Origin of the sequence: Marinobacter maroccanus, assembly GCF_002933275.1 — a bacterium.
GTDB classification, from domain to species: Bacteria; Pseudomonadota; Gammaproteobacteria; order Pseudomonadales; family Oleiphilaceae; genus Marinobacter; species Marinobacter maroccanus.
Genome location: NZ_PSSX01000025.1, coordinates 1 through 50,073 on the forward strand (window position 1 = coordinate 1; position 50,073 = coordinate 50,073).

The window sequence follows — 50,073 nt, forward strand, 5'->3', positions numbered from 1 at the left end:
CTGACATGCCCCCGGCCATCGATAAAAGCGGGGGACAGTAGCTGGTTCTGTGGCCTGACGGCCACTCGGAGGTGGGTCAAAACTAATGGCCAGTAGTGGGTCACTTTAATTGGCCACTAACACAAACTTAATCCAAGATCCCGTCCCTCGTTGAGGTAACAGCATGGAGTACGGTTTCGGCTTGCAAATTTTCAGATCTCGGGTATGAGATCTTTCGGAGAGCACCGAATAGCTTTGGAAAGAAGGTAAAGTTTCTCAATAGTCAGATTGACTTCGCCCCGCTCTACCTTGCCCAAATAACTCCGATCGATGCCAGCAGCGTGAGCAAGGTGCTCTTGGGAAAACCCCCTAGCTTTGCGAATCGCCCTGAGATTTTCACCAAATCTTCTTCTGATAACGCACATCGTTGCCTCCAAGGTGGAGGCAAAACTATTCCGTGCTTGAGTTTATTGTGCCACGGCATATACTACCCATTTTATGATAATAACTGTCATTAATTAGGGTCAAATTATGTCGCGCAAAGCTTTCACTATCGACAGGATCCTCTATGAAATCTTGATCGAATCGCCTAACGGCGTGTTTACGTTAAGTGGACTGCGGGAGGAGTTTTCATCCCGTTCGAATGAAAAGGTTATGCCCCCAAATCGAGAATTATTTTGGATGATTTTTATGCAGGTTTATGCCATGCGATCTGCAAAGCTGGTCAGCAGAGTTGAGAGACCAGAGGGAGGAAGTCTCTTCTTGATCGGAGAGCAATTCCGTAATCACCCGTTCAACGTGGTCGATCGGCTATTTGTCACAAGATGGTTTGGACGATAGTGTCCAGGTCTTATACCAAGACCATTTATCTGTGGAGGCTGAAATTCGAACGACTGGAACTTCGAATCCTATTTATCGTTTGATTTAATTTAATCAAATGGCTTGCTGGTTCATAAAAAAACCACGGTACTTCCTCAAAATCATCTCGTTATCGGCGAACACCTCTTTGTAAGCCATCCTCACGATTGCTCGATTCAACATCTCGATCTCGTCAGCATTCGAAACCACTCTCTGTCGATTGTCGCCTATGCCATCCCCACCCTGTAAAGCCAGCCTTGGAGAAAGAGGATAAAGAATAGTAAAACCTTTGCTCGGCGTCTGATGGATGTTCACTATGGGTTGGTCTGAGGTCAAAAAAGCCTCACTTGATTCATTTTGCAGCAAACAGAAATTTGCCTCATCCAAGAACAGACTGGCACCAATATTATTTCCTAACAGAATGTGCAGAGCCCACCAGAGTCGACGAAGGTTAAGCCTATAGCCGCCAGTTTTTAAACCATCTTCACTAGCTAGCGCCCGCTCTTTGAAAGCCTTCGTGCGAGTGATCTGCAAACCGAGATAACCACATAGTTCAGGACTTGCACGAGGTGATAGCACGGAAACATCTCCACGCGCCAACCGATCCAGCTCGTCACGAACTGCATCCTCATAACCCGAGTGCAGCTCCTCAATTGCGTTAGCACAAATTCGTTTTAACTCGTTTCTTCGACGTTGTGAGATAGTTGTTTTGTAAAAATCAGAGGCAAATGACAACACACTCATGTCCTGAACGAATGATTGATTGATCTCCCGGAGGGTTGAATTTTCAGGATGATTGGCGAGTTTCTTTAGAAATCTGAGATCATCTGAACCTAAGGCATTAACTTTGTAAAAATCCTTTTCACAAGCCACGCCCTTTGAACTAGTAGCGTTTATGCGCCCCTTCTTAGTAAGCTGGAATAGACTTCCTTTGGGGAGACTGTCGCCTTGCCAGTTTCTTAGGTAATGAGCCCAAACATGATGATGTTTACGCTTTAAATCGTTGCGTCGCGACAAGTTAGCATTCTCCATTGACTGGTCATCACAATCCTTGCTGGAGCTAAACCTCCGTCACTGGGAGCTAGTAGTGTAGTGTTGGTTTTCAAGAGTGAGGCTTTTTTCTTTGATGCTCAGAAAAAGCTCGTCTTAGCCTTACATTTCAGTGCAGTGAGGCCTTTTCTGGTACTTTATGGATATGGCAATCGCCAAAGGTATGCACAAACTCACCGACGTCCAGGTCACACTGTTGGGCGATCATGTGCGTCAGCAAGGCATAGGAGGCGATGTTGAACGGAACCCCCAAGAACAGATCGGCGCTGCGCTGGTATAGCTGGCAGGAAAGCTTGCCGTCCACCACGTAGAACTGGAACAGACAGTGGCAGGGCGCCAGCGCCATTCGACCCTCGCGGACGTTATCCTGGGGACCGATGGACTCATCCGGGAGCTCCGCCGGGTTCCAGGCGGAGACAATCAGGCGACGGGAATTTGGCTTGGAGCGGATCTGATCGATCACCTCGCTGATCTGGTCGACCACCTCGCCATTCGGGCACTGCCAGCTACGCCACTGTTTGCCGTAGATAGGCCCAAGGTCGCCGTTTTCCAGTGCCCACTCGTTCCAGATCGAGACCTTGCGCTCCTGCAGCCAGGTATTATCGGTGGAGCCACGCAGAAACCAGAGCAGTTCATAGATGATGCTGCGCAGGTGGACCTTCTTGGTGGTCACCAGCGGAAAGCCTTCCTGCAGGTTGAAACGGATCTGGCGGCCGAACACCGACCGGGTCCCGACACCGGTACGGTCCCCCTTGTCGAATCCGTTATCAACAACGTCTTGCATCAGGTCCAGATAGGCTTTCATCGGGCTTGTCTCCGGTAGGCAATAAACATCAGGGCGGCGCCGGCAATGATCATCGGGAAGGACAGTACCTGCCCCATGGTCAGCCAGTCAAAAGCAAGATAGCCCAGCTGTGGATCCGGCTGGCGCACGAATTCCACCAGGAACCGGAACACGCCGTAGCAGATCAGGAACAGACCTGACACTGCCATGGTCGGCCGCTGCCTGGATGAGAACCACCACAGGATCGCAAACAGGACGACACCCTCCAGGGCAAACTGGTACAGCTGGGAAGGATGCCGGGCGAGCGAATCCGGCGCCGTGCGAAACACCATGCCCCAGGCAACGTCCGTGGGCTTGCCCCACAGCTCGCCGTTGATGAAGTTTCCGATCCGCCCTGCCCCAAGGCCCAGGGGCACCAGTGGCGCAACAAAGTCGGCCAGGCGCCAGAAACCACTGCCCACTTTGCGGCCGTACCACCACATGGCAAACATCACGCCCAGCAGACCGCCGTGGAAAGACATGCCGCCTTCCCAGACCCTCAGCAACCAGAGCGGGTCAGCCAGGAAGGCGTCAAAGTTGTAGAACAGGACATAGCCGAATCGCCCGCCCAGGATCACCCCCAAGGCAAGATAGAAAAGCAGATCACCCATCTGCTCTTCGTTGATGGGCGACCAGGTTTTGCGGGTGCGGATGCGCCCGAGCCACCAGCCGGCCACAAAGCCGAACAGATAGGTCAGACCATACCAGTGGATCTTGAGGGGACCGATGGCGATGGCCACCGGATCAATCTGGGGATGCTGCAGCATCAACTACCTCTCAGCTCAGGAGAAAACGGAGCCCCACCAGCAGGAGCATGATGGAGAACGTACGCTTGAGAATCCGGGCGTTCAGCCGGTGGGCCAGGTTGGCGCCAATCCGGGCAAAGAAAACGCTGGTGAGAATAATACCGATCAGGGCCGGCAGATAAATGAAGCCGGCGCTCAGTTCCGGCAACGCGGGATTGTGCCACCCCGTCCAGATGTTACCCAGAGCACCGGCAATGGCGATAGGCAGGCCGCAGGCCGCCGATGTTCCCACTGCCTGCTGCATCCGCACGTTACACCAGCTCAGATAGGGAACCGTCAGGGTTCCACCGCCAATTCCGAAAATCGCCGAAGCCCAGCCGATACCGCCGCCGGCAACGCCCAGGCCGGCAGTGCCCGGAACATCACGACCCGGCTTGGGATCAACCTGGAAAAACATTTTCAGGCCCACCAGGATCACAAAAATGCCGATGACCAGTTCCAGGGCGCGCCCGCTCATCAGCGACGCGGTCCAAGCGCCAACCAGGGCACCAGCCACAATCCCGGCGGTCATGGGCCGGAAAAGATCCCAGCGCACGGCGCCATGCTTGTTATGGGATCGAATGGAGCTGACCGAGGTAAAGACAATGGTCGCCAGTGAGGTGCCAACCGCCAGGTGGGGAATAATGTCCGGACTGATTCCCTGCAGACCAAAACTGAACATCAGAACAGGCACGATGATCAGCCCGCCGCCAATGCCGAACAGGCCCGCCACGGTGCCTGCCAGGGCACCAAGGGCCAGATACGATGCTATTACATAAAACAGGGTCATAGTTTGAGACGCACCCGGGAAAACCAAGGCTGGTATGATACACAGCGTAAGAGTCAACTTCATTAACTCCGGGAGCGCCATCCTCCGCCATGTGCCTGATCGCCTTCGCCCTTGGACAGAACCCTCATTTCCCACTGGTTGTTGCCGCCAATCGCGATGAATTCTTCCGTCGCCCGACGGCCGCCATGGACTGGTGGACCACAGAATCCGGCACCCGGGTGCTTGCCGGCCGCGACCTGCTCTCCGGCGGCACCTGGCTTGCAGTAAATACCCGGGGCGAGGTCACTGCTGTGACCAATGTGCGCGAGGGAACACCGGAAACCGGTCAAATCAGCCGGGGTGAACTGCCTTTACGGGCCCTGACCGATTCGCGGGATCAGCTTGAGGGCTATCTGCTCGAGAAGGCCGATCGGTTCTCCGGCTTCAACCTCGTTCACCTGACCACCCGAGACGGCTGGTATTTCAGTAACCGGGATGCCCATCCCGGCCGGCAAATCCACCGCGGGGTGTATGGCCTGAGCAACCACCTTCTGCAGACGCCGTGGCCCAAACTTCTTCGCCTGCGCGAGGCCGCGGGGAATACCATCGCCGCCGCCGGCCATAACGCCGAAAAACTGCACAAGGAGCTGATTCCTCTGCTCCAGGACAGTACGCCGGCACCAGACCACCTGCTGCCCGACACCGGGGTTGGACTGGAAACCGAGCGCTTCCTCTCATCGCCGTTTATTGTCGGTTCGGATTATGGCACCCGGGCAACCACCGTGGTGACCGTGTCTGCCAGCGGCGACATCGAGGTAACCGAACAGAGCTGGGGCCCAGACGCCGAAACCGGCGAACGTCGTCACTTCCATTGGCAGCGATAGCGATCAGGCTCTGGTATAATCCGCGAAATTCTGCCACCCGATCGGAGGGCCCCTGATGGCCGGTGAACAAGGCGCCACATCGATAGCCGATTTTGAGAAATCTCTTGATGAACTGGAAAAGCTGGTTCGCGATCTGGAACAGGGCGAGCTGTCTCTCGAACAATCCCTGACGGCGTTTGAGCGTGGTGTAAAGCTGACCCGTGAATGTCAGCAGGCACTGAAGAGCGCCGAGCAACGAGTTGAACAACTGGTCCAGAACAGCGACGGCACCCTGGAAACACGCCCGTTTTCTCCGGATGATGCCGACTGATGTCCGGACCGAACGCCCTTACCTCCGATTTTCTGGAAACCTGCCGGGCCCGCGTCGATGCGGAACTGGACCGGTGCATTACCCGTGATTCCGCCTCCGGCCGACTGCAGGAAGCCATGCGCTACAGCGTGCTGGGCGGTGGCAAGCGAATCCGGCCGGCTTTATGCCTGGCGGCAGCAAAGGCACTGGGACAGACCGGTGACGAGGCCCTGATTCCGGCCTGCGCGGTGGAGCTGATCCATGCCTATTCACTGATTCACGATGACCTGCCGGCCATGGACGACGACGAATTGCGCCGCGGACGGCCCACCACGCACATTGCCTTCGACGAAGCTACTGCCATCCTGGCCGGAGATGCCCTGCAGGCGCTGGCATTCGGCTGGCTTGCCGAGGCCCCGGGGCTGTCGGAATCCGTGCGTCTGATCATGGTCAGGGAACTCGCCAGGGCCAGCGGCCACGGCGGAATGGTTGGTGGCCAGGCCATAGACCTTGAATCCGTGGGCAAAACCCTGGCGCTGACCCAGCTTGAAACCATGCACCGGCACAAGACTGGCGCCCTGATCGAAACCAGTGTGCGGATCGGCGCCCTGACCGCACCGTCGGTCAGCGAGCAGGCTCTGGCCTCTCTTACACAGTACGCCAAGGCACTGGGCCTGGCCTTCCAGGTTCAGGATGACCTGCTGGACATAGAAGGCGACACTACGGTCATTGGCAAACCCCAGGGTTCGGATGCCGCCCGCGCCAAACCCACCTATCCCGCCCTGCTGGGCGTGGCCGGCGCCCGCGAGCATCTGGCCGATCTGCTTGAACAGGCCCAGCAAAGCCTGCGGGATTTCGGCCCCGAAGCCGACCCCCTGCGGGCCATGGCGGATTACGTGGTGGCAAGAACCCATTGAATCCCAGCATCCCGAAGGCGCACACTGGCCGTAAATATTTTCGTAACAACTGGCCCGCTTTGTGTGAAACAGCTTCCCCTGTTCCCTTATAATGCCAGTCAGTTACTGAACGTACCGGAAAAGACCCGAGCAGATGCAGGACACTTATATTTTCAAGGAAATCCCGTCGCAGAGGCCCAACACGCCTCTGTTGGACCGGATTGACGAACCGGCCCAGCTGAGAGAGCTGGCCCCGGACCAGCTGACCCTGCTGGCCCGGGAGCTCAGGGCATTTCTGTTATGGTCAGTGGGCCAGACCGGCGGCCATTTCGGCGCCGGCCTGGGCGTGCTTGAGCTTACCGTTGCCCTCCACTATGTCTTTGATACTCCCAGCGACCGATTGGTCTGGGATGTTGGCCATCAGGCCTACCCCCACAAAATCCTGACGGGCCGGAAGGAGGCAATGGGCAGCATCCGGCGCAAGGGCGGGCTCGCTGGCTTCCCGAAACGGGCCGAAAGCGAATACGACACCTTTGGTGTTGGCCACTCCAGCACCTCCATCAGCGCAGCACTGGGCATGGCCATCGCCGCCCGCCTGCAACAGTCTGGTCGCAAAAGCATTGCCGTTATTGGTGACGGCGCCATGACCGCCGGTATGGCGTTCGAGGCCCTGAATCACGCAGGCCACCTGCACGCTGACATGCTGGTTATCCTCAACGACAACGACATGTCGATCTCGCGGAATGTTGGCGGACTCTCCAACTACTTTGCCAAACTGCTGTCCAGCCGCACCTACAACCAGGTCCGCGACAGCAGCAAAAAGGTTCTGCAGGGAGCGCCGCATCTGATGGCGCTGGCCAAGAAAACGGAGGAGCACTTCAAGGGCATGATTGCCCCGGGCACCCTGTTCGAGGAACTGGGGTTTAACTACATCGGCCCCATTGACGGCCATGATCTGCCCCTGCTGGTGGAAACTCTGGAGAACATCCGCGAGCTGGAAGGCCCGCAGTTCCTCCATGTCGTAACCACCAAGGGCAAAGGCTTTGCCCCGGCCGAAGCCGATCCGATTGGCTACCACGCCATCAACAAGATCGAACCGGTGCCACCGAGCAAGCCCGAGCCGGTCAAACCGAAGCCGAAAAAACCCAAATACGCCAACGTCTTTGGTCAGTGGCTCTGCGATTCTGCCGAGCAGGATGAGCGCGTGGTGGGCATCACCCCGGCCATGTGTGAAGGGTCGGATCTTCTGGCGTTCTCACAGCGTTTCCCGGAGCGCTATTTCGATGTCGCTATCGCCGAACAGCACGCGGTCACCCTGGCCGCCGGGCTGGCCTGTGATGGTGCCAAGCCGGTTGTCGCCATCTACTCGACGTTCCTGCAGCGGGCTTACGATCAACTGATTCACGATGTCGCCATCCAGAATCTGGATGTGCTGTTCGCGATTGATCGCGCGGGCCTGGTCGGTGAAGACGGCCCGACCCATGCTGGCGCTTTCGACATCAGCTACCTCCGCTGTGTGCCGAACATGGTGGTGATGACACCGTCGGACGAAAACGAAACCCGCCAGATGCTCCAGACCGGCATGCTTTACGAAGGACCGGCCTCCGTGCGGTACCCTCGTGGAACTGGGCCTGGCACCGAGATACAGCAGGCATTGACCCCACTGGAAATTGGCAAGGGCCGGCGGATATGCAGCGGCAAAGGTGTTGCCATCCTCAACTTTGGCACCCTGCTGGCGCCTGCTCTGGAGGCTGCAGAAGCCATCGGCGCAACGGTCGCCGACATGCGTTTCGTGAAGCCGCTGGATCAAGAACTGGTGCTGGAACTGGCGGAGCAGCATGAGCTGCTGGTGACTCTGGAAGAGAACGCCATTGCCGGCGGTGCCGGCAGCGCCGTGACCGAATTCCTGAACAGCCGTCTGGTCGCCATGCCGGTGCTTCAACTGGGTCTGCCGGATACCTTCATGGACCATGGCAAGCATGGGGAACTGTTGGCCGAGTGCGGCCTGGATGCCAAAGGTATTGAATCGGCCATCCGCACCCGGATGGAGACCCTTCGCCACCAGAGCCTGAAAGTCGTCAAATAAACAAAGGACTTCTTCCAGAAAGCAAAAAGCCCGCGACAGTCGCGGGTTTTTTCGTATCCGGAACCGGCTCAGACCTCTGGATCATCGTCCTGGTGCGTTTCGAGCCAGTGGCCAAGCTTGCTCTGTTTGGTATCGAGGTAGTGTTCGTTGTGGGGGTTCCGGCCCACGTGCAGCGGCACCCTCTCGGTAATGTCGATGCCGTAAGAGGACAGCGCTTTTACCTTGCGGGGGTTGTTGGTCATCAGCCGCAGGCTCTTGATACCCAGGTGCTCCAACATGTCCTTGCACATGCTGTAATCGCGCAGATCTGCCGCAAACCCCAGGCGTTCATTGGCTTCAACCGTGTCGGCGCCCTGGTCCTGCAGGTGGTAGGCGCGGATCTTGTTCAGCAACCCGATACCCCGCCCTTCCTGACGAAGATACATCAGAATACCCCGGCCTTCCCGGGCGATGCTTCGCAGCGCCTCTTCCAGCTGGTAACCGCAATCACAACGCATGCTGTAAAGAGCGTCACCGGTCAGACACTCGGAATGGGTTCGGGCCAGCATGGGTTCGTCGCTATCCAGGTCGCCAAGAGTCAGGGCAACATGCTCCTTTCCGGTATCCGGTTCTTCAAAGCCGTGCATATCAAATACCCCGAACGGGGTCGGCAACCGGCAGGTCTGGATGTAACGAACAGCCACAGTGTTTCCTCGTGGTTCAGTCAATCGGGCCGCGCATTCTATCACGGGCCCGCCCGCTTGGCGTAGTCTCGGCACTGTCGCTCCTCCGGCGTGGTCTTGGTAACCAACACTTACGAGCGCGGAGGTCCGCCAGATCAGGCTTTATCGGCAACCCAGTGGCCACTACGACCGCCTTTCTTCTCCAGCAGACGCACCGAACCGATCTCCATGCCACGGTCCACGGCCTTGCACATGTCGTAAAGTGTGAGTGCCGCAACGCTTGCCGCGGTTAGCGCCTCCATCTCGACACCGGTCTGGCCGGACAGTTTGCACCGGGTAAGAATATGCACAGAAGCGCCATCGCTGCCCGGGGTCAGTTCGACTTTCACAGAAGTCAGGTTCAATGCGTGGCACAGGGGAATCAGGTCGTGAGTTTTCTTCGCGGCCATGATGCCCGCGATCCGGGCAACGGCCAGGACATCCCCCTTCGGATGCTCACCCTCAATAATCATGTTCAGGGTTTCCGGCGCCATTCGGATGGTGGCTTCAGCGCGTGCCTCACGTTCGGTGGCCGCCTTGTCGGTCACGTCCACCATGCGGGCTTCGCCCTTGTCATCGAGATGGGTCAGTTTGCTCACGGTATCTCCCGGAATCGGTTTTGCAGGATGATGAAAAATGCAGGAACGACAGCATATCAGACACGGCCCCGGCGTCGCTGACAAGTATCAGCTTTGCGGCCACCAGAAGCCGATACCGGCGATGCCCTGGCCTCCTCGTAGACGGGCCTCCCGCAGATCGCCGGGCGACAGCCCACCGAGGGCAAATACCGGCAGCGCCGCTTCGGACACCAGGTCGGTAAAGACCGGCCAGCCCAGGGTGGGCGCACCCGGGTGACTTTCCGTGGGCTTCACAGGCCCCAGAGTCACATAGTCCGCTCCGATCGCCCTTGCATGATCAATTTCGCGCCGGTCATGGCAGGAAACACCCAGCCAGACATCCTCCGGAACCGGTCGGGCCGAGAGCCCGGCCGCCTCCCGCCAGGGCAGATGCAGCCCCGCGGCGCCGGGTGTAGCACGGAATACCTCGGGGCCGCCATGGACAATCAGGGCAGCTCCAGCCTTTTCACACACCGGCAACGCTTTCTCCGCCAACTCCCGATAGGCCTGCGCGCTCATGGTCGGAGCCCGGAGCACCACCAGGGGTGGCCTGGCAATTTCAACGCCGGCCAGAAGGCGCGCAAATGCCTGATCAGGATCATCGGCTTCTCCGGTAATCGCAAGCTGACGGGGCAACCGCAGGGCGCGAATGATCGGCCGGTTGGCGGCAGGGAAATCCTCATCACGAAGCTGCTCCGGGGCAAGCCATTCAACCGGCTGTCCCTCACATCCCTTTGCTTCGCCTTCGGCGGCTCTGGTTTCCCAGACGTCCAGGAAAACCCGTTTGTCGCCGTAGTCGTGGCGAATACCGATAACAGGCTCCAGGGAGGCCTCAGGCACCCGGAGACCGGTTTCTTCGGCAATCTCACGTACCAGCGCCGCCTGAACGCTCTCCCCCGGTTCCACCTTGCCCCCCGGAAACTCAAGCAAGCCCCCCTGATGGACATGGTCCGGCCGCCGGGCAATCAGCACCCGTCCATCCCGGACAATAACCGCGACGGCAACGTGAACTACTTTCATCCCGGCTTCCGACGCAGACGCAGACTTAGACATAGTCAGGTGCGGTACTCGGCGTTGATGGTGACGTAATCGTGGGAGAAGTCACAGGTCCATACCGTCTCCCGAACATCACCCCGCTTGAGATCAATGGCAATGGTGATCTCTTCCCGGTCCATCACCGCCTGTCCACGGGCTTCCGAGTAGTCCTCGGCCCTGCCACCGTTACGGACCAGGCAGACATCACCCAGGTAGATTTCCAGGGCGTTGAGATTCAGCCCGTCGACACCGGCGCGCCCCACCGCCGCCAGGATCCGGCCCCAGTTAGGGTCTGAGGCAAACAGTGCAGTTTTCACCAACGGGGAATGGGCCACGGTATAGGCAACGTCCAGCGCTTCCTGCTGGCTGGCCGCGCCGCTGACATCAATAGTGACAAACTTGGTTGCGCCCTCGCCGTCGCGGACAATGGCATGGGCCAGTTCCAGATAGACCTTTTGTAACGCCGCCCGAAGCTTCGGCAGCGACGGACTGGACGCCGTAATCTCGGGGCCGGAATACTGGCCACTGGCCATCAGCATGCAGGCATCGTTCGTGGAAGTATCGCCATCAATGGTAATGCGATTGAAGGATTTCTCTCCCAGCTCCGATGCGAGCGTCTGCAGCAGCTCGGGCGCAATCCGGGCATCGGTGGCAATGAAGCCAAGCATGGTCGCCATGTTGGGGCGAATCATACCCGCGCCCTTGCTGATGCCGCAGATGGTTACCGTGTGGCCATCCAGTTCCACCTGACAGGAGGCACCTTTGGGGCGGGTATCCGTGGTCATGATGCCACTGGCAGCTTCAGCCCAGCGATTCTCGGCCGTATTTGCCAACGCCTCGGGAAGCGCGCCAACGATTTTCTGGACCGGCAGCGGCTCACCGATCACCCCCGTTGAAAACGGCAGAATTTCGGCCTCCGAGACGCTCGCCTGTGTTGCCAGGGCCTGGCAGCAGGCAACCGCATCGCGCATTCCCTGTTCGCCGGTTCCGGCGTTGGCATTGCCGGTATTGATCAGGAGGTATCTGGGCGAGGCCGCGGCCAGATGCCGGCGGCTAAGGGTAACCGGTGCCGCACAGAACTGGTTCTTCGTAAAGATACCGGCAACCCGGCTTTCCGGGGCCAGTTCGAACACAACCACGTCCTTGCGCCCCGGCTTCTTGATACCGGCGCTGGCAATACCAATCTTTACCCCGGCCACCGGGTGAAACTCAGGTAAGGTTCCCGGACCTACCGCCATTCTGCCACTCCTCTTCTCTAGGGATCGGTTCTAAGGATCACAACACCCACTGGAAACGAAAAAACCCGCAGCCCGCCAGTCGCGGCTGGCAGAGTGCGGGTTCCGATGGTGCAGTCAGTGCTCTGAATCAGCTGACCTTGCCATGACACTGCTTGTACTTCTTGCCGGACCCGCAGGGGCAAGGCTCGTTTCGACCCACCTTGCGCTCCTGACGAACAAAGGTTTCCGGAGTCGACTGCCGGCTATCGTCGGCGTTGCCCTCACCCTGGCTCTGGGCTGTAGCACTGGTTTCGTCGTGGCGCAGGCGAGCCTTCGCGAGCTCTTCTTCCAGCTCTTGTTTGCGGCGGCGCTCGACTTCTTCCATCTCCTCACGGCTCTGGACACGAACGTGACAGAGCACCCGGGTGACGTCCCGCTTCATGGTATCGAGCATGGTTTCAAACAGGTTGAACGCCTCGCGCTTGTATTCCTGCTTGGGGTTCTTCTGGGCGTAACCCCGCAGATGGATACCCCGACGCAGATGATCCATGTTGGAAAGATGCTCTTTCCACAGGGTATCCAGCACTTGCAGGAACACCTGCTTCTCAAACTTGCGCATGGCCTCGGAGCCGGCAATTTCTTCCTTGGCTTCGTAGGCGGCCACAATTTCGTCCAGAATCTTCTGGCGCAGGCTTTCTTCAAACAGTTTGGAGTCTTCTTCCAGCCACTTCTGAACCGGCAGATCGATCGCCATCTCGGACTGAAGCTGGGCTTCCAGACCGGCGATATCCCACTGTTCCGGCATACTCTGGGGCGGGATGTATTCACTGATCAGCGAATCGACAACGTCTTCCCGGATGGTTTTGACCATGTCCGAGATGTCGTTGGAGGACATGACTTCATTACGCTGGTCGTAAATGACCGTCCGCTGATCGTTGGCAACGTCGTCGTATTCCAGCAGCGTCTTCCGCATGTCGAAGTTGCGGCCTTCCACCTTGCGCTGGGATTTCTCGATAGCGTTGGTCACCATCCGGTGCTCAATGGCCTCGCCCTTCTTCATGCCCATCGCCTGCATCAGGCTCTTGACCCGGTCAGGCGCGAAGATGCGCATGAGATTGTCTTCCAGAGAAAGGAAGAATCGCGAGGAACCGGGATCGCCCTGACGACCGGCACGGCCGCGAAGCTGGTTATCAATCCGGCGGGACTCGTGGCGCTCGGTACCGATGATGTGCAGGCCGCCGGCCTCAAGCACCTGATTGTGGCGCTCGGTCCATTCCGCCTTGACCCGGGCAACCTCCTCTTCCGAGGGGTTCTCCATGGCCGCGACTTCATGCTCCCAGTTACCACCAAGCACGATATCGGTACCACGGCCGGCCATGTTGGTGGCGATGGTGACTGCGCCCGGACGACCCGCCTGGGCAATGATATGGGCCTCGGATTCGTGCTGCTTGGCGTTCAGGATCTTGTGTTCGATCCGTGCCTTCTTGAGCAGCATGGAGAGCAGCTCGGAAGCCTCGATAGACGCGGTACCGACCAGGATCGGGCGCCCCTCGGCAGTGACATCCTTGATCTCGTCAATGATCGCGTGGAATTTCTCTTCCTGGGTCAGATACACCAGGTCGTTGTAGTCGGTCCGCTGGATCGGCTTGTTGGGCGGAATAACCACCACGTCGAGACCGTAGATCTGGCGGAATTCGAAGGCCTCGGTATCTGCCGTACCGGTCATGCCGGCAAGCTTGTCGTACAGCCGGAAATAGTTCTGGAAGGTGGTGGAAGCGAGCGTCTGGCTTTCGGCCTGGATCTTGACGCCTTCTTTGGCCTCAACTGCCTGGTGCAGGCCCTCGCTCCAGCGGCGACCCGGCATGGTACGACCGGTATGTTCGTCAACAATAACCACCTGGCCGCCCTGCACAATGTAGTCCACGTCTTTCTGGAACAGATGGTGGGCGCGCAGGGCTGAATGAACATGGTGTAGCAGGCTGAGGTTGGCCGCGGAATACAGACTCTCGCCTTCTTTCAGAAGTCCACGCTCAAGCAGCAGTTCCTCGACTTTCTCGTGGCCGCCTTCGGTCAGCTCGACCTGGCGGGACTTTTCGTCAATGGTGAAGTCGCCGGTAGGCTCGCCTTCTTCTGGCACTTCACCTTTCTCCAGGCTGGGAATCAGTTCATTGATGGCCTGGTACAGTTTCGAGCTATCCTCGGCTGCACCGGAGATGATCAGCGGCGTTCTGGCCTCATCAATCAGGATCGAGTCCACTTCGTCTACGATCGCGTAGTTCAGCCCCCGCTGGACCTTGTCTTCGGTACTGAACGCCATATTGTCGCGCAGGTAGTCGAAGCCGAATTCGTTGTTGGTGCCGTAGGTAATGTCGGCCTGGTATGCAGCACGTTTTTCCTCCGCAGGCTGGCCTGAGGCCACCACACCCACCTGCATGCCCAGGAACCGGTACAGCTTGCCCATCCAGTCCGCATCACGGCGGGCCAGATAATCGTTCACGGTAACAACGTGAACACCCTTTCCGGACAGCGCGTTGAGATACACGGAAGCGGTGGCAACCAGGGTCTTACCCTCACCGGTTTTCATTTCCGCGATCCGGCCTTCGTGCAGGGTGATACCCCCGATCAGCTGGACGTCGTAATGGCGCATGCCCATAACCCGGCGGCCCGCTTCACGGACGGTCGCAAAGGCTTCGGGAAGCAGGGCATCAAGGGATTCGCCTTCATCGATCCGGCGACGGAACTCCGCGGTCTTGCCTTGCAACTCGGAGTCGGACAGATTGCCATATTGCTCTTCAAGTTCATTAATGCGTATGACAGATTTACGCATTCTCTTGATTTCTCTGGCGTTTTTACTGCCGAACATCTTGGTTGCAAGCTTTGTGAACATAGACCACTGCTTCTTTGATTAAACGGAGGAAGCCGGCATTCTAACCTTATTTTGTAACAGTACAAAAGGCAGGCCTCACACAGGCGCCATAAGTCGCCGATGAGGCACCGGATTCACGGATAAAAACTGGCCGGGCGCGGAATGGCGGAGAGGTTCTGAAGGCGGCGGGAGAGCCGGAACCGGATCAGCGGCTCGCCCGTTTGATATAGGTTTCCGGGTTTTCAGACTTGCCATTCCGGATGACTTCAAAATGCACATGGGGGCCGGTCGAGCGCCCGGTGCTGCCCATAAGCGCCACTACCTGGCCCTTCTGGACAACGTCACCCACCTTGACCTTGATGGTCTTGCAGTGGGCATAGCGGGTGATCAAACCATCACCATGGTCGACTTCCACGAGGTTGCCATAGCCATAACGCTCCCCGGCATAGGTAACCACACCACCTGCGACCGAGATAATATCGCTGCCATCCTTGCCGGCCAGATCGACCCCGGCATGCCAGGTGCGCTTGCCGGTAAACGGATCAGAACGGTAACCATACTTGGAAGACAGCCAGCCCCAGGTGATCGGGCGACCTTCAAGGTAGAGTTCGTCTTCGAGCCGCTTGCTGGATGCCAGTTGATCCAGTAACCGCAGTTGCTGTTCACGGTCCTCGATCCGCCACTCCATTTCCTCGATCATGCGAGTCAGCTCAGGCGCGGAAAAAGAATCGCCGGACAAGACGTCTTCCGGGCCACCGACAGCGGCCGGCTGATCGAAATTGAATTCATCGCTGGCTACCAGGCCGGATTCCACAAACCTCTGGCCCAGGGCGTCCAGGCGCAAGAGACGGCCCTGAATCTCGCCCAGGCGAAGTGTCAGGGCATCAACCTGTTGCTGGACGCTCTCTTCTATGCCGGCCAGTTCCGCCTTCTGCTCTGCCAGTTTTAGCTGCCACTCAGCCACCAGCTCGGAGTTGGTGGGCTCTCTGGCCTCAACCTGCTCAATAGCCATCTGATAACCAGCCCAGCCAGCGGCGACGAGCAGGGACAGCACAAAAAAGAGCAGGCCAACGGCAAGCGTACTGTTGATCGACAACACACGGGACTTTCCGTGGTGTTTGCCAACGAGAATAATGTTCATATCGTCATCTGGTTTCATCGTTGAGCCGCAACCGCATCCTGTAGTGTTGCGCCCCGGAAAAATCCGAAGGGGGTCTGCCATCCTTTGGCAACAGCTACATACTGAAAAAATTGCAGCGCCCGGTAGACATACTCATTTGTCACAATGTAAAACGAGTGTAATACAGGCACTACGCATAAACCGTGCCGAAGTGTAACCAATCGTAAACGGAGCCGTCGAGTAAAAACGCCGCCATGAAACGGAAAAGCGAGCAAAAAATGACCTTTGACAAGCTTGGCAAGACCCCGGTGCTCAAAGATCTCGTTGCAAAGGCCGAGCTCCACCGACAGGCGGAGCAGGAAGTTCTGGCGGCCCTTCCCCAGGATCTGGTCAAGGGGACACGCTTTGTCAGCTGCAAGGACGGCGAACTGGTTCTGACCGCCGAATCCGCCGGCAAAGCCAGTCAGATCCGGTTCCGCCAACACGAGATCATGGAGAAACTTCGAGAGAACGAACTCTTCCGGTTTGTCTGGAAACTGAAGGTCAAGGTTGCCCCACCCAGATTCCGGGAAAAGCCGGTATTCAAAAAAGAGCCTTTGAGCAAAGAAAATGCCCGGCTCCTCAAAGAGGAAGCCGGGCACACGAAGGATAAAGCATTACGCGAGGTTCTCGAAAAACTCGCTAGCCACGTCCGGGATTAAAGCGTCCGCCTTTAACCCGCCGCCAGCACAGGCTTCATATAGGAAATCGGGGCAGTGGCCTCATCATCAAACGTAACCACTTCCCAGGCGTCCTCTTCTGCCCTGAGCTTGCGCAACAGCTTGTTGTTCAGATCGTGGCCGGATTTGATACCACGGAATTCACCAATCAGGCTGTTGCCCAACTGATAAAGGTCACCGATGGCATCAAGCAGCTTGTGCTTCACGAATTCATCGTCATAGCGCAGCCCGTCTTCGTTGAGGATCTTGTAGTCATCAACGACGATGGCGTTATCCACACTGCCACCAAGGGCGAGGTTCATGGCGCGCAATTTTTCGATGTCACGCATAAACCCGAAGGTCCGTGCGCGACTCACTTCCTTCACAAAGGAGGTGCTGGAAAAATCGACGGTTGCAGTCTGGGCGCGGCCTTTGAACACCGGGTGATCAAAGTCGATTCCGAAGCTGACCTTGAAGCCTTCGAACGGCAGCAGAGTCGCTTTCTTGTCACCTTCCTCAACCGTTACCTCACGCTTGATGCGGATAAAACGCTTGGCCGCATCCTGCTCGGCAATACCGGCGGATTGCAGAAGAAACACAAAAGGACCGGCAGAGCCGTCCATGATGGGCACTTCCGCGGCGCTAAGCTCGACGAAACAGTTATCAATCCCGAGACCAGCCATGGCCGAGAGCAGATGCTCTACCGTCGCCACACGGACACCGTCTTTTACCAGCGTCGTGGACAGCATGGTCTCACCCACATTTTCCGCACAGGCACGAATCTCAACCATGGGATCAAGATCGGTACGGCGGAAGATGATACCGGAGTCCACCGGGGCAGGCTTGAGGGTCAGGTAGACCTTCTCACCCGAGTGCAAGCCAACACCGGTGGCACGGATGGTGTTTTTAAGTGTCCGTTGTCTGATCATCGGTACATAATTCCGTCACAAAAAGGCGATATTCTGGGCAAAAATCTGCCCGGAGAATATCAGAAAATAAGACTGAATACCATTTAACCAATCCGTTGTTGCTGAATGTTCATCCAGCACGCAACCCATGGCAATCAGTGCACGTATTTACCGGTTTTCGGGTTCCATATTTCGTACACGAACCGGAACCGGATCACAATTGCACCAGATTATCAGTCAGCCTGCCGACGGAGGAATGCGGGAATATCGAGATAGTCGACACCCTGCTCCTCACTGTCCTTGCTCTGGTCGATAGCCACGTTTCCGTGAGAAACGGCCCGACGACGCAGAACAGCGGGGCGGTCCAGCTGGTTGTAATCGGTTTTTCCATCCAGGGTGCGGGTATTGTCCACAACCTTGGTTGGCTTCTCGCGATCACCACCCAGGCCGGTCGCAACAACCGTTACCTTCAGTTCGTCGGTCATTTCCGGATCAATGACGGTACCGACAACAACGGTGGCAGAGTCAGAGGCAAACTCACGCACAATGTCGCCAACCTCTGAGAATTCGCCCAGGTTGAGGTCCATACCAGCGGTGATGTTGACCAGAATACCTTTGGCACCCTGCAGGTTGATATCTTCCAGCAGCGGGCTGCGAACGGCCGCTTCGGCTGCTTCCCGCGCGCGGTTTTCGCCAGTGGCGCGAGCGGTGCCCATCATCGCCATACCCATCTCGGACATGACCGTCTTCACGTCGGCAAAATCGACGTTAATCATACCGTTACGGGTAATCAGGTCGGCGATACCCTGCACAGCGCCCAGAAGCACATCGTTGGCAGCGGCAAACGCGTCCAGCAGGCTGGTTTTCTTGCCCATAACCGCCAACAGCTTTTCATTGGGGATGGTAATCAGGGAGTCGACGCTTTCTTCCAGCTCTTTCAGGCCGGATTCGGCAACGCTCATGCGCTTGCCACCCTCGAACATGAAAGGCTTGGTGACAACGGCAACGGTCAGGATGCCCAGCTCACGGGCCACTTCCGCCACGATTGGCGCAGCACCGGTGCCGGTACCACCGCCCATGCCCGCGGTAATGAAGACCATGTCCGCGCCCTTGATGGCTTCGGCGATGCGATCACGATCCTCCAGGGCGGACTGACGACCAACCTCGGGATTGGCGCCGGCACCCAGCCCCTTGGTGATATTGCCACCGAGCTGGATGATCTGACGCGCATCCATATCGGTCAGCGCCTGAGCATCTGTGTTGGCGCAGATGAATTCCACACCTTCGATGTCGCTGTTAAGCATATGGCGAACGGCGTTGCCGCCACCACCGCCTACACCGACGACTTTAATGACAGCGTTTTGCTGGACATTATCGACGAGTTCAAACATTTCCCCTACTCCTTCGTGCTGTTTTCAGCCCTTGTTCCGGGCTGTTTGTTCGAGATTGTGTTTTCGAGATACCTTCGTTTCTTTTTAGACTGCCACCCGATTCCGTCAGAAATGACCGGTAAACCAGGCTTTCATGCGCTCAAACAGCGAGGGTGCATCTTCACCCTTGAGCACCGGTGCCCGCCCCAGATCCATCTGGCGGAAACCATGAATCAACAACCCGACGCCAGTGGCGTAGATCGGATTGTTAACCACCTCCGTCATGCCTGAGACCGCCTGCGGACAGGCCAGTCTTACCGGCATGTGGAAGATCTCTTCGGCCAGTTCCACCACTCCTTCCATGGTGGAAGAACCGCCGGTTATCACGATGCCTGCAGGAATCAGATCCTCGAACCCGGACCGGCGCAACTCTGACTGCACCAGGGTGAACAACTCTTCATAGCGCGGCTCCACCACCTCGGCCAGGGCCTGCCTGGACAAGTCCCGCGGCGCGCGATCGCCAACACTGGGCACCTTGATGGTTTCATCCGCACCGGCTAGCTGGGTCAGTGCACAGGCATACTTGATCTTGATCTCTTCAGCATTCTGGGTCGGTGTGCGCAACGCCATCGCGATGTCGTTGGTCACCTGGTCGCCGGCAATCGGAATCACCGCCGTGTGTCGAATAGCGCCGCCGGTAAACACGGCAATATCAGTGGTGCCGCCACCGATATCCACCACACAGACCCCGAGTTCCTTTTCGTCTTCGGTGAGGATGGCGTGGCTGGATGCCAGCTGCTCCAGGATGATGTCGTCCACCTCAAGACCACAGCGCTTCACGCACTTCTCAATGTTCTGGGCGGCATTCACCGCACAGGTCACCAGGTGCACCTTTGCTTCCAGACGCACACCGGACATACCCATTGGTTCCTTGATCCCTTCCTGACTGTCGATCACGAATTCCTGGGGCAGAATGTGAAGAATCTTCTGGTCTGCAGGAATCGCGACGGCCTGGGCGGCATCGATCACCCGGTCAATGTCGGCCTGGGTGACCTCACGATCACGGATGGCAACAATCCCGTGGGAGTTCAGGCTCTTGATGTGGCTGCCGGCAATGCCCGCGTACACCGAGTGAATGCGGCACCCGGCCATCAACTCCGCCTCTTCCACCGCGCGCTGAATGGCCTGGACCGTGGTTTCAATGTTCACCACCACTCCACGCTTGAGGCCCCGGGAAGGATGGGAACCAATGCCCACCACTTCGATGGTGCCGTCCATCTTGCGCTTGCCGACAATCGCAACCACCTTCGAGGTTCCGATATCGAGGCCGACAATCATGTTTTCCGTTTCAACCGATGACATGTATTCCACCAAACCGTAGGTCTGAATTAACCGTTGCTATGATTTTGGGCTGGAGGCTGTCTCAACAGCTTTCCACTTGACCGCAACACCATTGGTGTAACGGGCATCCACCCGACTGACTTCGTCCGACCGTGCTGCCAGCCGGTTTTCATAAACCGTGATAAACCGCTCGAACCTCTGTTCCACCTGATCCCGGCCAAGCACCACCTCGATGCCATTGGCCAGTTGCAGGGTCCAGGCACCCCGGTGTTCCAGGGCCAGGCCCGAAAATCCGAGCCCCCGGGCGACCAGCCTGTCGCTCATGGTCCGCGCCATATTGATCACATCCCGTACTCTTTCGTCGGGTCCGGCCAGACGCGGAAGTCGACCTGCCACTTCCGGATTGGACGGCGCGAACAGTTCACCGGTCCGACTGACCAGACGCCCGTCGGTCCAATAGGCCAGCGGCTTTTTCTCCCGGATATCGATGACCAGCCGGTCCGGCCACACGCGACGCACTGCGGCGGACTCAACCCAGGGCCGGCGCTCAAGGCTCTCTTTGATGTCCGAGAGATCCGTGGCGAAATAGCTCTTGCCGATCCAGTCGCCAGCAGCGCGCTCAATGGCTACCCGGCTGTCGCCCACAAAATCGCCTTTCACATCCACCGCCAGGATCTGCTGATCCATGGCACCCAGCACCTTGCCGGTACCCCAGGGCACCAGGGCGGCCAACAGTACAATCACGGCGCCCATGCCCACCTGAAGCCAGGGCACGGCCGCCAGGACACCCTTCAACACGCCAAACCGGTCCCGCTCAGGACCGAGGGACGTTGCCCCCCGGCGCCGCGGGGGCTCGGACGGTGTCGCCCGGCTCCGGATCAGCAGTGTTTCAAGCATCGGCGCCCTCCAGGGTGTCCTTCAGTATCCGGACCACGAGTTCCTCAAAACTGATGCCTGCCGCTTTCGCTGCCATGGGCACGAGACTGTGGTCGGTCATCCCGGGCACGGTATTGACTTCCAGCAGCCAGAACTGGCCGTCGCTGTCCTGCATAATGTCGACCCGGCCCCAGGTCCGACAGCCGACAACACGGAACGCATCCAGTGCCAAGTGCTGGAGGCGAACTTCGTCCTCCGGTGCCAGACCACAGGGAATCTGATAGCGGGTGTCGTCTGCCAGGTACTTGGCGTCGTAGTCATAAAAAACGTGGTCGGTGCTGGCGCTCAGACCAATGGCCGGAAGGGCCTGATCCTGCAACAGACTGACGGTGAACTCAGGCCCTTCGATCCACTCTTCGACCAGTACCAGGCTATCCAGGGCCGCCGCGGCTTCGTAGGCTTCAGCCAGTTCAGCTGCGGTATGCACCTTTCGGATGCCGATACTTGAGCCTTCTCGGGAGGGCTTCACGCTCAATGGCGCTCGCAGTTCGCCAATAATCTGGTTCGCCTGGTCTGCACCGGACATGGTCCGGAACTTCGGCGTTGGCAGGCCGCACCCTTCGAATACGTACTTGGTTCTGAGCTTGTCCATCGCCAGAGCGGAGGCCAGCATTTCGCTGCCGGTGTACGGAATCCCTGCCTGGGCGAGAATCGCCTGCAGGGTACCGTCCTCGCCACCCCGGCCATGCAGGGCAATGAAAACACGATCAAACTGCGGGTTATCAACCGTTCTCAGCAGGCAGCCCTTGACGTCTTCGGCATAGGCATCCACACCCGCGGATACCAGCGCGGCCAGCACCGCCTTGCCACTCTTCAGGGACACTTCCCGCTCGGCGGAATCGCCGCCCATGAAGACCGCAACCCGACCGAGCGCCCTCACGAGGTCGGGATCTGCCTGATAGGTCTGTGCTTCGGTATGATGCATATCACTCACCCGCAATCACTCCTGCGGCCGCCAGCCGCGAAGCCACACCACCGATATCGCCGGCTCCCTGGGTTATCAGAAGGTCGCCGTCCTGCAGGACATTGGCCAGCAGGGCTTCAATTTCCCGGTTATCCTCGACAAAGACCGGTTCTACCTGCCCGCGCTGGCGAATACTGCGGCACAGGGCCCGGCCGTCCGCACCCGGAATCGCCGGTTCGCCGGCGGAATAGACATCCATCAGTAGCAAGCCGTCCACTTCCGACAGCACCCGGACAAAGTCTTCATAAAGGTCACGGGTCCGGGTAAAGCGGTGCGGCTGGTAAAGCATGACCAGGCGACGATCGGGCCAGGCATCGTGTGCCGCGCGGATAACCGCCTGCACTTCCGTGGGGTGATGCCCGTAATCGTCTACCAGCGTCACCGTGCCCTTGGGTGTCTGGTAATCACCGTAGACCTGGAACCGGCGCCCGACACCGGCAAAGCCCGCCAGCCCGCGGCAGATGGCGTCATCGTCAACGCCCTCGTCTGTGGCCACGGCAATGGCCGCCAACGCGTTCAGCACGTTGTGCCGGCCCGGCATCTTCAGCTCGACTGTCAGATCACTGCGACCGGCCGGACGCTTCACCACAAAGTGTGTGCGTAGGCCATCGGAATTAATGCTTTCGGCACGGTAATCCGCATCCGGATTGTCAATCCCGTAGGTAATGATCGCCCGGGAAATTCGGGGAATGATCTCCTGCACGTAACCATCATCCACACACATCACCGCAACACCGTAGAACGGTAGGTTGTGCAGGAAATCCACGAAGGTTTGCTTCAGTTTCTCGACATCGCCGCCGTAGGTATCCATGTGATCCGCTTCGATGTTGGTCACCACCGAAATCACCGGCGTCAGATGCAGGAAGGACGCATCGCTCTCATCCGCCTCGGCCACCAGGTAGCGGGATCCTCCCAACTGGGCGTTGGTGCCGGCGCTGTTGAGCTTGCCGCCGATAACAAACGTGGGGTCCAGACCCGCCTCACCCAGAATGGATGCAATCAGGCTGGTGGTCGTGGTCTTGCCATGGGTTCCGGCCACGGCGATGCCGTGACGGTAGCGCATGATTTCCGCCAGCATTTCTGCTCTGGGGACGATCGGCACCCGACGACTGCGAGCGGCCACAACTTCCGGGTTCTCCGCCGATACCGCCGAAGAAACCACAACAACATCAGCACTGGCGCTGTTCTCTTCCCGATGGCCAATCTGGACTTCAACGCCCATCGCTTCAAGGCGATCAGTCACAGCCCCCTCTTTCAGATCCGATCCGGAAACGTCGTAGCCCTGATTCTTGAGAACCTCGGCGATGCCGCTCATCCCCGCACCACCAATCCCAACAAAGTGGATGTGGCGGATCCGGCGCATTTCAGGCACCTGATAGACCAGGGGCGGATTGGTTGCATCAGCCATTGGCGGCCTCCAGACAGTAATTCACGACTCTCTCCGTTGCATCGGGGCGGGCCAGCGTTCGCGCGGCCTTCGCCATATCAGTTACCCGACTGCGGTCCCGGGCCAGATCGCCCAGGGTTTCCGCCAGCACCGCCGGGGTCATCTTTGATTGAGGGATGAGGATGGCCGCTTTTGCCGCCACCATCTGCTGGCCATTTTTCGTCTGGTGGTCGTCCACGGCGTGGGGAAATGGCACCAGCACTGCGCCGATACCAGCTGCGCACAATTCGGAAACCGTCAGAGCGCCGGCCCGACACAGCACCAGGTCGGCCCATTGATAGGCTTCGGCCATGTCCTTGATAAACGGCTCCACGCTGGCTTCAACCCCGTGTTGCTCATAGCCCTGCCGGGCCGCATCTGCATGCCGCTCACCGCATTGGTGGCGAACCACCGGACGATCCGCTTCCGGCAACATGGCCAGCGCCTCGGGCAACTGCTCGTTGAAAACCTGAGCGCCAAGACTGCCGCCAATCACCAGCAACCTCAGCGCACCTTCGCGCCCTGCCAGCCGCTGTTCGGGCACCGGCAGGGCTGCGAGATCCTCCCGAACCGGATTGCCGGTGCAGCGGGTGACAACTTTCGGCCCGAAGCTGCCGGGAAACGCTTCCAGTACGGTTTTTGCAAATCTCACCAGAATCCGGTTGGTCATGCCGGCAATGGCGTTTTGCTCATGAATCACCAGCGGTGTCCGGCTCAGCCAGGCGGCCACGCCACCGGGCCCGGTGACAAACCCGCCCATACCGACCACACAATCCGGCCGAATCCGGCGCAGGATGGTGAACGCCTCACCCAATGCCCGCATCAGACGAAACGGTGCCGTTACCAGCGCGAGCTTGCCCTTGCCTCGCAGACCGGAAATATGAATCAGTGACAGCGGAATATCGGTTTCCCCAATCAGTCGCTGTTCCATGCCACCACTGGCACCAAGCCAGTACACCTGGTGCCCTCGTGCCTCGAGTGCCCGTGCCGTGGCCAGGGCCGGGAAAACATGGCCTCCGGTACCACCGGCCATCATCAGGAAACGGCGCTGTTCAGTCATACACCACGCCTCCCCGCGTCTTCGGGCCGGACTTCTCCCGGGCGAGTTTTTCCTGATCAAGACGCTCCATTTCCACGCGGGCCAGAATGCCGATGCAGATACAGGTGATCATCAGGCTGGATCCGCCGTAGCTGACCAGCGGCAGGGTCAGCCCCTTGGTGGGCAGAAGGCCGGTACTGACCGCCATGTTTATCCCTGCCTGCAAGCCGATCAGCAGGGTCAATCCGTAGGCGAAACAGGCACCGAACGGCATGTCCGCTTTCTCTGCCCGGCGGGCAATAACGAACCCGGTCACAACCAGCAGGGTGAAGAGGCTGAGCACCAGCAGGGATCCCAACAGACCGAACTCTTCCGCGATAATGGCAAAGATGAAGTCGGTGTGGGCCTCTGGCAGATAGAACAGTTTCTGGATGGAATTGCCCAGGCCGACACCGCCCCAGTCCCCGCGACCAAACGCGATCAGCGACTGGGTCAACTGGTAACCACTGTCGAACTGGTCTTTCCAGGGGTCGAGATAGCTGACGACCCGTTTCAAACGGTAGGGTTGGGTAACGATCAGAATGGCACCCAGAACCACCAGCGTGCCGATCAGGGGTACAAACCGGCTAAGCCGCACACCGCTCAGGAAAATCATGCCCGCCGCCGCTGTCACCAGGACCACAGTGGCGCCAAAGTCCGGCTGGATGACCAGCAGAACCGAAGCCAGACCAAGAACAACCAGCGGCTTCAGGAAGCCGAGCCAGGTATTGAGCAGTTCGTCCCGGCGACGGACCACGTAACCTGCCAGGTAGGCAATCAGGCAGAGTTTCGCCACTTCCGAAACCTGGACGTTAAACAAGCCAAACGGGATCCAGCGGGTCGAGCCATTGACTGTGCGCCCCAGAGGCGTGAGCACCAGAACAAGAGACAGCAGACCAATGCCCAGGAGCAACCAGCCACTGCGTTCCCACCAGGCTACCGGAACGTTGACGGCGACCAGTGCCAGCAGGCAGCCAAGACCGGCAAACATCAACTGGCGAATCACGTAGTGGTAACTGTTGCCCATAGTTTCAGCGGCCATATCCATGGACGCCGAGGAAATCATGACAACGCCCATCACCAGCAGTGCGACCGAACTGATCACCAGCATCGGCAGAGGCTGGACCTCACCAAGCCATTGATTCCGGTTCTGCAGGGAAAGGTCTGCCTGCATCACAGGCCCTCCACCAGAGAACGGAACTGGTCACCGCGATCCAGATAATCACGGAACATGTCAAAACTCGCGCAGGCCGGCGAAAGCAATACCCGATCCCCGGGGGCGGCCAGTTCCGAGGCACGGGCGACCGCCTCAGCGAGGCTACCCATCCGATGAACCGGAATACCGCTGCCCAGCACATCGGCGATCGCTGGTGCATCACGACCGATCAGCAACACGGCCCGGCAATACAGGGCAATGGGCGCTTCCAGGGCAGTGAAATCGGCACCTTTGCCGTCACCACCGGCGATCAGCACGACTTTGCCATTGTCCGGTGCAAGGCTTTCAATGGCGGCCACTGTGGCTCCAACATTAGTGCCTTTGGAATCATTGATGAAATCCACATCGTTCAGCCGGCGCACAAACTCGCAGCGATGCGGCAGCCCTGGAAATTCACGGGCGACTGTCAGCATCACATCCATGGGCAGCCCGGCGGCATGGCCCAGTGCCAGAGCGGCCATCACGTTGCTGATATTGTGATGCCCCATCAGCTTCAGCTCGCTGGCCAACAGGAGGTTATCGAAGCCAAAGGTAATCCAGGTGCCCTGGTCATCGTCCCGGGTGCTGAAGGTTTCCGGGTTCACCCGGTGAAAACCGAAGCAAAGGAACCTGAGGTTGTCCCTTGCCATGGGAGTGCTCAGGGCGTCGTCCAGATTGACAATGGCGTTCTTGCAGCCCCGGAAGATGCGCTGTTTGGCCTGGAAATAGGCCATCTTGTTGGGGTAACGATCCATGTGATCGTCGCTGACGTTCAGTACCGTCGCAGCCAGGGCATTCAGTTCGTCCGTGGTCTCGAGCTGAAAACTCGACAGCTCGAGTACATACAGGTCTGCGCCCTGACCCAGAAGGTCCAGCGCCGGGGTGCCGATGTTACCGCCGACAGCAACTTTCCGGCCCGCGGCTTTCGCCATTTCACCCACCAGGGTGGTAACGGTGGTTTTACCGTTGGACCCTGTGATGGCCACGATGGGCGCATCGGCAGCCTCGGCGAACAGATCAATGTCACCGCGGATTCTTGCTCCCTGGCGTGCGGCTGCGGCAATGGCAGGCTCTGCAATGCTGATGCCCGGACTTACCACCAGTTCGTTGAAACCGGCAAACAGTTCTTTGTCAAAAGTGCCCAGGTGCACCGGGATATCCGGCCAGTCAGCCTTCAGTTGCTCAAGGCCCGGAGGAGCCTTGCGGCTATCGGCCACAGCTACGTCCCGCCCCTGTTCGGACAGATAGCGCACGCAGGAAAGCCCGGTTTTACCGAGCCCTACGACCAGTGTGCGACGATCCGAAACAATGACACTCATAGTTGCAGCGTTTTCCTATCTCAGTTTCAGACTGGCGATGCCAATCAGGACCAGAACGACGGTGATAACCCAGAACCGGACAATCACTCTCGGCTCCGGCCAGCCTTTCAATTCAAAGTGGTGGTGCAACGGCGCCATGCGGAAGATCCTCCGCCCCGTCAGACGGAACGACGCAACCTGCAGGATTACCGATATGGTCTCCATCACGAACACCCCGCCCATGATGAACAGGACAATTTCCTGGCGAACAATAACCGCAACCACACCCAGGGCTGCGCCAAGGGCCAGGGCACCCACATCACCCATGAATACCTGGGCCGGGTAGGTGTTGAACCAGAGGAAACCAAGTCCGGCTCCGACGAGGGCACCGCAGAAAACGATAAGCTCACCGGTGCCCGGAAGATGCGGGATCAGCAGGTAGTTAGCGAACTGGGCGTGCCCGGACAGGTAAGCGAAAATGCCGAGTGCGCCGGCCACCATGACCGTGGGCATGATGGCGAGCCCATCAAGGCCGTCAGTGAGGTTGACCGCGTTGCTGCTACCGACAATGACGAAGTAGCTGAGCAGGATGAACAGTACCGGGCCAAGGGTGAGGGACACCTGCTTTACGAACGGCACGTACAGAGATGTCTCCTGCGGCAACGCCGAGCTGAAGAACAGCACCACGGCCGCCGTGGCTCCAATGACCGACTGCCAGAAGTATTTCCAGCGGCCCGGCAGGCCTCTCGGGTTGCGCTCCACCACCTTGCGATAGTCGTCGACCCAGCCGATCGCGCCGAACAGAAGCGTCACCAACAGGGTAACCCAGACATAGCGGTTGCCAAGATCCGCCCAGAGCAGCGTACTGATGCCGATGGCCACCAGGATCAGCGCGCCACCCATGGTCGGCGTACCGGCTTTGCTGAGATGGGTCTGGGGACCGTCATCCCTCACCGCCTGACCAATCTGGTACTGGCTCAGCTTGCGGATCATCACCGGGCCAATGATCAGCGAAATCAGCAGCGCGGTGAGTGTGCCCAGGATTCCACGCAGGGTCAGGTACTGAAACACCGTCAGTGCGGAGAAATACTGTGATAGGACCTCTGTCAGCCAGAGCAGCATGAGTTGTTCACCTTTTCTTTAATTCCCTCCACCACACGCTCCATGGCGGAACTGCGAGAACCCTTGACCAACACTGTCAACGGTGTGTTTTTCTCTCCAACAGCCGATTCAACGGCCTGCTCATGGCTCAGCCCAAGCTCCGTGGACGCTCCAAACCCGTCGGCATAACCTTCACAACCCGGGCCCACAGTGATCAGTCGGTCGATGCCCTGTTCTCGGGCACACTCTCCAACTTCCCCGTGCAACACCCTGGCCTCAGCGCCCAGCTCTGCCATGGCACCAAGTACCGCAATCTTCTGCCCCTGGCGCCCGGCCAGAACTCCAAGCGCGGCTTTCATGGACGACGGGTTGGCGTTGTAACTGTCGTCAATCAACGTCAGTGCCGGCGAGAGCTTCAGAATCTGAAGCCGCCCTTTCACCGGCGCAACACTGGCCAGCCCGTCAGCAATCGCCTGATCACTGGCACCCAGCTCGCGGGTGGCAGCAATGGCAAGCAGCATGTTGGTGATGTTGTGATCGCCCTCCAGTCCCAGCGTCACCCGGCACTGCCAGCCATCCGGCCCGCTCACCTGAATGGTTCTGGTTCCGGCGCCTTGGTCTTCGATGACTGCGTGATAATCCGCTTCGGCACCAAGACGGCTGACCCCGACGACACGGCGGGCGCCGGCACGGATTCGCCACTGCTCAAAAGCCGGGTCGTCGCGGTTGAGAACCATCAGCCCATCTGCCGCGACGCCATCAATGATTTCGCCCTTGGCCAGAACAATATTCTCGTAGCTGCCAAACCCTTCCAGATGGGCCTCACCAGCATTCGTGAGAATGGCAACGCGGGGCTTCGCCAGGGCGACGGTATGGGCAATTTCACCCAGCCCACTGGCACCCAGCTCAATCACGCCATACTGGTGTTCCGGAGAAAGGCCGAACAGCGTAAGCGGAACACCGATGTGATTGTTCAGGTTGCCTTTTGTCGAAAGCGTCTTGCCCATCTGAGACAGAATGGCGGCGCACATCTCCTTGACCGTGGTCTTGCCGCTGCTACCGGTGATCGCAAGAATGCCGGCTTTGCTTTCTTCACGGTTGCCCGCCGCAAGCCGGGCCAGGGCATCCAGAGTGTCGCCTACCACCAGCTGAGGCAGGTCAACACTGCTATCAAACGTATCGACAACCAGGCCAACTGCGCCCTTGTCCAGCGCCTGTTGCAGGAAACGGTGGCCATCAAAATTTTCGCCTCGCAGGGCCACGAACAGCTGCCCTCGCTCCAGGGTACGGGTATCGGTGGAAACCCCGCTGAAGCTCACTGACGCAAGATCGCCCGAAGTGTACTCAGCACCCAGCCAGGTCTTCGCTTCCGCCAGCGAAAAGGCGCGCATCATGCCACACCCCCATTGAGTTTCAAGACGTGGCGAACCTGCTCGGCATCGCTGAACGGGTATTTCTGGCCGGCGATTTCCTGGTAGGCCTCGTGCCCTTTTCCTGCAATCAGAACGAGGTCGTTCGGAGTGGCCGAACGAATCGCCGACTGGATGGCCTCAGCCCGGTCGTGGATAACAGACACCTGTGCCGAATCCGAGAACCCGGCAAGAATATCCTGTGCAATCGCCCGGGGATCCTCGCTGCGGGGATTGTCATCGGTAACCACCACACGATCTGCAAGCTTCTCGGCTTCCCGGGCCATTTCCGGACGCTTGCCGGAATCGCGGTCACCGCCGCAGCCAAATACACAAATCAGCTCACCAGCCACATGCAGGCGCAAAGCTGCCAGCGCATTTGAAAGGGCATCCGGGGTATGAGCGTAATCGACCACCACTCTGACACCATTGGCGCCACCGAATCTCTCGAGCCTGCCAGGGGGCGGCGTGAGTCGGCCAGTGGCCTGCTGAACACGCTCGACCGGAACCCCGAGTGTGAGGACCGTCGCCATCGCCGCCAAAACATTGCTCGCGTTGAAGCTGCCCATCAGGGGAACGGCGATAGCAAACCTGCCCCACTCGCCATCCACTTCAGCTTCAAAGCCCTCGTCGCTTGGCCGGAACTCACGCAACCAGAGTTCAGTCTGGGCCTCGTGAAGGCTGTAACGCACGCGATCACATTTGCCGTCCAGCTGCTCGAACAGTTGCCGGCCGAAAGGATCGTCAAAATTGATCACTGAAAAGTGCAGCTCCTCCCGCTCGAACAACCGGGCCTTGGCTGCGCCGTATGCTTCCATGGAGCCGTGGTAGTCGAGATGATCCCGGGTCAGATTGGTAAACACGGCCCCGGTCATGGAGATGTTGTCCACCCGACCCTGATCCAGTGCGTGGGAGGACACCTCCATCACGGCAGCACGACCTTCCTGCTTCACGATCCGGGACAGGACCCGGTTAACCTGAACCGCATCCGGCGTGGTATGCGTTGCTGGCTGAAGCGCACCGGGCATGCCATACCCCAAGGTGCCCAGGATGCCGCAGGGAGTACCTGTCTCCTTCAGCAACTGGGCCACATACTGGCAGACCGACGTTTTACCATTGGTCCCGGTTACACCGATAAGGCGAAGCCGTTGGGACGGGTGTTCAAAGAACCGGTCTGCGATCCGGCCTACCAGGCTTCGCAGGCCGGCAACAGGCACAATCAGGGCGCCATGGTGCTCAGTGCACTCGCCGGCCTGTTCAGCTTCAAGGAGGATAACCGTCGCGCCAGCCTCAATGGCCTTGTCGACATAAAAATCGGCAGGCGTTCGGGCACCTGACAGGGCTATAAACGCATCGCCGGAGGCGACCTCGCGACTGTCGGTTTTCAGACCGTGAATGGTCACATCGAACACCGACGGAACCGCCACAATGCCTTGCAATAACGTGCTGAGAGATGTGATGCACATAGGCCTACCCTCGCTCTCCAGATGAGGAAGAAGTCATTTCGGCTTCTCCCACCTCCAGTTCAGGCTTCACATTCAGCAGTCGCAGTGCGTCACTCATCACCCGGGAGAATACCGGCGCAGCAACCTCGCCACCGTAATATTCTCCGGACTGCGGCGCATCAACGGCCACAACCGTAACCAGTCTGGGATTATCAATGGGCGCCATACCGGCAAAAATCGCCTTGTACTGGCTGTCTTCGTAACCCTGGGCACCAACAAGATGCACTGTCCCGGTTTTGCCGCCGGCCGAGTAGAATCCCGGCTGCGCACGTTTGCCAGTCCCCCTCGAAACCGCCTCGCGCAACATATTGCGAACCTGATGGGTTACCTGCTCCGAAAGCACGCGCTGACCCTCCGGCTTCTCGTCTTGCCGGACCAGGCTCAATGGATAGCGCACACCACCGTTAGCGATCACCATATAGGCTTGGGCCAGTTGCAGGGCGTTCACGCTCATACCGTACCCATAAGACAGCGTTGCCTCTTCCACCGGACGCCACTTGGCTGGCGATGGCAACACCCCCACCGCTTCGCCCGGGAAGCCGATACCGGTTGGCTGCCCTAGCCCGAGACGGGCGTATAGATCGCGGATCACATCGCCACCGAGATCGGTGGCAATCCGGCTGATTCCGACGTTGCTGGACTTGACGATGATCTCAGCCATATCCATCACGCCATAGTTGCGATGATCCCGGATGGTAAAACGACCAAAACGGCGGAAACCCGGACTGGTATCGATAGTGCTGTTTACCGAGTAGCTGCCGGACTCCAGAGCCGCCGCCATGGTGATCGGCTTCATGGTTGAGCCGGGCTCGAACAGATCGGTAATGGCCTTGTTCCGGAGATTCTCGGCGGCTAGCTGACTGCGGTCATTGGGGTTGTAGGACCCCTGATTGACCATTGCCAGGACCTCACCGGTATCCACGTCGAGCATGACCAGTGTGCCCCCTCTGGCATTATGAGCCGCCACAACAGCTTTGAGTTCCCGGTAAGCCAGGTACTGGAGGCGCAAATCAATGCTGAGCGCGAGATTCTGACCAGGGCTGGCATCACGAATCAGGGTCAGATCCTTGATGATGCGACCCCGATTGTCTTTCAGAACGCGTTTGCGGCCGGTTTCACCAGACAACCACTGGTTATAGGCCAGTTCGATTCCTTCCTGGCCACGCTCATCAATGTCTGTAAAACCCACAACGTGAGCGGTCACCTCTCCCGCAGGGTAGTAACGACGGTACTCCTGACGGGTGTATATCCCATCAATCTCCAGATCCAGGATCTTTCTGGCCAGATCCGGCTGAACCTTGCGACGCAGGTAAATGAATTCCCGGCCGGAGTATTCTTTCAGGCGCTGCCGGAGGGAGGCCTCGTTGATGTCCAGAAGCCGCGCGAGGTTGGTCAGTCGTGCCTCGGAAGGGTCGGCCTCCGACGGATTGGCCCAGATGGTCTGCACTGGCGTGCTGACGGCCAGCGGCTCGTCATAACGATCGGTGACAACACCACGGTGAGCATCAATACTTTCAACCCGGATGGTCCGGACATCACCCTGCTTGCGCAGGAAATCGTTATCTACGACGTGGAGGTCGACCAGGCGCCAGCCAAGCACACCCACGACCAGGAGAAAGACGCCCACGACGGAGCCAAAACGCCAGGCTGCCAGCCCGGACGCCAAACGCTGCCCCCATGTTGTCTTCTTTCCCTGATCGGACACGTCGATCACCCTGAATCGTTGTTGTTTTCGTTTATTATCGGTTTGCAACCGGCGACATCAGTGGTACCAGGACAATATCCTGGCGCCCCGGCACCACCATGCTGAAGCGTTCAGCCGCCAGCTTTTCGACTCGACCGTGGGCGCTAAGCGCACTCTGCTCAAGCAACAGCTGACTCCATTCACTCTGATAGCGGTCCCGCTCGGACTGAAGCTGCGACAGGGTATTAAAGAGCTCCCGATTCTCGTGGGCACTCACTACCACGCCGATGGAGGAAGCCAGCAACACGGCAACCAGGCCAAGCGAGACCAGCACTTTGCCTTGCTTCGTAGCGGCGAACACCTGCCTGGAAATCCGGACTGCAGTTGCAACGCCGTCGCGGACCTTCCGCTTGTTGAGCTTCGCCGTTTTTACCGGTTCTTCAATAGCTACCGCGCCCATGGTTACGCGCTCCCCTGCGAGTTTTTCCTGATATCTGTGCGTTCCAGCACCCGCATGACTGCGCTGCGGGCGCGTACGTTGTCACTTACTTCGTCAGCGCCGGCCTTACTGGCCTTGCCCACCAGACGGAAGTCCGAGGCCTCCTGCTCTGCCGTTACCGGAACACCTTTAGGCAACTGCGGCCCGCGGGCCAGATCCCTCATGAATCGCTTCACCAACCGGTCCTCCAGCGAATGAAAACTGATGACCACCAGACGCCCTCCCGGGGCAAGGTGATCAACAGCAGACTGGAGACCCACTTCCAGATCCTCCAGCTCCCGGTTGATAAAAATCCGGATTGCCTGAAAGGTCCGTGTGGCCGGATGCTTGTGTTTTTCTTTCTTGGGCACCGCCTCGCTGACCAGTTCGGCCAACTGGCGAGTGGTCTCGACGGGCGTTTCCTTCCGACGCTCGACCAGGAGCCGGGCAATGCGGCGGGAGAAACGCTCCTCGCCATAACGGAAGATCACATTCGCGATATCCGACTCCTCCGCTGTTGCGAGCCACTCCGCCGCACTGGGCGATTGCTCGGTATTCATGCGCATGTCCAATGGCCCGTCACGCATGAAGCTGAACCCACGAGAGGCATCATCCAGCTGTGGCGATGACACGCCCAGATCCAGCAAAACACCGTTAACTTTCTGCCAGCCCTGAGCAGCTACCGCAGCGCCAAGCTCGGCAAACGAACCGTGAAAACTGTTGAAGCGGCGATCCTTGGCTTCCAGCTCGTTCGCTGCACGGATAGCTTCGGGGTCCTTGTCAATTCCAAGTAACTGCCCTGACTCCCCGAGCCGACCCAGAATCAACCGACTGTGGCCACCCCGCCCAAAGGTGCCATCCACGTAATAGCCATCGGGGTCATTGACCAGATAGTCGACCGCCGAATCCAGGAGCACCGAGCGATGCGAGTACGCCGCCCCGGCCTCCTGACTGCGATCGGAGGTCATAGGGACAGCGCCTCCATCTCGGGCGGCATATCTTCATCATCAGAGGACTCATCCAGCCAGGCGAACCAGCGCTCTTCGCTCCAGAGCTCAAGCTTCTTGCCCTGCCCGATCAGCATCAGTTTTTTCTCCAGATGGGCATAACTTCTCAGAGTTGGTGGAATCAGGATGCGACCGGCAGAGTCCAGCTCCATCGGCGCGGCATTACCCAGAATCAGGCGCTGCAGGCGTCTAGCCGCCTTGTTCATGTTCGGAAGCGCCTCGATTTTGGGCCGCAGAACCTCCCATTCGGGCTCGGGATACAGCAGCAGGCACCGCTCCTCGTCAGCGTTTGCCGTCAACACAATGCGCCCACCACAGGCCTGCGCGAGCTCTTCGCGCACCTTGGCGGGGATCGCCAGGCGACCCTTCGCATCCATATTGATGGCATGACTGCCGAGAAAATTACTCATTTACGCTGTCTCTGGGCGCCTGATATCCACAAAAAACCACTAGATTCCACTTTTTCCCACTTCTGCACACTATAGAAACACGCAATACACAATGCAAGCGCCGCAAACAGCGCCACACTTGGAAAACTTCCTTTTATGACAATAGGTTACAGAGCTGGATTCGATGGAATGGTGAGATTACGGAAAAGAAAAGAAGTAAAATCAAATACCTGCAAAAAAGTCTGCAGACTGCAAGTGAGGTTTAAGATTTTTTGGCTATAAAGAACGCCTGCTGAGAATGACAGACGTTACAGGAAGGAAAAAGAGCGAGCTCGCCGATAAGCCGGGTTCTGTCTTGGACAGTCATTCATCTAGGGTCTGCGTCACCACAGACCTCAAGCAACCTACCCGAATCCAGCGCGGGCCACGCCATTGGATTCCTATTTGGTCTTGCTCCAGGTGGGGTTTACCATCGCCGTGGACTGTTGCCAGCCACGCGGTGCGCTCTTACCGCACCGTTTCACCCTTACCGGCGCCCGAAGGCGCTTAGGCGGTATACTTTCTGTTGCACTTTCCGTCGGCTCGCGCCGCCCAGGCGTTACCTGGCACCTTGCCCTGTGGAGCCCGGACTTTCCTCCCCCGGAAAACCGGCGGCGACTGTCTGGCGAGCTCGGGCGAGACAATACTCCTGCACCCATAGCCTTGCAAGAGAAACTGCCACGGTGTTCAGCCATCCTTCAGCGCCAGGGCCCGTTGGTAAAGCTCATTTTTCGAAAGCCCGGTCAGCTCCGCAGCCATTTTAGCGACCTTCTTGACCGGCAGCTCCGCCAGTAGAACACGAAGCACCCGGTCCACATCCAGGGTAGCTTCTCGACTGTTACCCGCCTGGGCCATCGCACCACGAACCATAACTACGAACTCGCCGCGGCTTCCGTGAGGGTCACGCTCCAGCTCTGCCAGAACTTCGGCCACTGAACCGGAATAGAAGGTTTCAAAAGTCTTTGTAATCTCGCGACCAAGGACAATCTCTCGGTCGGATCCCAGCACCTCCGCAATATCGCGTACCGATTCCAGAATCCGATGGGGCGACTCATAGAAAACCAGGGTCGCCACTTCACTGCTCAGCAAGTCCAGACTGGCTCTGCGGCCAGAGCGTTTTGCCGGCAAAAACCCCACGTACAGAAAGCGATCCGTCGGCAGGCCGGCGGCGCTCAATGCTGCCACCAGCGCGCAGGGGCCGGGGATCGGACTGACACGATGCCCCGCAGCCCTGGCCTCGCGCACCAGCAAATAACCGGGATCCGAAATCAGCGGCGTACCGGCATCGGAAATCAGAGCCACATCACGCCCGGCCTGAAGCTCAGCCAGAATCCCGGCGGCACGATCCTTCTCGTTATGGTCATGGAGCGCGATCATTCGCTTCTGTATACCTAAATGGTTCAACAGCCGACCACTGTGCCGTGTATCCTCGGCAGCCACCACATCCACACTGGCCAGCGTCCGGGTGGCCCGTGGAGACAGATCATCAAGATTGCCGATGGGCGTGGCAACGACATAGAGCATGCCACCCGATTCACCCTTGCGGCTATCTGACGACAGGAAATCGCTGACCTCGTTTTTCAAAGCTTCTGCCTCTCTTGTGGGGAGTCCGGGACCGTGACAGTTACGTCATGTGAATTAACCCCGGAGCTGTTAAACTTGCCACCGTTAGTCTGGCGCTACAAGCCCAATCATCCGGAGTATGTCGAGCCTGCCATGATAAAGATCCGCATTCATCAACGAGCCCTGGCCAGCGTGTTTACTGCCGCCCTTTTGTCGGCTGGTTGCGCCACCGTGAATCTCGAAACCCATGTTGCACAAACCGCTGATCAGGCACTGGAACTGGCCAGCAACGAAGACAACATCGAAACCGCCCAGGGCTACCTGCTCCGGATTGCCAGCCGGTTCCAGGACGAGGGCAATCACACGGCGGCCCGAACGCTACTCCAAAGTCAGCAGTTGACGCAACCGGCTCCCGGGCTAGGCAATCAGAAACTCCTGCTGGCCATGGCAAGCGCAACCGCCCTCGAAGATGAATCCTGGGCAAAAGAGATCGCCGGCGAACTCACCCCGTCGACCTTTATAGACTACCCGGCGGACCTGATTGCCCGGGCCGCCAACCTGCAGGCGGACACCTTCGCCCTGGCCGGTGAGCCCATGTCTGCAGCCATGACCCTGATTCTGCTGGCCCAGACGGACAACACCGCAGATGCTCAACAGATTCACAACCGGGTCTGGTCCCTGCTGAAACAGGTTCCCGACAGCGAGCTCAGCTCGGCCTCTGCCGAGGCCATCGGCTACGAAGCCCAGGGATGGCTGGAACTGGCCAGCCTCGTGCGGACGCCGGACGCCGGCATTGACGAGCAGGGCCGAATCATCCGTGGCTGGCAGAACAACTGGCCCGGTCATCCGGCCGCCCAGGTACTGCCCTCGGAGCTGCAACTGATCGCCACGCTGGCCGAAAGCCGCCCTGAAAAAATCGCCCTCGTCCTGCCCCTCGAGGGGCCGCTGGCAACCGCCGGCAAGGCGATTCGCGACGGCTTTCTGGCGGCCTACTACCTCGACGACTCTGCTGACCGTGGTAAAACCGACATTCGCATCTTCAACACCGCGGGCACATCGTTCAGCGATCTTTACAAACAGTTGTCCGAGCAGGATATCGACCTGATTGTAGGCCCCCTGGAAAAAGAAGCGCTTGCCGGCCTTGGCTCAATGAATACGCTGCCGGTGCCCGCGCTAGGGCTGAATTACCTGCCCGCGGACACCAAGCCTGCTGACGGGCTTTATCAATTCGGGCTTTCCGCCGAAGACGAGGCGCGGCAGATTGCCGACCGGCTTGCCGCCGAACAACTGCGTCAGGTTCTGGTTCTTATCCCCGGCGGCGAATGGGGCGATCGCGTTGAGGCGGCATTGCTGAAACGCATGGCCTCCCATGAAGGCGTTGCCCTGGATATTGAACGCTTCTACCGGGAGGACAACCTTCGAGCGGTGACGGCCGATCTGCTGGGCATCACCGTTTCCAGGGACCGGGCCATTCAGGTTGAACGGACCATCGGTATGGACGTCGAGTTCGAGCCGAGGCGCCGGCAGGACGCAGACGCCATCGTCATGGTGGCAGAGCCCACGGTGGCGCGGCAGTTCAAGCCCTTGTTTGCGTTTTATTTCGGGGGTGACCTGCCGGTTTACTCACCCTCCATTATCTATGAGGGGACACCCGCACCGTCCCGTGACCGAGACCTGAACGGGGTTATTTTCACCGACATCCCCTGGGTTCTGGGCGACGACAACGAACTGCGCATCCGGGCCACGGAAAACCTGTCCGGCACCCGTGGCCAACCCGGTCGCCTGTTCGCCATGGGCGCCGATGCGTGGCAACTGAGTAAACGCCTGCCACTGCTGAAACAGGTCGAAAGCGCCTCGATATCGGGGCAGACCGGTGTACTGACCATGACGTCTCAGGGCAGCATCCACCGAAAACAGCTATGGGCCCAGTTCCGCAGTGGGGTTCCAGAGCTCATCCCTGACCCCGTGACCGAAGAGAGCGTGGCAGAAGCCCCGGAACAGGAAACCGCGCCCCTCAGCGAATAACACCACAGGAGCAAATCAGCTGCCATGGATGGCACCAAAACTCTAGGCAATCATTTCGAAGGCGTCGCAGCCCGATACCTTGCCAGTCGAGGCGTCCGGATTCTTGAGCGCAATGTCTACAATCGCGGCGGCGAAATAGACCTCGTGGGCCAGGATGGCGAAACCCTTGTGTTCTTTGAGGTCCGCTATCGAGGCGCGGGCAGTCTCGTTAACCCGGCAAGCTCAATCAATTACCCCAAACAGAAACGCCTGATTCGTGCAGTTTCATTCTATTTGCACCGACACGGACTCTGGGACAGTCTCTCACGGATAGACGTGGTTGCCATCAGCCCGGGTACCGTCAAAAAATACCGGGTACAATGGATCAGGAACGCAATTCTGGCAGGATAGTGATACCGAAAATGACCGACACCGAACACCAGATCAATCAGTGGTTCGCAAGCCATATGGAGCATACCGCCCAGGCCGCCAGCACCGTGGGTCCTGATATTGAGGAGGTTGCCAATGCCTTCGTGGGCACTCTGCTCCAGGATGGAAAAATCATCACCTGCGCCAATGGCAATGCCAACATTCTGGCTCAGTACTTCTGCACTGCCCTTCTGAACCGGTTCGACCAGGACAGACCCGCACTACCCGCCATCAATCTCGGAGCCGATGCGACCACTTATTCCGCGATCTGCCGGGATAACCGTTTCAACGACACATTCTCCCGCCAGGTCAGAGCTATCGGCAAACCCGGAGACCTTCTTTTCGTGGTTGTCGACGATGGCCACAAGGCAAACCTTATTCAGGCGATCCAGGTCGCCCATGACCGGGAAATGAGCGTTGTGGTTCTCAGTGCCAGAGAGAAATCGGACATAACGTCGCTATTGCACCCGGAAGATCACGAAATTGCGCTGAACAACCTCAGCCCCAACGAGGCGACGCCACTGCTGCTACTGATCATCAACGCGCTGTGCGGGCTGATCGACGCCAAAATCTTTGGAGGATAAAAAAAGCCAGCGTAGGCTGGCTTTCTCAAGACGATGGGGCGAGGCTTATTTAACAACCTTTAGGGTTGGCCTGCCCGAAGGGCGATCTTCCTGCCCGGATGGAGACTGCTCACCTTCACGTTCACGGGAAGTGCCGTCCGGATCCGGGGAGCCTGGCTCGCTACCGAATACCATGCCCTCACCGTTTTCCTTGGCGTAGATTGCCATAACCGCCTGCAGCGGAATGAACACCTGCATGGGCACGCCACCGAAACGGGCACTGAATTCGAGTGCGCCATTACCGATAACCAGGCCACGCACCGCTCCCGGACTGATATTCAGAACAATTTGCCCGTTTGCCACGTGCTCGGTCGGCACCTGTACACCCTGAATGCCTGCGTCCACCACAATGTAGGGGGTACAGTCATTGTCCAGAATCCACTCATTGAATGCTCGTACCAGGTACGGGCGGCTGGACGTCATGGTGTTTTTACTCTCAGCCACTGCCACTCTCCTGCTCCGGCCAGCGGAACGTTACCAAATCAGCTGCGAATGTCTTCTTCCAGATCGGACAGGCTTGCCTTGAACCCTTCCCGACTGAAGATGCTCTCCATGTACTTCTGCAGTGGCTTGGCCTGCTTTTCGTTCAGCTCAATACCCAGCGACGGAAGGCGCCAGAGGATTGGGGCAATACAGCAGTCTACAATAGTGAACTCTTCGGACAGGAAGAACGGCATCTCCCCAAACAGCGGCGCCGTCGCCAACAGGCTCTCTTTGAGCTCTTTGCGCGCTGTGTCAGAGGCCTTGGCGTTCGGCTGCGCCAGGATCTGGTCAACCAGGCCACACCAGTCTTTCTGAATGCGATGGATCATCAGACGACTGTTGGCGCGGGCAACCGGGTACACCGGCAACAAGGGCGGATGGGGGAAACGCTCGTCGAGGTACTCCATCATGATGTTGGGCTCATAAAGCACCAGATCACGATCCACCAGTGTCGGCAGGGCGTTGTACGGGTTCAGGTCGGCCAGTTCAGCCGGCGGATTGTCGGGATCCACATCAACGATATCGACGGTAACACCCTTCTCTGCCAGAACAATGCGCACTCTGTGGCTGTAATGGCTGGCCGGATCCGAGAAAAACGTCATTGATGACCGCTTGGTCACAACGCCCATAGAACTACCTCACGAGTAAACAAACCGAAATGATCCTGAAAAAACGCAAAAATCCAGCGGGCCGGTTATGCCCGCTGGAACTCAGGGGACGGGATTATACCCTATTTCTCAGTGTACGTCCTTCCAGTACTCACGATTGAGCAGGTAGGCGAACACGAAGAAGATGGCCACGAAGATCAGGACAAAGATCCCCAGACGCTCACGCTCAAGCTTGATCGGATCACCCATGTACGACATGAAGTTGGTCAGATCATACATAGCCTGGTCAAACTCGGCTCCCGACATACTGCCTTCGATAGCGTACTCCGGGCAAACGTCCGCGTTGTTGATGTTGCCACTCAAAGGCTCAACGCTGGCCGGGGTACCGATACTGGGCTCAACGGCGCAAAGCCCCTGCATGCCAACCAGAACATGGGGCATGCCCACAGCCGGAAACACCACGTTGTTCACGCCCAGCGGACGGGACTCGTCCTTGTAGAAACCACGCAGGTAGGAATACACCCACGCCTCGCCACGCAAACGGGTTTCCAGCGTGAGATCCGGTGGCGGCGCACCGAACCAGTCAGCAGCCATGTCCTTGTTCATGGAGTTTTTCATCAGCTCGCCAATCTTGGCGCCGGTGAAGATCAGGTTTTCCTCATACAGCTCGACGGGAATCTCCAGATCGTCAGCCACACGCTTGTAGCGAGCATATTCCATGGAGTGACAGCCCATGCAGTAGTTGGTGAACAGGGCTGCACCGCGCTGCAGAGAAGCTTTGTCAGAGTGATCTGACTCAAAGCTGTCCAGCGGCACGGTTGAACCCGCTGCCAGCCCGAGAGCTGGCAGGACCGCGATGAAAAGACCAAAAATCAGCTTTCTCATTATCCTGTCACCCTCTCTGGAACTGGCTTGGTTTTCTCCATACGCGTATAGAACGGCATAAGGATGAAGTAGAGGAAGTACAGCACCGTCAGAACCTGGGCAACCATGGTGCGGCCTTCAGTCGCCGGCACCAGGCCAAGATAGCCAAGCACGACAAAACTGATTGCGAAAATGGCCAGGGCAATCCGACTCAACCAGCCCTTGTAGCGCATTGAGCGTACCGGGCTTCTGTCCAGCCAGGGCAGCACGAACAGAATGGCGATCGCCGCACCCATCACCACAACACCCCAGAACTTGGCATCCAGACCGAACAGGTCAATGGTTACCGCACGTAGCATTGCGTAGAAAGGTGTGAAGTACCAGACTGGAGCAATGTGATTTGGTGTTTTCAGCGGGTTTGCCGGTTCGAAATTCGGCTTCTCAATGAACAGCCCACCGCCTTCCGGGAAGAAGAACACGACGATGAAAAAGATAAAGAAGAACACACCGACGCCCAGCAGGTCGTGCACAGTGTAGTAAGGATGGAACGGGATACCGTCTTTCGGAATGCCGTTTTCGTCCTTGTTTTTCTTGATATCAATACCGTCAGGGTTGTTCGAGCCCACTTCGTGCAGCGCCAGGATGTGAAGCACAACCAGACCAAGCAGAACGATCGGCAGCGCCACCACGTGCAATGCGAAGAAGCGGTTCAGGGTAATGCCGGAAATCAGGTAATCGCCACGAATCCACAGTGACAGATCTTCACCAATGACTGGAATAGCACCGAACAGGTTAACGATAACCTGAGCACCCCAGTAGGACATCTGGCCCCAGGGCAGCAGGTAACCCATGAACGCCTCAGCCATCAGGATCAGGTAGATCAACATACCGAAGATCCAGATCAGTTCACGCGGCTTCTGGTAGGAGCCATACATCAGCCCCCGGAACATGTGGAGATACACCACAACGAAGAATGCCGAAGCACCGGTAGAGTGCAGGTAGCGCAGCAACCAACCCCATTCGACATCACGCATGATGTACTCGACAGACGCAAACGCACCTTCACCGGAGGGGTTATAGCTCATGGTCAGCCAGATCCCGGTAACCAGCTGGTTTACCAGAACCAGCATGGCGAGGGAGCCAAAGAAGTACCACACGTTGAAGTTCTTCGGCGCGTAATACTTGCCCAGATGCTTGTTCCAGGCATCGACGATCGGCAGACGCTCGTCTACCCAGTTAATCAGCTTTTGCATTACGCTGCCTCCGGATCAAGACCAATCGTGAGGGTCGCATCGTCGTCAAAACGATAAGGCGGCACCTCGAGGTTCAGGGGAGCAGGCTGCGCCTCGTAGACCCTTCCGGCCATATCATATCTGGAACCGTGACACGGGCAGAAAAGACCACCCAGCCACTCGTCACCGAGATCCGCCGGAGCAACTTCCGGTCGGTAGGACGGAACACAGCCAAGATGGGTACACAGCCCTACAAGCACGGCAAATTCCGGCTTCAGGGAACGCAGGATGCCATCAATATACGGTGGCTGCTGAGGCGCTTCCGACTGGGGATCTTTTACCCGGTCGTTAAGCTTCTCGATATTCGCCTGCATTTCTTCGGTACGGCGGATGATCCAGACCGGCTTACCCCGCCACTCGACCGTAATCTGCTGACCCGGTTCAATCTTGCTGACATTGACGGTTACCGGTGCACCCGCTGCTTCCGCTTTGGCACTGGGATTCCAGGATGCCACGAAAGGAACGGCCGCACCGACGACGCCGACTCCACCCACCACAGACGTAGCACCGATCAGAAACCGGCGCCGGCCTTGGCTCACGTCGCCATTACTCATTATGGTTTTCTCCCATCAGGCGATGTCACAGCCCGCAAAACCGCCGGCAATGTGCATCTAAAAGGACTTCACAACCCAAAAATATAAGCGCCCAAATGGTAATGAAATTACCAGGGGCTTACAAGTCGGAAAGCCGCCGCTGGCGCCTCATCCCTGTTCCAGATCAATTTGCTGACAAATCGCCCGAACATAAAAAAACCCGACCGAAAAGGGCCGGGTTTTCCAGGATCTGCTCCAGCGTGATTAACGCTTGGAGTACTGAGGACGCTTACGCGCCTTGCGCAGACCCACTTTCTTACGCTCGACTTCACGCGCGTCACGGGTAACGTAGCCCGCTTTGCGCAGCGCCGGACGCAGAGTTTCGTCGTAATCCATCAGAGCGCGGGTCAGACCATGGCGAATAGCGCCAGCCTGGCCACTGATACCACCACCCTTGACGGTGATGTTGATATCAAAACGATCGCTAGATTCGGCAACAACCAGCGGCTGACGAACGATCATGCGCAGAGTCTCACGACCGAAAAAATCTTCGATTGAGCGACCATTGATAGAGATGTTACCGCTTCCCGGCTTGATAAAAACCCGAGCCGTGGATGTCTTGCGGCGACCAGTACCGTAATTTTGTGCTACAGACATATCCGCCTTCCGTTAAATGTCGAGTTCTTTGGGCTGCTGGGCTGCGTGAGGATGCTCAGCGCCGGCATAGATTTTCAGCTTCTTGAACATGGCACGACCGAGCGGGCCTTTCGGAAGCATGCCTTTGACAGACTTCTGAATGATTTGCTCGGGAGCCTTGTCGACCAGCTTCTCGAAGTTGATGGATTTGATTCCACCCGGAAAGCCGGTATGACTGTAGTACATCTTGTCAGATGCTTTCTTGCCGGTAACCCGCACCTGGCTCGCGTTGATCACAACAATGTAATCGCCAGTGTCTACGTGAGGGGTGTACTCAGGCTTATGCTTGCCCCGCAGACGTAGGGCGATTTCGGTTGACAGACGACCCAGCGTCTTGCCGGCTGCGTCTACAACGTACCAGTCACGTTTTACTGTTTCTGGTTTCGCACTCAGAGTCTTCATTGATTCCGCCTTGAACGCTATATAAGAAACGTTAAAAACCACCACCGGTAAATGCAAGGCATCCGGAGGAGGTTCCATACCTGTGTTGCGGTGCCATCATTCGGGGCTGAGATAATGACATCGCCTTGAAAAGCCAGGGCGCGAAGTATACTCGAACCACCCAGGAAAGCCAACCCTGTGTCGGTTCGTTTCGTTATTCCCCTATACCGGCGCCGGACCAGCCGTATAAACGGGACACATTATCCAGCAGCACCGGCGCCAATTGCTCCGGCGTCCCGCCACGGATCTCCGCAAGGACATCTAGAATATCAGGCAGATACCGCGGGGCGTTCTGCCCCTGCTGAACGCCCTTTGGCGCCATATCCGGCGCATCCGTTTCAAGCACCAGCGCTTCCAGCGGCAGCCTTGCGATTGCATCCCGGGTCTTTCGGGCCCGGGGGTGGGTAATCACACCACCCACGCCGATGAAGCACCCCAGGTCAACCAGCTTGCTGGCCTGCTGAAAACTTCCACTGAAACCGTGAAGCAGGGCCCGACCGTCCCACTGCCGCCGGTTGAGCAGATTATGCACCTCGTCATGGGTCTTTACGGAGTGAATCACCAGGGGCATGTTCAGTTCGTCAGCCAGCGCCACCTGCGCTTCAAACCAGGGCCACTGGGCTTCGAGACGGCCCCGGATGCGATCGAGCCCGCACTCACCGATTGCCACACAGCGGTCGGGACGAGCCTCCAGCAGCCGGCGGAGCTCCGTCAGATCTGCCTCCGAATGCTCGTCAACGAACCAGGGATGAATGCCAAGACAGTAAAACAGACCCTCATGCGCCAGCGCTGTGTCACGGACCCGCCCCCAGTCCGGTCGCCTGACACCGGGTATTACCAACCCGCGAAGCCCCCGCGATCGGCCCTGCTCAAGCTCCGAATCGCGGCGGCCATCGAACTGGGGAAAATCAAAATGGCAATGGGCGTCGATCAGCTGCACAGTCACCTCCGCCCGGAACCGTTAATGCTCCCGGGTCTTGTGGAACTGGATATCCGGATACCTTTCCTGGGCCAGATTCAGGTTCACCATGGTCGGAGCAATGTAAGCGAGCCTGTCACTGCCATCAAGGGCCAGGTTGTCGTTGTTCTTGCGCTGGAACTCGTCCAGCTTGCGCTCATCGCTGCAGGTCACCCACCGAGCCGTGGCGACGTTAATCGGCTCATAGATCGCCTCGACCTTGTACTCACTTTTCAGGCGACTGACCACCACGTCGAACTGCAGAACCCCTACTGCGCCAACGATCAGATCGTTATTACGCAGCGGCCTGAATACCTGTACGGCACCCTCTTCCGACAGCTGGATCAACCCTTTCTGGAGCTGCTTCGCCTTGAGCGGATCCTTCAGGCGAATCCGGCGGAACAGTTCCGGGGCAAAGTTCGGGATACCGGTGAACTTCATGTCTTCGCCGGCAGTAAAGGTATCGCCCAATTGAATGGTGCCATGATTGTGCAGGCCGATAATATCGCCGGCAAAGGCCTGCTCGGCGTGCTCACGGTCACCGGCCATGAAGGTCAGTGCGTCGGAAAAACGCACTTCTTTGCCGATGCGCACATGACGGGCCTTCATGCCCTGGTTGTAACTGCCGGAGACAATGCGGAGGAAGGCAACGCGATCGCGGTGTTGCGGGTCCATATTTGCCTGGATCTTGAAGACGAAGCCCGAAAAGCCGTCCTCTGCAGGCTGGACCAGTCTCTGATCGGTTTCCCGTGCCTGTGGCGCCGGGGCCCATTCCACCAGGCCGTCCAGCATATGGTCGACACCGAAGTTACCCAGGGCCGTACCAAAGAATACCGGCGTCAACTCGCCGGCAAGAAAGGCTTCCTGATCGAACTCGTGGGACGCGCCTTTGACCAATTCAATTTCATCACGCAGGTCGTCGGCATAGGCGCCGATGGCCTGGTCCAACTCCGGGTTATCCAGCCCCGAGATAATCCGCTTATCCTGAATCATGTGCCCCTGGCCGGACTGATAGAGGATGACCTCATCCCGAAGCAGGTGATACACACCCTTGAAGCTCTTGCCCATGCCGATGGGCCAGGTGATCGGCGCACAGGCGATCTTCAGGACCTCCTCAACTTCATCCATCAGCTCCACCGGATCCCGGGTATCCCGGTCCAGCTTGTTCATGAATGTGAGAATGGGGGTATCCCGCAGACGCGTAACTTCCATCAGCTTGATGGTACGCTCCTCGACACCCTTGGCGCTGTCAATCACCATCAGGCAGGAGTCCACCGCTGTCAGGGTCCGGTAGGTATCCTCGGAGAAATCCTCGTGGCCCGGCGTATCCAGAAGGTTCACCAGCTTGCCGCCATAGGGAAACTGCATAACGGACGTGGTTACCGAGATGCCCCGCTCTTTCTCCATTTCCATCCAGTCAGACTTGGCGTGCTGGCCGGATTTCTTTCCCTTGACGGTACCGGCTTTCTGGATCGCCTGCCCGAACAACAGCACCTTCTCGGTAATGGTGGTTTTACCGGCATCCGGGTGCGAAATAATGGCAAAGGTGCGGCGCTTGGCCACTTCCTGGGAAAGGTTAGACATAATCGAAGAGCAACCTGAATCTGATGTTCTGGAAAAGGCGGCCATTATAGGCCCTATGCGACTGTGACGCTAACTCGCACTGAACCGGTCAATGGCCCAGAGCACGCATCAGAACGCGTGCATCCTCCCGGCCATTGGCAGCCGGATAATACCCGGGTCGCTGGCCGACCTCGTGAAAGCCCTCATCTTGGTACAAAGCGATAGCGGCATGATTGCTGACCCTGACTTCGAGCAACAGCTGAGACATGCCTTCATGGGCCGCCGTTGCCAGCACGTGCCTCAGGAGATAGCGCCCGACACCCTCACCGCGGGCGCCCGGGTGGACGCAGATATTCAGCAAATGCGCTTCATCAACGATGTAGTTAACGACAGCGTACGCTATTAGCATATCGCCATGGCAAGCACCCCAGAGCCGGTAGTTGTCCTTGAAACAATCAAGAAACACCGATTCGCTCCAGGGATGGGAATACCCCTGGCGCTCTATATCAAGCACAGCCGGAACATCTTCAGGCGCCAGAGGCCGCACCAGCTGATCGGCCTCAAGGACTTTTTGGTAGGTTTCGGGATAGGCCATTAACGGGCGACCAGAGGCCGTATCTGCTGCCAGAGCGACCGTTTCAGTGTCGGATTACCGGCAATCTCCGCGAGGGTGTGCGGAAACCGGACTGTTGCGTCACGACCAAGCCCTTCCACCAGCCAGCTCTGCTCAGAATCCTCTCCACCCTGCAGGATAATCACCTGCTGGCGTTCCAGGCCTGACAGAACACTGCGCATCACTTCAGCAAAGTCATTGCCGGAGTTCCCGGGCACCAAAAGATTATTGAAGATAGGCCAGGCCACATGCCCCAGAACCCGAGGTTGATCCTCTCCCAGGCTCTTAAGGATATTTATCGCCAGGGTTTCCTGCAGCCGACTGCTGGCATCCGCGGTCATGGCCCCGATCAGTGCCACTCCGTTTCCGGCCCAGATCATGAGGTTCATGCGTTCAGAGGGAATCGTGGACGATCGCCCTACCATCGCCTCTCGCGGCTCTGGCGTCGGGGAGTCCGTAACAGTGTCCGATACGGAAGGCGATTCGGGGGACAGTCGCGATGTTGTTCCCGGAGCGACCGCCTCACTGTCCATCAAGGCCTGCAGATCCGCTATTCGGGCAACGCCCTCCGTTCGATCCCGCACTGCCGGTTTACCCGGAGCCGCGCGGCCTGACTCTCTTACCGGGGGCGGTACAGACTCGGAAATGCCAGGGGTTGTATCCGGAGCATCAGTCGCTTCAGGGAACTCAAACTCCGGACTGGGCGCCGAACCCGGCAGCGGATGCCGGGCATACCACATCCGTATTCCCGCCGCTCCCAGGTAAAACTGACGCTCTGCTTCCGATCCAATCATTAACTTCGCCTGCCAAAACTCACCGAATTTACACTCTCACACATCCGCAACCTGGGGATGCTGTCGAATTCCGCCCTTACTGATCAGGTTCAGGGCCTCAATGTAAGCCTTGGCGGACGCGATGATAATATCAGTATCGGCACCGACGCCGTTAACGATCCGGCCACCGCGTTCCAGACGCACAGTCACCTCACCCTGGGCGTCGGTGCCGCTGGTAATGTTGTTTACAGAATACAACTGGAGGTTGCAGCCTGAATCCACTAGAGATTCGATTGCCTTGAACGTGGCATCAACCGGCCCGCTGCCTTCTGCTTCAACCTTATGTTCTTTGCCGTCTACCGTCAGGGTCAAGTTGGCTTTTGGCACCACTCCAGTCTCCGAGCATACCTGCATGCAAACCAGACCATACCGGCCATCTTCCTCTTTCTGTCGGGTATCGCTGGCTATCGCCTGCAGATCTTCGTCAAAAATTTCATGTTTCAGATCTGCGAGTGCCTTGAACCTTGTGAACGCTTCGTTCAGTTCCGTTTCGGTCTCAAACTGAATTCCGAGTTCCAGTAACCGGGTGCGGAAGGCGTTGCGCCCGGAATGCTTACCCAGCACCAGGCTATTGGTGTGCCACCCAACATCCTGCGCACGCATAATCTCGTAGGTTTCCCGATGCTTCAAAACCCCATCCTGATGAATCCCGGACTCATGGGCAAAGGCATTGGCGCCGACGATGGCCTTGTTGGGCTGTACAGGAAACCCGGTGATCGTGGACACCAGCCGCGACGCAGGGACGATGTGCTGGGCATCAATGCGGGTATCGATATGGAACAGATCCTGACGAGTACGAACCGCCATGACAATTTCCTCGAGCGCCGCGTTTCCAGCGCGCTCACCCAAACCATTGATGGTGCATTCCACCTGACGGGCCCCCTGGGAAACCGCCGCCAGGGAGTTGGACACAGCCAGCCCCAGATCGTTGTGACAATGCACCGAAAAAATGGCCTTGTCCGCGTTTGGAATCCGGTTCAACAACTGACGAATGGTTTCACCAAACTGCTCGGGAATGGCGTAACCGACTGTATCCGGGATATTGATCGTGCTGGCACCGGCATCGATTGCGGCCTCGATGATCCGGCAGAGGAAGTCCAGCTCGGAACGTCCGGCATCCTCACAGGAGAATTCGACGTCGTCGACATGACTCCGCGCGCGTTTCACTGAGCGAACCGCCTGCTCAATCACTTCATCCGGCTGCATCTGCAGCTTGTGCTTCATGTGAATGGGCGACGTGGCTATAAACGTATGAATACGCCCGCGCTGTGCCGGCCGGATAGCTTCTGCCGCGCGATCAATATCCTTGTCGAGCGCCCGGGCGAGACTGCAGATCGTTGAGTCCTTGATGGACTCAGCGATCGCCTTTACCGCCTCGAAATCACCCTGGCTGGCAATCGCGAACCCTGCCTCAATAACGTCGACACGGAGCTTTTCCAGCGCTTTCGCAATGCGGAGCTTCTCCGCTTTGTTCATGGTGGCGCCGGGGCTTTGCTCACCATCACGGAGCGTTGTATCGAAGATGACCAGGTGATCAGTGGCAGGCATTGGCAGGCTCCATTCTGAGATTTCGTTCGTTATGGAGAGAGTATATCACCGGGCTGAGATGAGTGAGGACCTGAGTTTCAGGCAATAAAAAACCCCAACATCGAGGATGCTGGGGTTTCGGTATTAAGAGCCTGACGATGACCTACTCTCACATGGGCAACGCCACACTACCATCGGCGCTGGTCTGTTTCACTTCTGAGTTCGGGATGGGATCAGGTGGT

General features: G+C 58.1%; 47 protein-coding genes, 1 rRNA gene, 1 other RNA gene and 1 pseudogene. 8 read left to right on the forward strand and 42 right to left on the reverse strand.

Annotated elements, in window-relative coordinates; all coding sequences use genetic code 11:
- Positions 1–191 precede the first annotated feature (191 nt).
- The 5 genes and pseudogenes from KEHDKFFH_RS18430 to KEHDKFFH_RS18455 all read right to left on the reverse strand — a co-directional run bounded on the left by KEHDKFFH_RS18430 (position 192) and on the right by KEHDKFFH_RS18455 (position 4,285).
- Complete coding sequence (locus KEHDKFFH_RS18430; RefSeq protein ID WP_104323257.1) at positions 192–404, reverse strand: helix-turn-helix domain-containing protein; 213 nt, start codon at positions 402–404, stop codon at positions 192–194.
- A 508-nt stretch (positions 405–912) separates the two neighbouring features.
- Positions 913–1,854 carry a DUF4238 domain-containing protein gene (locus tag KEHDKFFH_RS18440; protein ID WP_158253209.1) on the reverse strand — a complete coding sequence of 314 codons (942 nt, stop codon included), beginning with the start codon at positions 1,852–1,854 and terminating at the stop codon, positions 913–915.
- 172 nt (positions 1,855–2,026) lie between these two features.
- Positions 2,027–2,692, reverse strand: a pseudogene (locus KEHDKFFH_RS18445) (thymidylate synthase); the annotation flags it as partial.
- The gene (gene lgt / locus KEHDKFFH_RS18450; RefSeq protein WP_104323260.1) at positions 2,689–3,477 is read right to left on the reverse strand and encodes a prolipoprotein diacylglyceryl transferase; all 789 of its coding nucleotides are present in this window, start codon (positions 3,475–3,477) and stop codon (positions 2,689–2,691) included. The gene lgt and the pseudogene KEHDKFFH_RS18445, both read right to left, overlap by 4 nt.
- Before the next feature lie 10 nt (positions 3,478–3,487).
- Positions 3,488–4,285, reverse strand: coding sequence for a sulfite exporter TauE/SafE family protein (locus KEHDKFFH_RS18455; RefSeq protein ID WP_104323261.1), 798 nt, complete (start codon positions 4,283–4,285; stop codon positions 3,488–3,490).
- Positions 4,286–4,374: 89 nt separating this feature from the next.
- Between KEHDKFFH_RS18455 and KEHDKFFH_RS18460 the strand changes: the two genes are divergently transcribed.
- From KEHDKFFH_RS18460 to dxs, 4 genes are all read left to right on the forward strand, one after another.
- On the forward strand, positions 4,375–5,148 hold the full coding sequence (locus tag KEHDKFFH_RS18460; protein WP_104323262.1) for an NRDE family protein: 774 nt from the start codon (positions 4,375–4,377) through the stop codon (positions 5,146–5,148).
- 55 nt (positions 5,149–5,203) lie between these two features.
- Positions 5,204–5,458: an exodeoxyribonuclease VII small subunit gene (locus tag KEHDKFFH_RS18465; RefSeq protein WP_008176478.1), complete on the forward strand. Its 255-nt coding sequence runs from the start codon at positions 5,204–5,206 to the stop codon at positions 5,456–5,458.
- Positions 5,458–6,354, forward strand: a complete 897-nt coding sequence (gene ispA / locus KEHDKFFH_RS18470; protein WP_104323263.1) for a (2E,6E)-farnesyl diphosphate synthase — start codon at positions 5,458–5,460, stop codon at positions 6,352–6,354. The genes KEHDKFFH_RS18465 and ispA overlap by 1 nt, the downstream gene beginning before the upstream one ends.
- Positions 6,355–6,487: 133 nt before the next feature.
- Positions 6,488–8,419, forward strand: coding sequence for a 1-deoxy-D-xylulose-5-phosphate synthase (dxs, locus tag KEHDKFFH_RS18475; RefSeq protein ID WP_104323264.1), 1,932 nt, complete (start codon positions 6,488–6,490; stop codon positions 8,417–8,419).
- 68 nt (positions 8,420–8,487) lie between these two features.
- Here the strand turns inward: dxs and ribA are convergent, their stop codons facing one another.
- From ribA to KEHDKFFH_RS18505, 6 genes are all read right to left on the reverse strand, one after another.
- The gene (ribA, locus tag KEHDKFFH_RS18480; protein ID WP_064227020.1) at positions 8,488–9,102 is read right to left on the reverse strand and encodes a GTP cyclohydrolase II; all 615 of its coding nucleotides are present in this window, start codon (positions 9,100–9,102) and stop codon (positions 8,488–8,490) included.
- 134 nt (positions 9,103–9,236) lie between these two features.
- Positions 9,237–9,719: a cyclic pyranopterin monophosphate synthase MoaC gene (gene moaC / locus KEHDKFFH_RS18485; RefSeq protein WP_064227019.1), complete on the reverse strand. Its 483-nt coding sequence runs from the start codon at positions 9,717–9,719 to the stop codon at positions 9,237–9,239.
- Between the two features lie 87 nt (positions 9,720–9,806).
- Positions 9,807–10,757, reverse strand: a complete 951-nt coding sequence (locus KEHDKFFH_RS18490) for a Nudix family hydrolase (RefSeq protein ID WP_104323265.1) — start codon at positions 10,755–10,757, stop codon at positions 9,807–9,809.
- Positions 10,758–10,792: 35 nt separating this feature from the next.
- Positions 10,793–12,010 (reverse strand): bifunctional glutamate N-acetyltransferase/amino-acid acetyltransferase ArgJ, encoded by a 1,218-nt coding sequence (argJ, locus tag KEHDKFFH_RS18495; protein ID WP_104323266.1) that lies wholly within the window; start codon positions 12,008–12,010, stop codon positions 10,793–10,795.
- 127 nt (positions 12,011–12,137) lie between these two features.
- A complete protein-coding gene (gene secA, locus KEHDKFFH_RS18500; RefSeq protein ID WP_104323268.1) occupies positions 12,138–14,876 on the reverse strand; it encodes a preprotein translocase subunit SecA in 2,739 nt (912 codons plus the stop codon).
- A 184-nt stretch (positions 14,877–15,060) separates the two neighbouring features.
- Complete coding sequence (locus KEHDKFFH_RS18505; protein ID WP_104323269.1) at positions 15,061–16,014, reverse strand: M23 family metallopeptidase; 954 nt, start codon at positions 16,012–16,014, stop codon at positions 15,061–15,063.
- A 215-nt stretch (positions 16,015–16,229) separates the two neighbouring features.
- Here KEHDKFFH_RS18505 and KEHDKFFH_RS18510 point away from each other — a divergent pair, with 215 nt between their 5' ends.
- Complete coding sequence (locus KEHDKFFH_RS18510; RefSeq protein WP_104323271.1) at positions 16,230–16,676, forward strand: DUF721 domain-containing protein; 447 nt, start codon at positions 16,230–16,232, stop codon at positions 16,674–16,676.
- A gap of 11 nt (positions 16,677–16,687) precedes the next feature.
- On the opposite strand, the gene lpxC is transcribed toward KEHDKFFH_RS18510, so the two are convergent.
- The 18 genes from lpxC to rsmI all read right to left on the reverse strand — a co-directional run bounded on the left by lpxC (position 16,688) and on the right by rsmI (position 36,385).
- Positions 16,688–17,602: a UDP-3-O-acyl-N-acetylglucosamine deacetylase gene (gene lpxC, locus KEHDKFFH_RS18515; RefSeq protein WP_104323272.1), complete on the reverse strand. Its 915-nt coding sequence runs from the start codon at positions 17,600–17,602 to the stop codon at positions 16,688–16,690.
- Positions 17,603–17,814: 212 nt separating this feature from the next.
- Positions 17,815–18,972 carry a cell division protein FtsZ gene (gene ftsZ, locus KEHDKFFH_RS18520; RefSeq protein ID WP_008176500.1) on the reverse strand — a complete coding sequence of 386 codons (1,158 nt, stop codon included), beginning with the start codon at positions 18,970–18,972 and terminating at the stop codon, positions 17,815–17,817.
- A 105-nt stretch (positions 18,973–19,077) separates the two neighbouring features.
- Positions 19,078–20,313, reverse strand: a complete 1,236-nt coding sequence (ftsA, locus tag KEHDKFFH_RS18525) for a cell division protein FtsA (protein ID WP_008176504.1) — start codon at positions 20,311–20,313, stop codon at positions 19,078–19,080.
- Positions 20,314–20,349: 36 nt separating this feature from the next.
- Positions 20,350–21,189, reverse strand: coding sequence for a cell division protein FtsQ/DivIB (locus KEHDKFFH_RS18530; RefSeq protein WP_104323274.1), 840 nt, complete (start codon positions 21,187–21,189; stop codon positions 20,350–20,352).
- Complete coding sequence (locus KEHDKFFH_RS18535; RefSeq protein WP_192875808.1) at positions 21,182–22,153, reverse strand: D-alanine--D-alanine ligase; 972 nt, start codon at positions 22,151–22,153, stop codon at positions 21,182–21,184. The genes KEHDKFFH_RS18530 and KEHDKFFH_RS18535 overlap by 8 nt, the downstream gene beginning before the upstream one ends.
- Position 22,154: 1 nt before the next feature.
- Positions 22,155–23,600 (reverse strand): UDP-N-acetylmuramate--L-alanine ligase, encoded by a 1,446-nt coding sequence (gene murC, locus KEHDKFFH_RS18540; protein WP_104323276.1) that lies wholly within the window; start codon positions 23,598–23,600, stop codon positions 22,155–22,157.
- Entirely contained in the window at positions 23,593–24,678 is a 1,086-nt protein-coding gene (gene murG, locus KEHDKFFH_RS18545) for an undecaprenyldiphospho-muramoylpentapeptide beta-N-acetylglucosaminyltransferase (RefSeq protein ID WP_104323277.1), read from the reverse strand. Before murG ends, murC begins: the two co-directional genes overlap by 8 nt.
- Positions 24,671–25,870, reverse strand: a complete 1,200-nt coding sequence (gene ftsW / locus KEHDKFFH_RS18550) for a putative lipid II flippase FtsW (protein WP_104323279.1) — start codon at positions 25,868–25,870, stop codon at positions 24,671–24,673. The genes murG and ftsW overlap by 8 nt, the downstream gene beginning before the upstream one ends.
- Positions 25,870–27,210 carry a UDP-N-acetylmuramoyl-L-alanine--D-glutamate ligase gene (gene murD, locus KEHDKFFH_RS18555; RefSeq protein ID WP_104323281.1) on the reverse strand — a complete coding sequence of 447 codons (1,341 nt, stop codon included), beginning with the start codon at positions 27,208–27,210 and terminating at the stop codon, positions 25,870–25,872. Before murD ends, ftsW begins: the two co-directional genes overlap by 1 nt.
- A 15-nt stretch (positions 27,211–27,225) precedes the next feature.
- Positions 27,226–28,311 carry a phospho-N-acetylmuramoyl-pentapeptide-transferase gene (gene mraY / locus KEHDKFFH_RS18560; RefSeq protein ID WP_064227007.1) on the reverse strand — a complete coding sequence of 362 codons (1,086 nt, stop codon included), beginning with the start codon at positions 28,309–28,311 and terminating at the stop codon, positions 27,226–27,228.
- The gene (locus KEHDKFFH_RS18565; RefSeq protein WP_104323282.1) at positions 28,296–29,684 is read right to left on the reverse strand and encodes a UDP-N-acetylmuramoyl-tripeptide--D-alanyl-D-alanine ligase; all 1,389 of its coding nucleotides are present in this window, start codon (positions 29,682–29,684) and stop codon (positions 28,296–28,298) included. The genes mraY and KEHDKFFH_RS18565 overlap by 16 nt, the downstream gene beginning before the upstream one ends.
- Positions 29,681–31,165 carry a UDP-N-acetylmuramoyl-L-alanyl-D-glutamate--2,6-diaminopimelate ligase gene (locus tag KEHDKFFH_RS18570; RefSeq protein WP_104323284.1) on the reverse strand — a complete coding sequence of 495 codons (1,485 nt, stop codon included), beginning with the start codon at positions 31,163–31,165 and terminating at the stop codon, positions 29,681–29,683. Before KEHDKFFH_RS18570 ends, KEHDKFFH_RS18565 begins: the two co-directional genes overlap by 4 nt.
- A gap of 4 nt (positions 31,166–31,169) precedes the next feature.
- Positions 31,170–32,909 carry a peptidoglycan D,D-transpeptidase FtsI family protein gene (locus tag KEHDKFFH_RS18575; RefSeq protein ID WP_104323285.1) on the reverse strand — a complete coding sequence of 580 codons (1,740 nt, stop codon included), beginning with the start codon at positions 32,907–32,909 and terminating at the stop codon, positions 31,170–31,172.
- A gap of 34 nt (positions 32,910–32,943) precedes the next feature.
- Positions 32,944–33,348: a cell division protein FtsL gene (gene ftsL / locus KEHDKFFH_RS18580; protein WP_104323286.1), complete on the reverse strand. Its 405-nt coding sequence runs from the start codon at positions 33,346–33,348 to the stop codon at positions 32,944–32,946.
- A 2-nt stretch (positions 33,349–33,350) separates the two neighbouring features.
- Positions 33,351–34,334: a 16S rRNA (cytosine(1402)-N(4))-methyltransferase RsmH gene (rsmH, locus tag KEHDKFFH_RS18585; RefSeq protein ID WP_104323287.1), complete on the reverse strand. Its 984-nt coding sequence runs from the start codon at positions 34,332–34,334 to the stop codon at positions 33,351–33,353.
- A complete protein-coding gene (gene mraZ / locus KEHDKFFH_RS18590; protein ID WP_104323289.1) occupies positions 34,331–34,783 on the reverse strand; it encodes a division/cell wall cluster transcriptional repressor MraZ in 453 nt (150 codons plus the stop codon). Before mraZ ends, rsmH begins: the two co-directional genes overlap by 4 nt.
- A gap of 302 nt (positions 34,784–35,085) precedes the next feature.
- Positions 35,086–35,435, reverse strand: an RNA gene (gene rnpB, locus KEHDKFFH_RS18595) — RNase P RNA component class A.
- Between the two features lie 53 nt (positions 35,436–35,488).
- Positions 35,489–36,385 (reverse strand): 16S rRNA (cytidine(1402)-2'-O)-methyltransferase, encoded by an 897-nt coding sequence (gene rsmI, locus KEHDKFFH_RS18600; RefSeq protein ID WP_104323290.1) that lies wholly within the window; start codon positions 36,383–36,385, stop codon positions 35,489–35,491.
- A 75-nt stretch (positions 36,386–36,460) separates the two neighbouring features.
- Between rsmI and KEHDKFFH_RS18605 the strand changes: the two genes are divergently transcribed.
- The 3 genes from KEHDKFFH_RS18605 to KEHDKFFH_RS18615 are packed head-to-tail and all read left to right on the forward strand — an operon-like array spanning position 36,461 to position 39,381.
- Positions 36,461–38,389, forward strand: coding sequence for a penicillin-binding protein activator (locus KEHDKFFH_RS18605; protein ID WP_241956557.1), 1,929 nt, complete (start codon positions 36,461–36,463; stop codon positions 38,387–38,389).
- A gap of 24 nt (positions 38,390–38,413) precedes the next feature.
- Positions 38,414–38,779: a YraN family protein gene (locus KEHDKFFH_RS18610; protein ID WP_104323293.1), complete on the forward strand. Its 366-nt coding sequence runs from the start codon at positions 38,414–38,416 to the stop codon at positions 38,777–38,779.
- An 11-nt stretch (positions 38,780–38,790) separates the two neighbouring features.
- On the forward strand, positions 38,791–39,381 hold the full coding sequence (locus KEHDKFFH_RS18615) for an SIS domain-containing protein (RefSeq protein ID WP_104323294.1): 591 nt from the start codon (positions 38,791–38,793) through the stop codon (positions 39,379–39,381).
- A gap of 45 nt (positions 39,382–39,426) precedes the next feature.
- On the opposite strand, the gene KEHDKFFH_RS18620 is transcribed toward KEHDKFFH_RS18615, so the two are convergent.
- The 13 genes from KEHDKFFH_RS18620 to rrf form a co-directional block, all read right to left on the reverse strand.
- Positions 39,427–39,843: a ClpXP protease specificity-enhancing factor gene (locus KEHDKFFH_RS18620; protein ID WP_192875810.1), complete on the reverse strand. Its 417-nt coding sequence runs from the start codon at positions 39,841–39,843 to the stop codon at positions 39,427–39,429.
- A 59-nt stretch (positions 39,844–39,902) separates the two neighbouring features.
- On the reverse strand, positions 39,903–40,532 hold the full coding sequence (locus KEHDKFFH_RS18625; protein WP_104323296.1) for a glutathione S-transferase N-terminal domain-containing protein: 630 nt from the start codon (positions 40,530–40,532) through the stop codon (positions 39,903–39,905).
- A 108-nt stretch (positions 40,533–40,640) separates the two neighbouring features.
- The gene (locus KEHDKFFH_RS18630; RefSeq protein WP_104323298.1) at positions 40,641–41,396 is read right to left on the reverse strand and encodes a cytochrome c1; all 756 of its coding nucleotides are present in this window, start codon (positions 41,394–41,396) and stop codon (positions 40,641–40,643) included.
- Complete coding sequence (locus tag KEHDKFFH_RS18635) at positions 41,396–42,628, reverse strand: cytochrome b (RefSeq protein WP_104323299.1); 1,233 nt, start codon at positions 42,626–42,628, stop codon at positions 41,396–41,398. The genes KEHDKFFH_RS18630 and KEHDKFFH_RS18635 overlap by 1 nt, the downstream gene beginning before the upstream one ends.
- Positions 42,628–43,221, reverse strand: coding sequence for a ubiquinol-cytochrome c reductase iron-sulfur subunit (gene petA, locus KEHDKFFH_RS18640; protein ID WP_064226993.1), 594 nt, complete (start codon positions 43,219–43,221; stop codon positions 42,628–42,630). The genes KEHDKFFH_RS18635 and petA overlap by 1 nt, the downstream gene beginning before the upstream one ends.
- A 243-nt stretch (positions 43,222–43,464) precedes the next feature.
- Positions 43,465–43,857, reverse strand: a complete 393-nt coding sequence (rpsI, locus tag KEHDKFFH_RS18645) for a 30S ribosomal protein S9 (RefSeq protein ID WP_104323300.1) — start codon at positions 43,855–43,857, stop codon at positions 43,465–43,467.
- Between the two features lie 12 nt (positions 43,858–43,869).
- On the reverse strand, positions 43,870–44,298 hold the full coding sequence (rplM, locus tag KEHDKFFH_RS18650) for a 50S ribosomal protein L13 (RefSeq protein ID WP_008176556.1): 429 nt from the start codon (positions 44,296–44,298) through the stop codon (positions 43,870–43,872).
- A gap of 193 nt (positions 44,299–44,491) precedes the next feature.
- Positions 44,492–45,277 (reverse strand): TatD family hydrolase, encoded by a 786-nt coding sequence (locus KEHDKFFH_RS18655; RefSeq protein WP_104323301.1) that lies wholly within the window; start codon positions 45,275–45,277, stop codon positions 44,492–44,494.
- 21 nt (positions 45,278–45,298) lie between these two features.
- Positions 45,299–46,879 (reverse strand): peptide chain release factor 3, encoded by a 1,581-nt coding sequence (gene prfC / locus KEHDKFFH_RS18660; protein ID WP_104323302.1) that lies wholly within the window; start codon positions 46,877–46,879, stop codon positions 45,299–45,301.
- Between the two features lie 88 nt (positions 46,880–46,967).
- Positions 46,968–47,453: a ribosomal protein S18-alanine N-acetyltransferase gene (gene rimI, locus KEHDKFFH_RS18665; RefSeq protein WP_104323303.1), complete on the reverse strand. Its 486-nt coding sequence runs from the start codon at positions 47,451–47,453 to the stop codon at positions 46,968–46,970.
- Positions 47,453–48,265, reverse strand: coding sequence for a 2-isopropylmalate synthase (locus KEHDKFFH_RS18670; protein ID WP_104323304.1), 813 nt, complete (start codon positions 48,263–48,265; stop codon positions 47,453–47,455). The genes rimI and KEHDKFFH_RS18670 overlap by 1 nt, the downstream gene beginning before the upstream one ends.
- Before the next feature lie 36 nt (positions 48,266–48,301).
- Positions 48,302–49,852 carry a 2-isopropylmalate synthase gene (locus KEHDKFFH_RS18675; RefSeq protein ID WP_104323305.1) on the reverse strand — a complete coding sequence of 517 codons (1,551 nt, stop codon included), beginning with the start codon at positions 49,850–49,852 and terminating at the stop codon, positions 48,302–48,304.
- Positions 49,853–49,981: 129 nt separating this feature from the next.
- Positions 49,982–50,073 (reverse strand): 5S ribosomal RNA (rrf, locus tag KEHDKFFH_RS18680); the annotation flags it as partial.

What these genes read in the sequence shown, in the direction of transcription:
- KEHDKFFH_RS18430 (WP_104323257.1), bottom strand. Translation starts at nt 404, where the DNA reads ATGTGCGTTATCAGAAGAAGATTTGGTGAAAATCTCAGGGCGATTCGC.
- lgt (WP_104323260.1), bottom strand. Translation starts at nt 3,477, where the DNA reads ATGCTGCAGCATCCCCAGATTGATCCGGTGGCCATCGCCATCGGTCCC.
- KEHDKFFH_RS18455 (WP_104323261.1), bottom strand. Translation starts at nt 4,285, where the DNA reads ATGACCCTGTTTTATGTAATAGCATCGTATCTGGCCCTTGGTGCCCTG.
- KEHDKFFH_RS18460 (WP_104323262.1), top strand. Translation starts at nt 4,375, where the DNA reads ATGTGCCTGATCGCCTTCGCCCTTGGACAGAACCCTCATTTCCCACTG.
- KEHDKFFH_RS18465 (WP_008176478.1), top strand. Translation starts at nt 5,204, where the DNA reads ATGGCCGGTGAACAAGGCGCCACATCGATAGCCGATTTTGAGAAATCT.
- ispA (WP_104323263.1), top strand. Translation starts at nt 5,458, where the DNA reads ATGTCCGGACCGAACGCCCTTACCTCCGATTTTCTGGAAACCTGCCGG.
- dxs (WP_104323264.1), top strand. Translation starts at nt 6,488, where the DNA reads ATGCAGGACACTTATATTTTCAAGGAAATCCCGTCGCAGAGGCCCAAC.
- KEHDKFFH_RS18490 (WP_104323265.1), bottom strand. Translation starts at nt 10,757, where the DNA reads ATGAAAGTAGTTCACGTTGCCGTCGCGGTTATTGTCCGGGATGGACGG.
- argJ (WP_104323266.1), bottom strand. Translation starts at nt 12,010, where the DNA reads ATGGCGGTAGGTCCGGGAACCTTACCTGAGTTTCACCCGGTGGCCGGG.
- secA (WP_104323268.1), bottom strand. Translation starts at nt 14,876, where the DNA reads ATGTTCACAAAGCTTGCAACCAAGATGTTCGGCAGTAAAAACGCCAGA.
- KEHDKFFH_RS18505 (WP_104323269.1), bottom strand. Translation starts at nt 16,014, where the DNA reads ATGAAACCAGATGACGATATGAACATTATTCTCGTTGGCAAACACCAC.
- KEHDKFFH_RS18510 (WP_104323271.1), top strand. Translation starts at nt 16,230, where the DNA reads ATGAAACGGAAAAGCGAGCAAAAAATGACCTTTGACAAGCTTGGCAAG.
- lpxC (WP_104323272.1), bottom strand. Translation starts at nt 17,602, where the DNA reads ATGATCAGACAACGGACACTTAAAAACACCATCCGTGCCACCGGTGTT.
- ftsZ (WP_008176500.1), bottom strand. Translation starts at nt 18,972, where the DNA reads ATGTTTGAACTCGTCGATAATGTCCAGCAAAACGCTGTCATTAAAGTC.
- ftsA (WP_008176504.1), bottom strand. Translation starts at nt 20,313, where the DNA reads ATGTCATCGGTTGAAACGGAAAACATGATTGTCGGCCTCGATATCGGA.
- KEHDKFFH_RS18530 (WP_104323274.1), bottom strand. Translation starts at nt 21,189, where the DNA reads ATGCTTGAAACACTGCTGATCCGGAGCCGGGCGACACCGTCCGAGCCC.
- KEHDKFFH_RS18535 (WP_192875808.1), bottom strand. Translation starts at nt 22,153, where the DNA reads ATGCATCATACCGAAGCACAGACCTATCAGGCAGATCCCGACCTCGTG.
- murC (WP_104323276.1), bottom strand. Translation starts at nt 23,600, where the DNA reads ATGGCTGATGCAACCAATCCGCCCCTGGTCTATCAGGTGCCTGAAATG.
- murG (WP_104323277.1), bottom strand. Translation starts at nt 24,678, where the DNA reads ATGACTGAACAGCGCCGTTTCCTGATGATGGCCGGTGGTACCGGAGGC.
- ftsW (WP_104323279.1), bottom strand. Translation starts at nt 25,870, where the DNA reads ATGCAGGCAGACCTTTCCCTGCAGAACCGGAATCAATGGCTTGGTGAG.
- murD (WP_104323281.1), bottom strand. Translation starts at nt 27,210, where the DNA reads ATGAGTGTCATTGTTTCGGATCGTCGCACACTGGTCGTAGGGCTCGGT.
- mraY (WP_064227007.1), bottom strand. Translation starts at nt 28,311, where the DNA reads ATGCTGCTCTGGCTGACAGAGGTCCTATCACAGTATTTCTCCGCACTG.
- KEHDKFFH_RS18565 (WP_104323282.1), bottom strand. Translation starts at nt 29,684, where the DNA reads ATGATGCGCGCCTTTTCGCTGGCGGAAGCGAAGACCTGGCTGGGTGCT.
- KEHDKFFH_RS18570 (WP_104323284.1), bottom strand. Translation starts at nt 31,165, where the DNA reads ATGTGCATCACATCTCTCAGCACGTTATTGCAAGGCATTGTGGCGGTT.
- ftsL (WP_104323286.1), bottom strand. Translation starts at nt 33,348, where the DNA reads ATGGGCGCGGTAGCTATTGAAGAACCGGTAAAAACGGCGAAGCTCAAC.
- rsmH (WP_104323287.1), bottom strand. Translation starts at nt 34,334, where the DNA reads ATGACCTCCGATCGCAGTCAGGAGGCCGGGGCGGCGTACTCGCATCGC.
- mraZ (WP_104323289.1), bottom strand. Translation starts at nt 34,783, where the DNA reads ATGAGTAATTTTCTCGGCAGTCATGCCATCAATATGGATGCGAAGGGT.
- KEHDKFFH_RS18610 (WP_104323293.1), top strand. Translation starts at nt 38,414, where the DNA reads ATGGATGGCACCAAAACTCTAGGCAATCATTTCGAAGGCGTCGCAGCC.
- KEHDKFFH_RS18615 (WP_104323294.1), top strand. Translation starts at nt 38,791, where the DNA reads ATGACCGACACCGAACACCAGATCAATCAGTGGTTCGCAAGCCATATG.
- KEHDKFFH_RS18620 (WP_192875810.1), bottom strand. Translation starts at nt 39,843, where the DNA reads ATGACGTCCAGCCGCCCGTACCTGGTACGAGCATTCAATGAGTGGATT.
- KEHDKFFH_RS18625 (WP_104323296.1), bottom strand. Translation starts at nt 40,532, where the DNA reads ATGGGCGTTGTGACCAAGCGGTCATCAATGACGTTTTTCTCGGATCCG.
- KEHDKFFH_RS18630 (WP_104323298.1), bottom strand. Translation starts at nt 41,396, where the DNA reads ATGAGAAAGCTGATTTTTGGTCTTTTCATCGCGGTCCTGCCAGCTCTC.
- KEHDKFFH_RS18635 (WP_104323299.1), bottom strand. Translation starts at nt 42,628, where the DNA reads ATGCAAAAGCTGATTAACTGGGTAGACGAGCGTCTGCCGATCGTCGAT.
- petA (WP_064226993.1), bottom strand. Translation starts at nt 43,221, where the DNA reads ATGAGTAATGGCGACGTGAGCCAAGGCCGGCGCCGGTTTCTGATCGGT.
- rpsI (WP_104323300.1), bottom strand. Translation starts at nt 43,857, where the DNA reads ATGTCTGTAGCACAAAATTACGGTACTGGTCGCCGCAAGACATCCACG.
- rplM (WP_008176556.1), bottom strand. Translation starts at nt 44,298, where the DNA reads ATGAAGACTCTGAGTGCGAAACCAGAAACAGTAAAACGTGACTGGTAC.
- prfC (WP_104323302.1), bottom strand. Translation starts at nt 46,879, where the DNA reads ATGTCTAACCTTTCCCAGGAAGTGGCCAAGCGCCGCACCTTTGCCATT.
- rimI (WP_104323303.1), bottom strand. Translation starts at nt 47,453, where the DNA reads ATGGCCTATCCCGAAACCTACCAAAAAGTCCTTGAGGCCGATCAGCTG.
- KEHDKFFH_RS18670 (WP_104323304.1), bottom strand. Translation starts at nt 48,265, where the DNA reads ATGATTGGATCGGAAGCAGAGCGTCAGTTTTACCTGGGAGCGGCGGGA.
- KEHDKFFH_RS18675 (WP_104323305.1), bottom strand. Translation starts at nt 49,852, where the DNA reads ATGCCTGCCACTGATCACCTGGTCATCTTCGATACAACGCTCCGTGAT.